The organism is Leucobacter faecis (assembly GCF_054456695.2).
In genome coordinates this window covers 1-57,671 of record NZ_JBTJER020000007.1, presented here as the reverse complement: position 1 = coordinate 57,671, position 57,671 = coordinate 1, and the positions used below count along the sequence as shown (strand labels likewise).

Below are 57,671 nucleotides of genomic sequence, written 5' to 3'. Positions count from 1 at the left end.
GGGGTGTGGCCGATGACGCTGCCGGGGCTGAGCGGATGGGCCGTGACGTCGTCGCGGCCGCCGCCGGCCGCGCGGCGTGCGTGAAGCCGCAGATTGCTCTGTTTGAACGCTTTGGTGCGGCGGGTTTCGCCGCGCTCGAGCGCGTCTTTGCCGACGCCCGCGCGGCGGGTCTGCTCGTCGTCGCAGATGTGAAGCGCGGCGACATCGGCTCGACGTTTGCCGCGTACGCCGACGCCTGGCTCACGCCCGGCGCGCCGCTCGAGGCCGACGCGATGACCGTCGTGGCCTACCAGGGCTTCGAGAGTCTCGCGGGTGGATTCGCGCACGTCGAGCAACACGGCAAGGGTATGTTTGTGCTCGCGGCCACCTCGAACCCCGAGGCGCGAGAGGTGCAGCGAGCGGTACGAAGCGACGGCCGTTCGGTCGCGAGCGCGATGGTCGCAGACGCTGAGGCGTGGAACGCTGCGCACCAGGTCACCCGCGTCGCCGCTGGTCTCGCGGCAGACACCGTCGGCTCGATTGGCGTGGTGCTCGGCGCCACCCTCTCTCTCGCCGACTTCGGCATCGAGACCGGCGCCCGCGCCGCTGGCCCGGCCCTGCCGGTGCTCGCGCCTGGCTTCGGCCATCAGGGCGCCCGCATTGAAGACGCGCGTGAGCTGTTCGGTGGCATCGGCGAGGCGCTGCTCGCGAACGAGTCGCGCAGCATTCTGCGCGGTGGGCCCGAGGGTCTTGCGATCCGGATCGAAGAGCGCGCGAACCTGATTCGCGCAGCGCTAGCGCAGTAATGCGCCGCAGCCCGTGAGGGTGCCAGTGCGAGGCGCCCGGTGAGGATTCTCACCGGGCGCCTCGCGGCGTAATGGCACCTGACCGGCCCAAAGAACGTGTATCGTGGTAGCGATGAGTGAGAAGACGCACCCGGGTGCTCACCCGATGCCCCCCGTCGATCGTGCGGCCGCGAGCCGTGCTGCGGTAGCTGCCCGGCAGGCCCGCGCCGACCTCAAGCGCAGGCTGCGCGCCGGCGAATTAACGCCGCTGCGCGTGCTCGAGCAGTCTCTCGTGCCGGGTACCCCAGCCGCGACGCTGCGCATCACCGATTTTCTACTGTCGTTTCCGGCCATTGGCGAGGTGAAAGCCGACCGTGTGCGCCGCGAACTCGACATCTCAGACAAGAAGCGGCTCGGCGGCCTTGGCAAGTTGCAGCGTGATCGGTTGACCGGTTTTGTGCGCGACCGCATGGGGGTCCAAGGCGTGAGCGATCGCCCGCCGCTGACGGTTTTGGCTGGGCCCACGGCCGTGGGCAAGGGCACCGTCGTGAGCTACATTCACGAGCACTTTCCTGAGGTGCGCCACTCGGTGTCGGCCACGACGCGTGCGCCGCGCCCCGGCGAGGTTGACGGCGTGCACTACTACTTCGTTGATGACGAAGGCTTCGACCGGATGCTTGCGAGCGGTGATCTGCTCGAGTGGGCAACCGTGCACAACAAGCACCGCTACGGCACGCCGCGCGGTCCCGTCGTCGAGGCGGCCGAGCGGGGCGAGATGATGCTCCTCGAGATCGATTTGCAGGGCGCGCGTCAGGTGCGCGCGAGCCTGCCCGAGGCGAAGCTGGTGTTTCTTGCGCCTCCCAGTTGGGACGAACTCGTGAACAGGCTGGTGGGCCGCGGCACAGAAGACGCCGAGGAGCGCGCGCGCAGGCTCGAGACCGCCAAGGTCGAGCTTGCCGCGGCCGAAGAGTTCGACGAGATCATCGTGAACGACGAGGTGCCTCGCGCGGCGGAACAGCTGCTCGACGTGATGCGCGGCGCACGAAGCACCGCCGCATGATCTTCGCACCCCAGGCGTTCGCGGCGCTTGCACTCGTGGGCGCTACCGCTGAGGACGCTGCCACCACGGGGCTGAACCCGCAACAGTTTTGGGGGATTCCGGTCGCCCTGATTGGGGCGGCCTTTCTCGCGTTCGGCGCCCAGTACCAGTCGCGCGGCCTCAACAAGGTCGAACGGCTCACTGGCCGCAGCGCCGGAGCCGGGCTGTCACTCGGGCATGTCCTCAGGTTGCTCTCGCGCCCCTCATGGGTGGTGGGCACGCTCTTGCTGGGCCTCGCGGTCGTGCTGCAGATCGGCTCACTGTCGCTGTCGCCGCTGATCGTGGTACAGCCCATTGGTGTGGTCGGCCTCGTGATCACTTCGGTGCTCAACTCCAGGATGAGCGGTCTACAGCTCGGCAAGCGCGCCCGCGCCTCCGTGGCCATGTGCGTGGCGGGTATCGTGAGCTTTGTCACGATCGCGGCGTTCACCGCCTCCGACCGGCCCGTCACCGACCAGAAGCTGATCACTATTCTGATCCTGTTTGGGGTCGTGTTTGCCGGTGTGGTGGTCACGCTCATCGCGCTGCGTCACCGCGCGATCGCGCTGCTCTACATTGTTGGCGCCGGTGTGCTGTATGGCTTCGTCGCGACATTCGCGAAGGCAGTGATCGGGCGTCTGCAGCAGGGCGAGTTTGAGTGGCTGACCTGGGCGTGTGTGGCCGCGCTCATCGTCGGCGCACTGCTCGGCATGGTGTATGTGCAAAACGCCTACTCGTCGGGCCCACCAGACCTGGTCGTGGCGGGCCTCACGGTCATCGACCCGTTGGTGGCGGTGCTTGTGGGCATCATCGTGCTGGGCGAGGCAGCCGGGGCCTCACCCCTCGCCGTCGCGGGGTTCGTGGTGTCGGGTCTCGTGGCGGTCGTCGGGGTGCTCGGGCTCGCCAAGTTTCACCCGCAGACGGGCCAGTCGGTGGTCGAGCGAGACGCGCAGGTGCGCTAGCGCGGGGCCCCGCGGCCCGGCCTAAACGCCGAGACCGTCGGGTCGTGTGCGATCCAAAACCGCCACGGAAAAGCGGGGCCGCCCGCCACACCCGCGACGCCCACGCGCGGGCCGCGCACAATGCGGCCCGCGTCAAAATCGCTGCCGCGCGGGGAGACCCGAAACGGCGGCGCGAACAGATCATGCCCGTCGTGGGTCGCACGGCTGAGCCCCAGGGCAGCAGCCACGTTGCCCGGCCCCCGCGCCAGCATACGCGCCTGGATCGCTGGGGCCGCGTGGGGGGCCGCGGTGCGCGGATCCGGAGCGTCTCTAACCGCGAGCGTGTGACCCACCCGGCCCTGTTTCAGCAGCCGGCGCTGCTCGGCGAGGCTCGCGCCCGCGACGATCTCACCCGCACGAATCAACACTCCAGAGGCGATGCCGTCGGGGGAGCAGACCATGTTGATCGCGTGGTGCATGCCGTAACTGAAGTACACGTATGCGTGACCCGGCGGGCCAAACATCGAGCCGTTGCGATCGGTGCGGGCGCGGCGGGCGTGGGACCCGGCATCGTAGGGGCCGGGCGCGCCCAGCCCGTGATAGGCCTCGACCTCGGTGATGCGCAGCGTGACTGCACCCTCGGGGGAGTCGACGGTCAGCGCCGCACCGAGCAGCTGCGGCGCCACCTCGAGGGCGGGCGGAAGAAAAAACGTACGGTCCACGCTTCCAGTGTCGCACCGATGCGCGCAGTACAGTGGGAGCGTGAGCATACAGTTTCCACCACCCATGGGCCCCGAAGACCCGAGCGATGCAGCCGCTGGTGCCTTTGGCGCGCCGAGGCCGCGCCGCCCGCGCACCGTCTGGGGGTACATCGTGGGCATCGCCCTGGTGCTCGCCGGGGCGGGTCTCGTCGTGTGGCCGGTATTCTCGGCGACCTGGCTGCTTGGCGTGCTCGTGGGCACCGCGCTCGTCGTCAACGCGATCGGATTGCTCACGCGCGGCGGGCCAGCCGTGATCGGCGGCGCCCTGCTGGGCATTATGGGCGTGTGCGCGTTCTTGCTGCCCGACGCCGTCGCCGTGGCGCTCGTGACGTTCGCGGGCATCGGGTTTCTCGCCCTCGGCGCGATCTGGATCGCGTTTGCCTCGCGCATCGTCGCGGCGGCCGCCGCGCGCACCGGGGGCAGCGGCTGGGGGCGGGCCTCGGCGCTCGTGCCCGGTGTGTTGCTCGCTGCGGGTGGCGTGATCGCGCTCGTCTGGCCGGATCTGGCCCTCGCCGTCGTGGCCGTCGTGGGTGGCCTGTGCCTGATCGCGCTCGGCGCGTTTATCGTCTGGGTGACCCGTAAGCTGCGCCGCGGCGGGCCCGCGTCGCAGACCACGATCATCATGTGATGGGGGAGCGGCCGAGGGTTCGTGCTCGGTTTGTGCGTTTTGAGTGCTCGGCTAGTGCTCGGTGATGTCACCGCTGATCATGTGCATCGTGAAGCGGCGCTGCGCAGTGTGCGCGCCGGCCGCTGCGGCGGCAGTCACTTCGAACGCAAGCGCCAGTGATTCTGTCTTAGCGTCGGCCGCTGTCACGACGTAGTTGCAAGTGAAACTGTGTGTTTCAGTCGCGGCTATTGGCCCGGTGGCTTGCACATCGGTATAGGTCGCTCCGCTTTGCAGGGCGAGTCTCACCTGCGCGGTTTCGGACCCGTAGTTGTGCAGCCGCCCGGCAAACGCGAGCACGTCGCCGGCCTTGAATCCCGTGATGATGGGACCGTAGTTGAGATCTTGCGACTGGCGGTTGGACAGGATCTGCGGGGCGTCTTCTGAGTAACCCTGGCCTACCTCTTTCCACGCCGCTTGGTCCCAATCTCCGTCGGTTTGCGTCAAGACATAAGTCTCACCGGTGCTGCGCCACGTCGCTGGCCTGCCAGGCGTCACCGACCGCAGCACCACGTCGAGGCGCACGTTCCCGGCTCGGGCGGCGCCCGTGTCGTGTGTGAGCTCTGACGTGGGCGAGGCCATCAGCTCGGTCGGATCCACGGTGACAAAAACGATTTCTTGATACCCCTGCCGCTCGTACAACACCCCAATCTGACCGTTGGGCAGCCGCGTGGCGGTGGAGTACTGGGAGCTGCCACCGCTGATTACGACGGCAAAGGGCCACGTGTCGCCGTTGTCCTGTGAGAGTTTCAGCAGGGTGTTGCGCCGCAGCAGCGAGTCATGGTTATGGGTAGCGATGAGCCAGTGGGTGGTGTCTGCCGTCACCAAGGAGTCGACGTTGGGCAGGCCGTCAAAACGCGCCACAGAACCGTTGTCGCTGGGATCGGGGAGTTCAGGGTGCGGCAGCGCGGGGGACCAGGTCGCGCCTCCGTCAGCGGAGCGTGCTGTCAGACGGTACGGGGTGGCGCGGGAGTGCAGTAGGAGCGAGCCATCAGCCAACGTGACGACCTTGTTCTCGTTGGCGCCCAGGACGAAACCTCCCATCGACCACGTCGCACCGTGATCATCGCTAAACGCGCTGGCGGCTTTAATTTCGCCCTCGTGCAGGAGCACGAACTGTTGCACCAGCCGCCCGGTAAATGGACCGGTGTGAATCTGGATTCCCGCCCCGGCGGCAGCAAATAGACCGGTGACCCCGTCGCCCTTCAGCATGTGCGTGAGCCTGCGGTGCTGCCAAGTTTCGCCGTCATCATCGGAGAAGCTCAGGTCGACGTGCTGAATAGCGTGCTCATCAGTGAGCCCCGGGGCGGCTTCGAAGAAGCCCGCGTGCGTGCCTGCGGCGTGGAACAGAAAAATGCGCCCGGTCTGCACATCGACCAGCAACGAAGGGTCCCCGTAGCCGTGGAGCCCGGTGCCCGTGCGCACCACCAGCTGTGGGCCCCAGCTGGCACCGTTATCGGTGCTTCGCCGTATGAGCAGGTCAATGGGATTGGGCAGGTCATCGAGATTCGGGCGCCCATCGTAGGCCGCAAGAAGCGTGCCGCGCACCGAGACGGCAAGGGCCGGAATGCGGTACTGGCGGTAGCCCGCCACCCCGCGACGAGCTAAGACTGCTTCTGACGGGGTAGGGCGCTCACTCACAACGTTTACTGTAGTGGCTTGGTAGGGCGGACGGGACTTGAACCCGTGACCGAACGATTATGAGTCGTGTGCTCTAACCAACTGAGCTACCGCCCCAAGACAACCCCTCCATCTTACTGGAAAGCCGCCTCCGATCTGCAAAGCCTAGCCTCACCTTGCTTGCGGGCGTGTCAAAAACGCGTAGCGTTAGGGGTGTTCGCACGTACGCGACCAACGAAAGGAACACTCAGATGGCCACCAAGCAGATCACCGTTCCCGCCGCCCAGGGCGACCTTCATCGCCCCTCAGGCGTTGCGCAGTACCTTACCCCGGTCGTGCACGACCTTGTGGCACTTGCCGTCAACGGCAAGCAGGCACACTGGCATGTACGGGGCGAGAATTTTATGGGCGTGCACGAGTTTCTCGATGTCGTTGTCGCGCACGCGCAAGATGCCTCAGACACCGTTGCTGAGCGCATTGTGGCGCTCGGCCTGCCCATTGATGCCCGCATTGGCACCGTTGCTGAGCGCACGACCACACCCGCCCTGAGCGATGGGTTTCAACGTTCGAGTGTAACTGTGCGCGAAATTGTGGCACAGCTCGATGCGACGCTCGAGACCGTCTACGCCGCGGTGAAGGGCCTTGACGACATTGATCTTGTGAGTCAAGACATCGTGATCGCGGTGGCTCAACAGCTCGACAAGGACCGCTGGTTCTTGGTGTCTCACTTTGCCGAGTAGCTCCACGCCTGGGTTGTGGGATGTTGTGGGGCGCCCTGAGGAGCTCACATAGGGCTTGCGGGCCAAAGCCCGTTTGTCTACAGTAGGAGAATAACCGGGGGAGTCGCTGCGACTGCCCCGGTTAACGACTACAAAGGAGTATTCTGTGAGCAAATTTGATGGACTGCTAAACGACACCTTGCCTGCGCTCAACTTCGAGTTTGAGACCGAGGGTGAAAACGCCGGCATTCCGACGCCTCCCAACCAGGGTGAGGGCTGTGAGCTTGTGGGCTCGCAGACCCAGAACGACACCAAGGTGCACATGACTCACGTGTGGTTTACGGCCGACGATGAGGCGCACCCGTGGGTCGGCGAGCATGTGCACGACTATGATGAGGTGCTCATCTGGACGGGCAGCGACCCCGAGAACCCACGCGACCTGGGCGCTCAGCTCACGATGACCATCGATGGCGAAGAGCGCGTTATTACCCAGTCGGGCTCGATCTACATTCCGGCGGGCACGAAGCATTGCCCGCTGAGCGTCGACCGCGTTACGCGCCCGTTCTTGTTCAACGCGCTGTCAATCGCGCCCGAGTACTCAGCGACGCCGCAGGTCGACTAGCGCACGCTAGTGAGTGCGCACTGACTAGCGCGCACCGATTGGCACACGCTGAGGGGCGGCGGCTGTTTGTTTGCGGCGGCAAAATCGCGCGAACAAACAGCCGCCAACCGGGCTCGGGTGCACTCCAGGGTGAAGTAACGATAATCTATATTATGTCAGCTCTAGGGTTTGACTACCGCGCGGGGGCCGCAATTTCGCCCCCGCGGCGCTCGGTTCACGAGCGGCAAGTTCGCACACTCGACCGCGGTTACTGCACGTCGAACCAGAACGCAGCCGTCGGCTCGGCATCACGCGTGAGCGTCAGCGCCCAGCAGCCGGGTTCATCGAGTGCAAGGTTCATTTGCCACTCATCACCGGGGCCCGCGAGGTCGTCACGATCGCGCGGCTCCGGATCCGCCGAAAGCTGCGCCGGCTTACCGCCGGGCGCGGTGACCTCGGCTCCGAGTTTGCCCTCGCCCGTGACCCGCACCACAAACTTACGCTCACCGGGTTTGGCTTCACCGTTTGTGGCAGCGTCGCCCTTAAAGAAGAGCCCCGACGCGCTGGCCGATTTCGTGAGCGGCGTACCGATGATCGCGAAATGGCGCTCAGGCCCCGCCGCCGGCGACGCGGGCTTGCAGTCGGCCTTGCCCAGTTCGGGGTTCAGGGAGTCTTCCAGTGACGGGCCCGAGCAGCCCGCCGCGCCAAGGACCACCAGCCCCGCCGCAAGCGCCGAAAGAAATCTTCTCGATGAACCCATGTGTGTTTCGCTCCTGTGTGCCGGGCGTTCTACCGCCATCGCGCCTTCTTGCCGGCGCGGCTTTCCCTCATCACAGTAGTCGTAGACTAGAGAGGTGACCACTTTGCCCACGCCCGACTCCCCCGCGCTCTACATCAAAATCTGCGGCATGCGCGACCCACAGCTCACGCAGCGCGCTGTTGAGCTGAGCGCAAACGCGATCGGCGTCGTGATGAGCCCCGGCACACCGCGCGACGCGACCGAGGCAGAAGCTCGCTCAGTGATCGCGGCCGCAAAGGCCACGAATGCAGCCGTTGACACGGTGCTCGTGGTGAACAAGATGCCCGCGCGCGATGCGGCCGAGATGGCTGCGCGCCTCGGGTTCGACGTGCTGCAGCTGCACGGTCGATACTCGGCCGACGACTTTGCCGCCGCCAAAGCGGTCATGCCGCGGGTGTGGCGGGCGGCCTCCCTCGCCCACTTTCCCGGCATTGTTCCCGGCGAATTCGGCGAGGAGCGCCTACTGCTCGACGGCGCAGACCCCGGATCGGGGGCGCGCTGGAGCTTCGAGGGCCGCGCGCCCAGCGAATTTGGCACGAGCTGGCTGCTCGCGGGCGGCCTCTCCCCCGACAACGTCGCCGCGGCGATTGCGCAGCTGCACCCCGCAGGCGTCGATGTCTCGAGCGGCGTCGAGTCTGCGCCGGGCGCGAAAGACGCTGCGCGCATTGAAGCGTTCATTGCCGCTGCTCGCGCGAATGCTGCGACGTCCCGCCATTCGCTCCCCCAATAGCAAAACATTTGGTTCTGGTGTTTTCAGTAAACCCGATGTAACCTATTCGTTATATTCAAACGCGCCCCGATCGGTGCGCGTCCGCCAATGAGAAAGCCTGCATGACTGACGCACAGCAAGAATCCACTACAGATCTACCTACACGGCGCAGCCTTCGCGAAGCGATGAGCGGTCAGGGTGAAGAGATCTCGTACCGGGTTCCCCGTCGCGCGCACACCCCCGCGGCAGCCCCCGAACGTGCTGTCGCACGCGCGCCCCGCACCACCAGGCAGAAGATCGCCGCCGTCGCCGCGGCCTTCAGCGTAGGGGGCCTTGCGCTCGTCGCGGTGCTGCCGATTGCCAGCCAGAGTGACGTGGCCGAGGCGGCCGCCGGCCAGCAGCAGCTGTTCTCGGAGGTGTCTGCCGCAGACATGCCGGGGTCATTCATTGATGTGACGGGCGTCGCGTCTGAAGAGATCACCGAGGCCTCATATACCTTTAACCCCAAGGTGATGGTGAACTACCCGTTTGCTGCGCCCGTCATGTTGACCGACCCGTTTGGCTACCGCACCGCCCCGGTTGAGCAGTTTCACGACGCACAGGACTTCGCCGCCGCGGCAGGCACCCCCATTCAGGCGATCGCCGAGGGTGTCGTGCTTGAAGCCGGCCAAACTTCAGACGGTTGCGGCTTCGGCCTCAAGCTCGAGCACCAGATCGACGGGCAGACCGTCACCAGCCGCTACTGCCACATGATCGATAACTCGCACAGCATTCAGGTCGGAGACCAGCTGGAGATGGGCGATTTCGTGGGCGAGGTGGGCGCCACCGGCATGGCCTTCGGCGCGCACCTGCACATGGCGATCCGGGTGAACGACGAGCCCGCTGACCCGATGCCGTTTCTCGCGAAGTACAACACGACCCCGCGTGAGCTGCCCGCTCGCGCCGACGACGCAAAGCAGTCGTCCAAATAGGTAGAGGCGTCGTAACGTAGTCGAGCCCCCTGCACCGCAAGGTGCCGGGGGCTCAACTACGTTACGGGAGTAAGCGGGGTCAGTGCGCGGGGCGCGCGATCGGGATCCGGTGCCCGCTCACCTGTTCGGCGACGTTCTGTGCGATCTGCGCCGCGGTGAGGCCCGCGGCCTCAAGCAGCTCACCGCGTGAGGCGTGGCCCGGAAACTCGTCGGGCGTGCCCAACTCGCTCACGGCGGTGTCGACGCCTGCGTCTCTCAGCGCCTGCCGGATCCGGGTTCCCACCCCACCCACACGAATGCCGTCCTCAATGCTAATGAGGAGGCGGTGGTTGCGTGCGATGTCGACCACTGAAGCCGCGACAGGCACGACCCAGCGCGGGTCAATCACGGTGCAGGTGATGCCCTGTGTACGCAAGATGGCGGCTGCTTCGAGGGCGACCTCGGCCATCGGGCCGACCGTGACGAACAGCACGTCGGCCTGCTCCCCCGGCGTATCGGCGAGAAGCACGTCGACGCCGTCGGCCCGGCGCTCGAGCGCGGGCAGCTCTTCGATCACGGCGCCCTTGGGGTATCGCAGCACCGTGGGGCCGTCGTCGATGGTGACGGCCTCGGCGAGCAGCTCCCGCAGGCTCGTCGCGTCGCGAGGGGCGGCGATCCGGATCCCGGGTACGACCTGCAGGGTCGCAAGGTCCCAGACGCCGTTGTGGCTTGCGCCGTCGGGCCCGGTGATGCCCGAGCGGTCGAGCGCGAAGGTGACGCCGGCGCTGTGCAGCGCGACGTCCATGAGCAGCTGGTCAAACGCGCGGTTCATGAAGGTGGCGTAGACCGCGACGACCGGGTGCAGGCCCCCGTAGGCGAGGCCGGCCGCGCTCGTCACCGCGTGCTGTTCGGCGATGCCCACGTCGTAGACGCGTTCGGGGTGGCGTTCGGCGAGCAGGTCGAGGCCCGTGGGCTGCAGCATGGCGGCCGTGATGGCGACGATGCGCTCGTCGGTTTCTGCGAGCTCGGCGAGGTGCTCGCGAAACACGCCCGTCCAGGTGGGCGCAGATGACTTGGCGACCGGCACACCGCTGTCTGGGTCGATCTTGCCGATCGCGTGAAACTGATCGGCAAGATCGTTCTCGGCGGGCGCGTAGCCGTAGCCCTTCTCGGTGATCACGTGTACGAGCGTGGGGCGACCGTAGCCCTTGGCCTGCGTGAAGGCCTCTTCGACGGCGGCAAGGTCATGGCCGTCAATGGGGCCTAAGTACTTGATGTCGAGGTTTGAGTACAGGTGCTCGTTGTTGCTCGCGCGGCTCAAAAAGCCGTGCAGTGCACCGCGGGCACCGCGGTAGAAGCTGCGGCCGGGTTTGCCGAGGCGTGAGAACAGCTTCTCGCTGCCCTCTTGCAGGTCGCGGTAGCTGCCGCGCGAGCGCACGCCGTTTAGGAACCGAGCCATGCCGCCGATGGTGGGCGCATAGGATCGACCGTTGTCGTTGACCACGATCACGAGGTTGCGGTCGTTATCGTCGGTGATGTTGTTGAGCGCCTCCCAGGTCATGCCCCCCGTGAGGGCGCCGTCGCCGACGACGGCCACGACGCTGCGGTCGTGCTGCCCGGTGCGGGTAAAGGCGCGCGAGATGCCGTCAGCCCAGCTGAGCGAACTCGACGCGTGCGAGCTTTCGACGATGTCGTGCTCTGACTCTGCGCGCTGCGGGTAGCCGGCGAGCCCGCCACGCTGGCGCAGCCCCGCGAAGTCTTTGCGGCCCGTGAGAATCTTGTGCACGTAGCTCTGGTGACCCGTGTCGAACACGATCGGGTCGTTGGGAGAGTCAAACACGCGGTGTAGGCCGATCGTGAGTTCAACGACGCCGAGGTTTGGGCCCAGGTGTCCCCCGGTCTTCGCCACCTCTGCGATGAGGAATTCGCGGATCTCTGCCGCCAGCACCAGACACTCGTCTGGGGTGAGCTGCTTCAGATCTGCGGGAGACTCAATGCGGTCCAGAATCGCCACCCGTTACTCTCCATTTCTTCGCGGGCCAAGGGCCCCGCGCATCCCATCAGTCTACCGCGAAACTTAACGCGGCCCCCGCTTCGCACTGGGCGAGGCGGGGGCCGCGATATTCGATCGCTCGGCTGCTGGGCTATTCGACGGCACCCAGTTCTAAGTGAAGATCCAACCCCAGCTCACGAGTGCTAGTTTTGGGCAGATTCCCTCTGCCCTGGTGGCCAAGGGAGCGAACAAAGTGTCGCGAGTTTCGCCCAGTGCGCGGGTGAGACCTCAGAAGAACGCAATGCTTCGCCGATCTTCATAGCAAATTGATCATCATCGTACTTCGGGGTCTGGAACAAGGAAAATCGATTTCTGGCAGACTCGAAGTAGAGTTTCGAGTTCTCGCGACGTCAGCCTAGTTGCGGGACGGCAAGCCATCGACGCCAGGGAGCCAAAGCATGGAACGAAACAACACACCTATATTCTGTGTGAAAGTCAGTTCGTCCTGGAAATTTCGGACCATCATGCTTTCTGCTGCTGCCATCATTCCGATAGCTGGTCTGATCTCAGAACTGACCGAAACAGGGACGGGTTTGCCGCTCGGATTCAACTTTGAAACTTTCATGCTGGGGCTGACAGTCGCAGTGATTGCTGGCACTGGCTTTTTGCACAGCAACATTGAGCTATTCCCTGACGGGGTCCGGTTGACCATGTTTCCGATTTATCGAAAGTTTTTGACCTATGAACAGCTTTCAACAGCCAAGGCGGTTCCACTCCCGCTATCCAAATACGGGCTCGGCCTGAGATTCTACGGCGGCGGTAACATGGGCGTCATTAGCCGAACCGGAGATGGCGTGTACTTGGCCCTTGCTGGAACTCCAGGCGGATACTACGTGTCAACTGGGACGAAAGAGAAGGCCGAGGCTCTAGTGGGCAAGCTTGCTCAGATCCGCCAAACGCTCCTCGACCAGGGAACGTAACTTTAGTGTGATGGACTCTTGCTGAAGGGGCGCCCCGTAGAGTGGTGTAGCGGGCCCCGGACAAACCAGCCCCGCTGAAAGACCAGCGTGGCCAGCCACCGGGGGAACCCTTCGAGGAAACCTTCAGATCCCGCTCGAAAGGTCACGCCGATGAATTCGGTGCCCCTTCCCCCAACCGGGTGAACGGGCTTATCAAGCTTACATGAATGTGATCATCGCCTACGCGGAGCTCGACTGGGAGGAAGAACGCTGAATCCACGACATTCACAGGGCCCCTGTCTTCGAGTGGCCGTCGAAGCGGCGGGCGCCACGAGTGTGGGCCCGACGAACACCCCTGCGGCACAATCGGCATGTACTGAGGCACAGATGCGCAGACCGCCAGGGCCGAGAGCAGGTCGTCGTCAGTGCCGCACCACGCGCCCCCCTGTCGGGTGAGCTGCTTCAGAAATGCGGGAAACTCAATGCAGTCTGGAACCACCACCCGCAACTCTCAATTTCTTCGCGGTCCAAGGGGCCGGGCATCCCAACACTCACGTCAGTGACTAATTACGTGAGGTTTCTGGCTGCGTCCTCAATTGACGTCTTGCTCTCCAACGGGTCATCGACCGAGAGGTAGAAAGTTCGGAACTGCTCCGTCTCTGAGAAACGAATTTCGAGAACCGGCCCGGTTCCAACGAAACTCCAAAAGTTGCGAACGCCGTTGGCACGGAATGTTCCAACGAGTCTGCCGAGAGCGTCAAGGCCTGGCCCGCGAAAGCCCATTTCCACTCTGTGCGGGCAGTAGTTCACATCAACCACCTCAACCGACGAAAGCGGGACTCGAATCTCTTTGCGCAGAACTTCTGACGCGGCAAACTAACGCGCCCCCGCCTCGCATGCTGCGAGGCGGGGCGCGTTGATGGTGCAGGCTTATACCAGCGAGCGCAGCACGTACTGCAGAATGCCGCCGTTGCGGTAGTAGTCCGCCTCACCCGGGGTGTCGATGCGCACGACCGCGTCGAATTCGACCACCGAGCCGTCGGCCTTCGTCGCCTTCACTGCAACCGACTTGGGCGTTGAGCCCTCGTTGAGCTGCGTGATGCCCGAGATGTCGAACGACTCAGTGCCGTCGAGGCCGAGGCTATCGGCGCTCTCGCCTACCGGGAACTGCAGCGGCAGCACGCCCATGCCGATGAGGTTCGAGCGGTGAATACGCTCGAAGCTCTCCGTGATCACAGCGCGCACACCCAGCAGGCTGGTGCCCTTTGCGGCCCAGTCACGCGACGAACCCGAACCGTACTCCTTGCCACCGAGCACGACGAGCGGCACGCCCGCAGCCTGGTAGTTCTGAGCAGCGTCGTAGACGTACGACTGGGGTGCACCCTCGAGGGTGAAGTCGCGGGTGAAGCCACCCTCGACGTTGTCGAGCAGCTGGTTGCGAATACGAATGTTCGCAAACGTGCCACGAATCATGACCTCGTGGTTGCCGCGGCGCGAGCCGTAGGTGTTGAAGTCCTTCGGCGCGATACCGTTCTCGACCAGGTACTGGCCTGCGGGCGTCTCAGCCTTGAAGCTACCAGCGGGGCTGATGTGGTCCGTCGTGACCGAATCGCCGAGCTTGAGCAGCACGCGAGCGCCTGCAATGTCGGTGACGGGTGAGGTTTCGAGGGTCATGCCGTCGAAGTAGGGTGCCTTGCGCACGTAGGTCGACTTCTCGTCCCACTCGAAGGTGTTGCCCTCGGGGGTCGGCAGACCGGTCCAGTGCTCGTCACCGTCAAACACGGTGGCGTACTTGGAGCGGAACATGTCGGCGTCGATCGACGCGTCGGCGATCTTCTGCACCTCGACCGGGTCGGGCCAGATGTCGCGCAAGAACACGTCGTTGCCGTCGCGATCCTGGCCGAGCGCCTCGGTGTCGAAGTCGAAGTCCATCGAGCCCGCAAGTGAGTACGCTACGACGAGCGGGGGGCTCGCGAGGTAGTTCATCTTGATGTCGGGGTTGATGCGACCCTCGAAGTTGCGGTTACCCGAGAGCACCGCGGTGACCGCGAGATCGTTGTCGTTGACCGCCTGCGAGACCTCTTCGTTCAGCGGGCCCGAGTTACCGATGCAGGTGGTGCAGCCGTAGCCGACGAGGAAGAAGCCGAGATCCTCGAGGTCACCCTTGAGGCCTGACTTCTCGTAGTAGTCGGTGACGACCTTCGAGCCGGGAGCGAGGGTCGTCTTAACCCAGGGCTTGGGCTTGAGACCGAGCGCGTTCGCGTTGCGGGCGAGCACGCCTGCCGCGAGCATCACTGACGGGTTCGAGGTGTTGGTGCACGACGTGATCGAGGCGAGGGTCACCGCGCCGTGATCGATCGTGAACTCGCGACCCTCGGCGTCAGTAACCTGTGCGGGGTTCGATGCGGGAGCGTAGTTCTTGAGGTCGACCTCGAACTGCTCCTTCGAGCGGGTCAGCTCAATGCGGTCCTGCGGGCGCTTCGGACCGGCGATCGACGACACGACCGTGCCGAGATCAAGCTCGAGGTACTCGCTGAACTCGGGCTCAACGGCGGGGTTGTGCCACATGCCCTGCGCCTGCGAGTACGCCTTGACGAGCTCGACCTGCTCGTCAGGGCGGCCCGTGAGGCGCATGTAGTCGAGGGTGACCTCGTCGATGGGGAACATCGCGGCGGTTGAACCAAACTCGGGGCTCATGTTGCCGATCGTGGCGCGGTTTGCGAGCGGCACCGAGCCGACGCCCTCGCCGTAGAACTCGACAAACTTGCCCACGACACCGTGCTTGCGCAGCTGCTGCGTAATGGTGAGCACCACATCGGTGGCGGTGACGCCCGCAGGAATCTCGCCCTTCAGCTTGAAGCCCACAACCGGCGGAATGAGCATCGAGATCGGCTGGCCGAGCATCGCCGCTTCGGCCTCAATGCCGCCCACGCCCCAACCGAGCACGCCGAGGCCGTTCTGCATCGTCGTGTGCGAGTCGGTGCCGACGCTGGTGTCGGGGTACGCCTGAACAACGCCATCAACCTCGCGTGTGAACGTGAGGCGCGCCAGGTACTCAATGTTGACCTGGTGCACGATGCCGGTCCCGGGGGGAACGACCTTGAAGTCCTGGAATGCACCCTGGCCCCAACGGAGGAACTGGTAGCGCTCACCGTTGCGTTCGTACTCCTTGACGACGTTGCGTGCGGCGGCATCGGCGCGGCCGTACACGTCAGAGATCACGGAGTGGTCGATCACAAGCTCGGCGGGTGCCAGCGGGTTAATCGAGTCGGGGTTGCCGCCCAGGTCGGTGACGGCCTCGCGCATGGTCGCAAGGTCGACGATGCAGGGCACGCCGGTGAAGTCCTGCATGATCACGCGGGCGGGCGTGAACTGGATCTCGGTGTCGGGCTCCGCATTCGGGTCCCAGTTGCCGAGCGCTTCAATGTGCGCCTTCGTCACATTCGCACCGTCTTCGGTGCGCAGCTGGTTCTCGAGCAGCACCTTCAGGCTGTACGGAAGTCGCTCGTGACCAGGTACCTGGTCGATGCGATAAATCTCGTATTCCTTCTCGCCCACTGCGAGGGTGCTCTTAGCGTCGAAGCTGTTTACTGCTCCCATGAGGCTCCTCCAAATATCTCGATGTCAAGATAACTCTACACTGAATCGGCGAGTGACTCCCCTACTGCGCAGGGGTGTCCTCGCCCGTGGTTTCAACGATATCGCCCCGCGAATCATCTGATGAACGGTGCAACCCGCTGAGCACCACCCACGTCACGATGACCACGAGCGCGAAAAGCGGCAGCCCCATCACGAGGCGGGCGACGCCCAAGGCGTCTGTATATACCGCGCTCGCTCCGGATCGTGCCGCGAAATACAGCGGCAGCTGGACGCCGAGGCGCGCAAGAAACATCCCCAGCCACACAACGGTCAACCAGAATGCTGCCCGGCGCACCGGCCGGTTCTGGCGCCAGGCCGTCCCCTGACCCGTCGCAAAGCCGTAGACGATACCAAACAGCGGCCACCGCACGACGAGCGAGATCAGCAGGCCAAGCGACCACGCGGCGTTAGTAAGAAAGCCGGGCAGGTAGAAGTCTTCGCCGCGGCCGGTCATCAGCGTCGCCGCGACCGCGACCGCGGCTCCCAGCGCGCCCGAAATCGCAGACGTGATGTTTTCGCGCCGGGCGAGCCGCACAATGATCGCGAGCACCACAAACACCGAAGGCGCGATCGCCGACACTCGTGGATCGCGCGTAATCGTGAACCCCACGAGAAAGAGCAGCCCGGGCACGACGGCCTCGACAATGCCCCGCGCTCCCCCGATCGCGTCCAGCACACCGCGCGAAGAGAGCCCCTCGCCCTGCTGCACACGCCCGATCGCGTGCCCCATGCCGCCCAGCGCCTTGGGGTGCTTTGCGGCCTGGGGATCCGGATCACACCCATCGCCCGTACCGGGCGCCGGGCTCGCTTCGAACCCGGGCCCGGGGGCCGCGCCGCTTTCGCCGGTCACGCCTGCTGCGTGGTGCCGGGCTGCTGGGCGGCTTGCACGCCCGCGGGCACTTTGAGCGGCAGCAGCTCACTCGGGGGCATCGGGTGGTCTCCGCGCACGACGACGATCTCGCGAAAGAGATCGATCACGTTTGCGAGCGCCTCGGCATCACCGGCGGCCTTGCCCATGATGACGCCGCGCAGCAGCCAGCGGGGCCCGTCGACCGCGATGAAGCGTACGGGACGGGTGCCACCGCCCTGATCTGCAGGCACGGGTGTCTGCGCGACGAGCTCGGTGCCGAGGGCGCCGGGCTCTTCGCTCGTGGTTGCGCCCTGCTGGGTCAGCTGCGCAGCAAGTTCGCCGCGCACACCGTGCCACAGGCCCGTCGACTTGGGGGCGGCAAACGCCTGCACCTGCAGCAGCGACTCTGAGTACTCGAGCGAGACGGCGACCACGCGGTTCGCGCGCTCATCGACCTCGAGCCGCAACTGCAGCCCCTCGCGGGGCGCAACCTTGATGCCGCCCAGATCGACATAGGGGCGCATCGCCGGCACCTCGGTGGCGTCAAACGGCCCCGCCTCGGCGCGGTCTGCGGGGGCAGACTTCGAGTCGTCAACCTCGGGCGTGGCGTCTTCGCCCTCGTGGAGCTCGACGGCATCGGCGCCCGTGTCGGTACTCGTGTCTGCCGGGTTTTGCTTTTCAGCCATGATTACTTCTTCACTTCCTGTGGGCCGCTCGTAAGCGGATTGATCTAGGGGTGCCGCGGGGACGGGCTAGCTGGCATCTTTGACGCCGGTGGAGCCAAAGCCATTCGTGCCGCGCACGCTGTCTGGCAGTTCGGCTACCGGCACGAACACCGCCCGCGAAACGGGCATGATGATGACCTGGGCGATGCGGTCACCCGGGTCGACCGTAAAAGTGTTCTCGAGATCTGTGTTGAGCAGCGTCACCTTGATCTCACCGCGATACCCCGCGTCAACGGTGCCGGGCGAGTTGAGCACAGTAATGCCGTGCTTGGCGGCGAGGCCGCTGCGGGGCACGACAAACGCAGCGTACCCTTCGGGCAGCGCGATGGACACGCCAGTGCCCACGAGCGCACGCTCGCCGGGAGCGATAACGACAGGCTCGCTCGCGCGCAGATCGGCGCCCGCATCGTCGTGGTGCGCATATACGGGGGCGGTCTCGCCCAGAATCGGAATAGTTACGACATCAGTCACGCGAACAGGCTACCGGATCGGGTTCGACGCGCGGTGACCGCGGGGCCCTGATTGTCAGGCACCACACGACATAATGAAGCTATGTCGAGCGACTCACAAGCCAAGCCCCCTCTCGTCAGCTACCGCGAGCGGCTGGTGCCCGGGCCAGGGCTATTTTTTGCCCTGTTGCTGGTGGTGCCCGCCGTGGCGCTCGTGCTCACCCCGGTGCAGGCGAACATTGCGTGGCCCACCGGCATAGCTGTTTACATCATCTCGGTGGTGACATTGATATTGCTCGCGCCCGTCGTAACCGTCTCGGGCGACACCCTCACCGCGGGTCACGCCAGTATTCCCGCGAAGCAGCTCGGCGAAGCAGAAGCGCTCGGATCCGATGCGCTTCGTGCAGCGATCGGGCCTGGCCTCGACGCGCGCAGCTACCTGCTCGTGCGCGGCTGGATCCACCGCGGCGTACGCCTCGAGAACATTGACCCGGCCGATCCGGCGCCGCACTGGATCATCACGACCCGTCACCCACAAAAGCTCATCGAGGCCGTCGCCGCCACGAAATAGTTGTTCGCCGCAACAAAAAACCCCGCCGGTGGCGGGGTTTTTTCATGCGCGCTTTAGGCTGCGCGTTTTACGCTGAGCATTCAGCGCACACCGGGCCGAGCTTCGACTGGTGGTCGAGCTGCGAGCGGTGGCGTACAAGGAAGCAGCTCACGCAGGTAAATTCATCGTCCTGTTGTGGCAGCACAACCACGTCGAGGTCTACGTCAGACAGATCGGTTCCGCCTATCGCGAAACTCGGGTTGTCTGCGTCCTCGGTGTCAGAACCCGAAGCACCCTTAGCGGGGCCGCGCTCCTTCAACGCTTCAATGGACTCAGCGTCTTCTTCCGTCTTGCGCGGGGCGTCGTAATCGGTGGCCATTTTCTCCTGCAATCTACGTGCCGTGTCTCGGCACCTCAACTCTCGAGCGGCCACAGTCTGCCCTATTTATAGGGGTTCACGCAAACCCTAAATGCCGTGAGTTCACTGAGCGCGTAGAGTGAAGTGGGTCATCTCGAGGCTGGGAGTGGTCCGAGGCACGCAAATTCGGGCACGATGTCGGTCACGCGCCGCAGCAATGTACCAATTCTCTGGCCCAGTGTGACAACCTTGTTTGCGAACCACGAAGGGAGCGCGCCGATGAACGAATTGCGTTTTGTGCGACGCGAAGAGCGATCGCTGATTCTCGCGACCGAGAACGACGATGAATTCCGCCTCGTGATCGACGATCTGCTGATCGCTGAACTGAAGCATGCCAGCCGCAAGGAACGCGAGGGCGCCAAAGTGCGGCCGCGCGAGATTCAGTCGCTCGTGCGCGCGGGCAAGTCCCGCTCCGAGATCGCCGCGATCACCGGGCTCGAAGAGTCAGACATCGAACGGTACGAAGAACCTGTGTTGGCTGAGCGACGTTACATTCTCGAGCGCGCGCACGCCGTGCAGGTGCGCACCGAGGCCAGCGAAGAGTCCGATCAACGATTCGGCGCTGTCATTGGCGAGCGTCTCATCGGGCTTGAGGCCGACGCGAGCGAGTGGACGGCGTGGCGAGACGAAGAAGCCGGTTGGCTGGTGAGCCTCGAGTTCATCTCACACGATGTGGCCCACAACGCGCTGTGGAGTTTTGACCATCGCAAGCAGACCCTCGCCCCCATCAACCCCGACGCCGTAAATCTGTCCAAGCAGGGAGATGTCGGCGACCGACTGATTCCAAAGCTGCGCGCCGTCGACAACGGCGACCGCACCTCGCAGTTTCCGCCCGTCACCGATGCGTCGTCTGCGTCAGCGGCCTCCGCGGCGCCTTCGACGCTCGCTGCCCGCGCGGAGAAACCCAGCACACCCGCAAAACCTGCGGTGGCACAGCTTACGGCAGCGCGTGACGCTGCCCCAGCCCCCGAGGCCGAGGCAGCCGAGGCATCCGTGGCATCCACTCCAGCAGAGCAGGCTGCGGCCGAGCGTACCGCCGCACCGCTCGATGCCAACGCCGAGTATGCCCGTCGCCGCGAGATAGATCAGCGAGCGATCAAGAGCGACGATTCAGGCCCCGTCGACTTCAGCCAAACGGCCGATCTGCTCGATGCGCTGCGGCGCAGGCGTGGCGAACGGCAGCTTGCGCAGGCTCAAGACCCAGACGACACCGAAACATCTCCCATCACGGCGCCGCCCGTTTCAATTCCCGTGTCGGCGAAGCCCGAGCCAGCGACCGCCCCCGCCGCAGAACCGAATGCAGCCGCGCCGGCCGCTCCCGCTGTGAAGAAACCACGCAGCATCTGGGGTGGCGCGGGCGTCGCCTCGGGTGTAACGCAGGCGAAACTTGGCGCGCCGGAAGCGCCGAGTGCCGCCGCGCCCGCCAACCCACCGGCAGCCCCCGCTGCAGCCACGGCTCCTGAGCAGTCGCCGGCGGCAGCAACTCCCGAGGCGCCTGCAACGTCAGTAGCCACGGCGTCAACATCCACGGCGTCAACTTCTACGCCACAGGCGGGCCCGAAGAAGGGGCGCGCGTCGATCCCGAGCTGGGACGATATCTTGTTCGGCACCCGCAGCGACGACGGCCCCAGGGCATAACTGGCTGCCCCCGGGTCAGAGCAAGCCGCGTACGCGCCTAACGCGCGTACGCGGCCGCGGCCCGCGTCACGAGCGACACAAGCGGTGAACCATCGAACTCCCCCGCGAGCGCGAGCGGCACGCCGCGCTCTTCCTCGCTAAAGGAGCCGTGCTGCCCGATCATCTCGCGGGCGGCAGGGTCGTCTGACCCGAGATAGTAGGCGACTCGCCTGCGCGCCGCGATGATCACGTCACCCAGCCGCTCGCTCACCCCGGGTGCCATGTCGCCGAAGCAGCCCGACGCAATGAACTCCTCGCGCGTGCCCACAAACGCGCGCGCCCCCTCGTGCTCGGCCCACTTCGCCGCGACCGCTGCAGCGGCCTCGGGCCCAGCATCGGGCGCGAGATACAGCGACCGCATGCGCGGCTCCCCGCCCACCTCGGCCACACCATCAAGCAGCTCCGGCGTAGCGTCGAGCAGTACCTGCTCGTGCGCCGCCACATCTACAATGCCGTGATCTGCCGTGAGCGCGACACCTACGCCCGCGGGCAGTGTGCGCAAGAAATCACTGAGCGCCGCGTCGAACTGTTCGAGCCTTCGCACCCACTCGTCGCTCTGCCACCCAAACTTGTGAGCGGCGCGATCGAGCTCATCGATGTACAGATAGACGTAGCTGGGGTCGCCCGTTCGAAGGGCTCGAGACGCCTGCGCGAAACGGTCCTCGATGCGCTGCCCCTCGAGGTACTCGGCGCCCGTGAGATTGGCCCGCGTGAGCCCGCTCACACGATGGGCGGGGCGGCCGATCGCGTAGGCGCGCGCGCCCAGCTCGGTCGCGCGGTGAAACAGCGGCTGGGCGCGCTGCCACGCGCGCACGGACGCTATACCTTCCCACTCGCTCAGGGTCGTACGCAGCCCCAGCTCAGGGTGCCGGATCCGGTACCCCACGAGCCCGTGACTTCCGGGCAGCTGCCCCGTCACGAGCGTCGTGAGGGCGGCGCCCGTCGTCGACGGAGCGACCGTCTCGATGCGCTTACGCGGCATCCGCGCAAGCGTGGGCGCGTGCCCAATGCGCGCACCCAGATTCGCGTGCCCGAGACCGTCTACCGCGATCAGTACAAACGACCGGATCGCGGGCAGCCCCGCCAGATCCGGAGCTTTCGAGCCCCCCAGCACTTCGGGCGTGTCAGACGCGCCGGGGCGCGTGAAGGCAGCGGAGAGTGTGGCGGCGGGGTCGTGGCCGAGGCCGCGGGCGAGCGCGGCAAGGCCCATCGGCGCGATTGCGGCCAGCCTCCCGCCGTTGTCAGTGGCTGTCGATAGCATGGTTTCATTATGACCGAAGCCTCCAACAGTGCCTCACCCGATGCCGTCGCCACAGGCGCCGCCTCAGCTGGATCCCCCGCCCTGCCCCACGAGCTCGCGGGCGAACGCATTGAGGACATCGACATCTCGCAAGAGATGGAGGGCTCATTTCTCGAGTACGCATACTCGGTGATCTACTCGCGTGCGTTGCCCGACGCGCGCGACGGTATGAAGCCGGTGCAGCGGCGCATCTTGTTCATGATGCAAGACATGGGGCTGAAGCCCGAGAAGGGTCACGTCAAGTCGGCCCGCGTGGTGGGCGAAGTGATGGGCAAGCTACACCCGCACGGCGACTCGTCGATCTACGACGCCCTCGTGCGGCTCGCACAAGACTTTGCAATGCGCCTGCCCCTGGTCGACGGGCACGGCAACTTTGGCTCGCTCGACGACGGCCCCGCCGCATCGCGCTACACCGAAGCGCGGCTCGCGGGCGCAGCGCTCGCGATGGTCGACTCACTTGACGAAGACGTCGTCGACTTCGTACCCAACTACGACAACCAGATCATGCAGCCCGAAGTGCTGCCGTCTGCCGTGCCCAACCTGCTCGTCAACGGCGCCAGCGGCATCGCCGTGGGCATGGCCACAAACCTCGCCCCCCATAACCTCATCGAGGTCGTCGACGGCGCAAAACACCTATTGTTTCACCCGAAGGCCACCGTCGACGAGTTGATGGAGTTCATTCCCGGGCCCGACCTGCCCGGCGGCGGCACGATCGTCGGCCTCGACGGCGTGAAAGACGCCTACCGCACCGGCCGCGGTGCCTTTCGTACCCGCGCCAAAGTGACGGTGGAGCAGCTCGGGCCGCGCCGCACCGGTCTCATAGTGACCGAGCTGCCCTACCTCGTCGGCCCCGAGCGCATCATCGAGAAGATCAAGCAGGGCGTCGATGCCAAGAAGCTCTCGGGCATCTCAGACGTCGCCGACCTCACCGACCGCAAGAACGGCATGCGTCTCGTGATCACGCTCAAGACCGGGTTCTCCCCCGAGGCCGTGCTCGAGGCGCTCTACCGCTACACGCCGCTCGAAGACTCCTTCAGCATCAACTCTGTCGCGCTGGTGAACGGGCAGCCACAGACGCTGGGCCTGCGTGAAATGCTGCGCGTGTTTCTCGATCACCGCATCTCGGTGATCACGCGTCGCTGCGAGTTTCGGCTGCGCAAGCGCCGCGATCGGTTGCACCTCGTCGAGGGGCTGCTCATCGCTATTCTCGACATCGACGAGGTCATTCAGCTGATTCGCACAAGCGACGATTCAGAGACCGCGCGCACCAGGCTTATGCAGGTGTTCGATTTGAGCGAGCTGCAGGCCGAGTACATTCTTGAGCTGCGCCTGCGCCGTCTCACAAAGTTCTCGCGTGTCGAGCTCGAAGCAGAACGCGACGAACTGCGGGCTGAAATCGATAAGCTGCTCGAAATTCTGGGCAGTGACGAGCGGCTGCGGCAGCTGGTGGCCGACGAACTCGACCAGGCCGCCGAATCGTTCGGCACCCCCAGGCGCACGCTACTCACGGGCGCGGTGGCGCGACCCACGCGCTCTGCCGCGGCCGCGAAGTCGCTTGAGGTCGCCGACACCGCCTGCACCGTGATGCTCTCGGCTACGGGCCGCGCGCTGCGCATCGAACGCGACCCCGCCGCTGGTGATGCGCCCCGCGGCACGTCACGCGCGACGAAGCACGGCGCGGTGATGTCCATCGCCCATGGCACCGTGCGCGGTGAGCTGGGCGCGATCTTGAACGATGGCACACTGCACCGATTCACCCCCGTGGACCTGCCGATCGTGCCCGGGGCGAGCATCGCCTTCTCGGCCGGGGTGAAGCTTCGGGAGTACCTCGGCCTCACTGACAAAAAGCTCAAGGTCGTGGGGCTGGTGCCGCTCGACACCGATCAGGTGGTCGGGTTGTTTACACGCGGCGGCGTGGTCAAGCGACTGTTGCTCACGGAGCTGCCCCCCAGGCCCTCGTTCGAAGTCATCACGTTGAAAGACAACGACCAGCTCATCGCCGCCTGCATCGCTCCAGACGGGGCCGAGTTTGCCGCGGTCACAAGCGATGCGCAACTGCTCAGGTTTGCGGCAGATGCTGTACGCCCCCAGGGCCGCGCCGCCGCCGGCATGTCCGGGATCCGCCTCGGGGCAGACGCGCGGGTGGTGTTTGCGGGCATCGTAGCCTCGGGCAGTGAAGCCCGCGTCGTCACCGTGGCCGACAGCTCGATCACGCTGCCGGGCACAGACGTTGCTACCGCGAAGGTCACTGACTGGGCCGAGATTCCGGCCAAGGGACGAGCCACCGGTGGCGTCAGGGTGCAGCGATTCTTGAAGTGGGAAGACCAGATCGCGTGCGCCTGGGTGGGCGTGGGCACACCGCGCGCCCTCGCGAGCGACGGAGCCGCCCGCAAGCTGCCGACGGAGCTCGGCAAGCGCGACGGCTCAGGCACCCCGATCGACGGGGCCGCCGCCTACGTGGGCCTCGCACCGTAAGTCGCCAGGCGGCCGGATCGCGCGGGAACGCGCGCGATCCGGCACAGCAGGTTAGGCGTCGATGCGGTCGCGATCGAGGTCGTCAGCGTTCTCGATGATGAACTCCTTGCGCGGCGCGACCTCGTTGCCCATGAGCAGTTCGAACACCTGCGACGCGGCGTGCGCGTCTTCCATGCGCACGCGGCGCAGGGTGCGATGCTCGCGGTCCATCGTGGTCTCTGCCAGCTGGTCGGCATCCATCTCGCCGAGGCCTTTATAGCGCTGAATGGGCTCTTGATACTTCTTGCCGCGCTTGCGCAGGTTCGCGAGCAGCGCGGTGAGCTCACGCTCGCTGTAGGTGTACACGACCTCGTTGGGCTTGCGGCCCGCGTGCTGCACGACGACGCGGTGCAGCGGTGGCACCGCAGCGTACACGCGGCCCGCTTCGAGCATCGGGCGCATGTACCTGAAAAATAGGGTGAGCAGCAGCGTGCGAATGTGCGCACCGTCAACATCGGCGTCACTCATGAGGATCACCTTGCCGTAGCGCGCCGAGTCGAGATCGAAGTCCCGGCCAGACCCCGCGCCAATCACCTTGATGATGGCGCCGCACTCGGCGTTGTTCAGCATTTCTGCTACCGAGGCCTTTTGCACGTTCAAGATCTTGCCGCGAATCGGCAAGAGCGCCTGAAACTCGCTGTCACGGGCCGGGCGCGCTGTGCCGAGTGCGCTGTCGCCCTCGACAATAAACAGTTCGGTCTCGGCGACGTTCTTTGAACGGCAGTCGATGAGCTTCGCGGGCAGCGAGGAGTTCTCGAGCGAGCTCTTGCGGCGGGCGGTGTCGCGCTGCGCACGCAACGAGATGCGTGCCTTCATCTCAGACACCATCTTCTCGAGCAGCGCGCCGGTCTGCGTCTTGTCGGCCTTCTTGGTCGACTCGAAGCGCTCGGTGAGCCCCTTCGTAATGGCACGCGAGACAATCGACCGTACGGCCGCGGTGCCGAGCACCTCTTTCGTCTGCCCCTCAAACTGGGGTTCGGGCACGCGCACCGTCACGACAGCGGTGAGCCCGGTCAGAATGTCGTCTTTGTCGGGCTTGTCGCTGCCCGCCTTCAGCTTGCGCGCGTTCTGCTCGATCTGCTTGCGGAAGAACTTAGTGAGCCCCTGCTCGAACCCTGACAGGTGTGTGCCGCCCTTGGGCGTTGCGATGATGTTGACAAAGCTCTGCACCTCGGTGTCGTAGCCGGTGCCCCAGCGCAACGCCACGTCCACTTCGCACTGCCGCTCGACCTCGCGTGACACGAGGTGGCCGGTCTTCTCGTCCATCACCGGCACCGTCTCGGTGAACTTGCCGGTATCGGTGACGCGCCACGTTTCGGTGAGCGCAGCATCGACCGCGAGAAACTCGACAAACTCTGACAGGCCGCCCTCGTATGCAAACGCGTGCACCGTCGGCTCGCCCGTCTCGCTGAGACCCTCGGGGCGCTCGTCCCGAATCTCGATCGCAAGACCCGGCACTAAGAATGCGGTCTGTCGCGCGCGGGCCACGAGCGACTCTGGCTCAAAACGAGCCGTCGCGAGGAATATCTGCGGGTCGGCCCAGTAGCGCACACGAGTGCCAGTAACCCCGCGCTTGGCTTTGCCTACGAGGCGCAGCTGGGACGCGTCCTCGTACGGCGTGAACGGACTGTCGGGCCCTTCGCCCGCAAACTCGCCCGGTTCGCCGTGGCGAAAAGACATGGCCCACGTCTTGCCACCACGATCGACCTCGACGTCGAGGCGTGAGGAAAGCGCGTTCACGACCGAAGCGCCCACGCCGTGCAGGCCGCCCGACGACGCGTACCCGCCGCCACCAAACTTGCCGCCCGCGTGCAGCTTCGTAAACACTAGCTCGACACCGGTCAGGCCACTCTTGGGCTCAACGTCTACGGGGATCCCACGACCGCGGTCGGTGACCGTTACGCTGCCGTCAGCGTGCAGCGTAATGCCGATCTCTGAGCCGTGGCCAGCGAGCGCCTCGTCAACCGAGTTGTCGATGATCTCCCACAGACAGTGCATGAGGCCACGTGAGTCGGTGGTGCCGATGTACATGCCGGGTCGCTTGCGCACGGCTTCAAGGCCCTCAAGTACGGTGAGGTGCCGCGCCGAATAGCTCGACTCGCCCCCTATTGCCCGGGGTGCTGCTGACGCTGCGTTCTGCTCGGCCACTCGGCGGATCTCCTTACGTAAGCTGACCTCTCTAGCCTAATTCACACCACCGACATTGCCCCTGCGCTCGCTCGGTGTGTGCCGGATCCATGCTCCACGCAACCGGACGGGAGCTCTTAGCTACGCGCTCAGCGAACCTGTGCGCCCAAAAATCGCGGTTCACGAAGATGAGTGCTTGGATGGAAGTAACACATGGACGAGCAACGGGAGGACACGATGTCGACCATCGAGCAAGATCGCCAGACAGACATTTTGGCCGCGGATCGCCCACTCAGTGCGCTGGACCGCTGCGACAGCTGCGGGGCACAGGCCTACGTGCGCGTCGTATTTAGCGGCAGCGAACTGCTATTCTGCGCCCACCACGCCACGAAGCACGAGGCGAAGCTGAAGCCCATGGCCGAGGTGTGGCACGACGAGTCACACAAGCTCACCGCTTAGCCTTCTAGACAGCTTCGCACCAACGACAACGCCCCGCGGGATTTCTCCCGCGGGGCGTTGTCGTTGTCTGCCGATTTACTCGAGGTAATCGCGCAGCTGCTGCGACCGTGACGGGTGGCGCAGCTTCGCCATCGTCTTCGACTCGATCTGGCGAATGCGCTCACGCGTCACACCAAAAGTGTCGCCAATCTGGTCGAGTGTCTTCGGCATGCCGTCACCCAGGCCAAAGCGCATCCGGATCACGCCGGCCTCACGCTCGGAGAGCGAATCGAGCAGCTGTTCGAGCTGCTGCTGGAGCATCGTAAAGCCCACAGCGTCTGCCGGCACGACGGCCTCGGTGTCTTCAATCAGGTCACCGAACTCACTGTCGCCGTCCTCGCCCAGAGGCGTGTGTAGCGAAATGGGCTCGCGGCCGTACTTCTGCACCTCGATGACCTTTTCGGGGGTCATGTCGAGCTCGCGGCTCAGCTCCTCAGGAGTGGGTTCGCGGCCCAGGTCCTGCAGCATCTGGCGCTGCACGCGAGCGAGCTTGTTGATGACCTCGACCATGTGCACGGGAATACGGATCGTGCGCGCCTGGTCAGCCATGGCGCGGGTGATCGCCTGACGAATCCACCAGGTGGCGTAGGTCGAGAACTTGAAGCCCTTGGTGTAGTCAAACTTCTCGACCGCGCGAATCAGGCCCAGGTTGCCCTCTTGGATGAGGTCAAGGAACTGCATGCCTCGGCCGGTGTAACGCTTTGCGAGCGAGACCACCAGGCGCAGGTTGGCGCCGAGCAGGTGGCTCTTGGCACGCTGGCCGTCGCGGGCGACCCACTTCAGCTCGCGCTCGAGCTTCTTGGGCAGGCTCTTTTCGACCGACAGCTTTTCGGACGCAAACAGGCCAGCCTCGATGCGCATAGCAAGCTCGACCTCTTCGGCCGCGTTGAGAAGCGCGACCTTGCCGATCTGCTTCAGGTAGTCCTTAACCGGGTCAGCCGTAGCACCCGGAATGGCCGTCGTGATGGTCGGAACATCTTCTTCGTCGCTCGCCTTCAGCACGATCGCGCCGGTGGGCACCGGATCGATCACGGTTGAAGCGGACTTCTTAGTTTCGACCTGCTCTTCTTCGACGTCTGGTGCGTCGTAGTCGATCTCGTCGGCGGCCGACTTCTTCCTCGAAGTGGTCTTCTTCTTTACAGCGGGCTTAGCCTCAGCCTTCGCGGCCGCTGCCTTGGTGGCAGGCTTCTTAGCAGCGGTAGCCTTCGCCGCCGTAGTTTTCTTGGCCGCGGCAGCCTTAGTCGTGGTGGTCTTCTTCGCGGCAGCCTTCGGCGCCGCTTCGGTGGTGTCCTTCACCTCTGCGGCGTCCTCAGCGGCCGACTTCGCGGTCTTGGCCGAGGTCGAGCGAGTCTTGGGGGTGGATGCAGTTGCCACGCAGCCGCCTCTCTGTGTCTGAATTCGGGCTGTGTCGCCGAAGGCGAGTGCTCACAGCATGAAAACCCATGTCAAGTCTGGTTTATTCCCGATACGAGGGGTAAGCGCAAACTTGGATGGGCTAGCCCTACCATTATTGCATGCCTCGAGTGTAGATTCTGACCAAAACCTCGAAGCTGTAAGCCTTCGCGCTAGTGATTATTGTCGGACTCCCCACCCGGGGTGTCGTCGCCGGGTTCGGGGTGATCCGGATCATGGAACCCAGAGTCACCCGAGCCGTGCTGCTGAGCGAGAAATCGCTCGAGCTCGCTCGCGATCTGCTCTGCCGTGGGCAGTGACCCGTCCTCACTCACGAGCGGTGAGCGAATCTCTTGATCCTCCATATAAGCGTCGTAGCGCTTCTCGAGCGTGTGCACCATTTCTGCCGTTTCATGGCTCTCTGAAATTTGGGCATCGACCTGCTCCATAAACGCGCGTGCGCGCGTGCGCACCTCATCGGTGGCGAAGATGAGGCCGGTCGCGGCCATAAGGCCGTCGAGCGCAGCATAGAGCGCCTCGGGGTACTCGGTGTTTGCGAGGTAGTGCGGAATGAGCAGCGCGAAACCCGCGACCTCCTCCCCCAGCGAGTGCAGTCGGTACTCAAGCACGTGTGCGGCCGAGGCAGACAACTTGGTGGTCGGCCGCCAGGACGAACGCGCCTCGATGAGATCCTCGCGCGAGCCGCTCACCGTCATCGAGATCGGGCGAGTGTGCGGCACAGGCATGGGAATCGCGTGGCTCCACGTGGTGATGGAAACCTCGAATTCGTGCACCAGCATGAGCACCGCGTCGATGAATTGCTCCCACCGAAAGTCGGGCTCGTAGCCACTCAGCAGCAGAAACGGGGTGCCGAGCTCGTCACGCGCGAGGCTGAGCGTGAGCTCCTCAGGGCTGTAATCGGTGAAATGGTCACTGTCGAATGTGATGATGGGGCGCCGAGCCCGGTAATCGAGTAGCAGGTCGGCATTGAAACGCAGAATCTCTTCGGGGTGGCACTGCTCCCACAGATACTCATCGAGCTGTGAAATAGCGCCACCAGCGTCGCTGAGCCCCTGGAGTGCCACGATCAGGGGCAGGCCGCGAGGTACGCTCGCCCGGCGCTCGGCGTGCTCTGCAGAAAAGATTGAATCGCTCACATCACCATCCTATGAAGCCTTGCCTCACGACGCGTGTGCACGCGTGACGCTGGCAGCGAAACAGTGGGGTGTAGGGTGGATGGGTACGCCCCTACCGGGCCTCACATACATTGCGAACACACCGAGGGAGACCCCACTTGGCCGATCAGCAGTTTGACATTGTTGTCTTGGGCGGAGGAAGCGCCGGCTACGCCACCGCGATCCGTGCAACTCAGCTGGGCATGACCGCAGCAGTCATCGAGAAAGATAAGCTCGGCGGCACTTGCCTGCACCGCGGCTGCGTGCCGACGAAGGCCCTGCTGCACTCCGCAGAAGTTGCCGACGTTGCACGCGACGGAGATAAGTACGGCGTGCTCTCGAGCGTCGCCGGGATCGATATCGCGAAGGTCAATAACTACCGCACGACGCTCGTGGCCGGCAAGCACAAGGGCCTGCAGGGCCTGCTCAAGGCAAACGGCATTACGGTGATTGAGGGCGAGGGCAAACTCGTTGCCCCGAACACTGTGCAGGTCGGCGCCGACCGTGTCATTGGTAAGAACGTCGTACTGGCGACGGGTTCATACTCCCGTTCACTGCCCGGCCTCGAAATCGGTGGCCGCGTCATCACGAGCGAGCACGCCCTTGAGCTCACCGAGGTGCCCAGCAAGGTCATCATTCTGGGTGGCGGCGTTATTGGCGTTGAGTTTGCGAGCGTGTGGCGCTCGTTCGGTGCTGAGGTCACGATCGTTGAGGGCCTGCCGCATCTCGTGCCGAACGAAGAAGAGTCGGTCTCAAAGCAGCTCGAGCGCGCCTTCAAGAAGCGCGGCATCGCGTTCAAGCTGGGCGTGCGTTTCCAGTCGGTCACGCAGGACGCTTCGAGCGTAACGGTGAACCTCGAAGACGGCACCGTGCTTTCGGCTGATTACCTGCTCGTCGCTGTGGGCCGTGGCCCCTCGACGCAGGGCATGGGCTTCGAAGAGGTTGGCGTGTCAATGGATCGCGGCTTCGTGCTCGCCAATGAGCGCCTCGCCACGAACGTGCCCGGCGTCTACGCCGTGGGCGACATTGTTCCCGGCCTGCAGCTGGCACACCGCGGCTACCAGCAGGGCATTTTTGTGGCCGAGGAGATCGCCGGCCTGAACCCCGTAGTGGTTGACGACGTCAACATTCCCAAGGTCACCTACTGCGACCCCGAGATCGCATCGGTCGGCCTTACCGAGGCGAAGGCTAAAGAGAAGTACGGCGCAGACAAGGTCGCGGCCTACGAGTACAACCTCGCGGGCAACGCGAAGAGCTCGATTCTGGGCACCGCGGGCACGGTCAAGGCCGTGCGCGTAATCGACGGCCCCGTCGTCGGTGTGCACATGATCGGTGCGCGCGTCGGCGAGCTCGTTGGTGAAGCACAGCTGATCGTGAACTGGGAGGCATACCCCGAGGACGTAGCTCCCCTGATCCACGGCCACCCCACCCAGAACGAGACCATTGGCGAGGCGATGCTGAAGCTCGCCGGCAAGCCGCTGCACGCGATCTAATTCGCCCAGAATTTTACAAACGAAGGAGAAATTCACGATGAGTGAATCAGTTGTGCTCCCCGCCCTGGGTGAGAGCGTCACTGAGGGTACGGTCACCCGCTGGCTCAAGAACGTCGGCGACACCGTCGAGGTCGACGAGCCCTTGCTCGAGGTTTCGACCGACAAGGTCGACACCGAGATCCCGTCGCCCTTTGCGGGCGTGCTCGAGGCGATTCTCGTAGACGAAGATGAAACCGCAGAGGTCGGCGCTGAGCTCGCACGCATTGGCGACGGAAGCGCTGCGGCACCCGCCGCGGCTCCCGCAGCGCCCGTGGACGCTGCCGCACCTGCAGCCGCACCTGCTGCTGCGCCGGCGGCTCCCGCGGAGCCCGCGGCAGAGCCCGCCGCTCCTGCCGCAGCGCCCGCAGGCGACGGCCAGGACGTAGTACTCCCGTCGCTCGGCGAGAGCATCACAGAGGGTACTGTTACGCGCTGGCTCAAGGAAGTGGGCGACTCGATCGAGGTCGACGAGCCGCTGCTTGAGGTTTCGACAGACAAGGTCGACACCGAGGTACCCTCGCCCGTTGCGGGCATCGTGCAGGCAATCATGGTGCAAGAGGACGACACCGTCGAGGTGGGCGGCGTGCTCGCGCGCATCGGCTCGAGCGCACCCGCAGCATCCGCAGCTCCCGCCGCCGCACCGGCGGCAGCACCCGCCGCAGCAGCACCGGCTCCCGCGGCTGCTCCTCCGGCAGCACCGGCACCCGCGGCTGCTCCTCCGGCAGCACCGGCACCCGCGGCTGCTCCTCCGGCAGCACCTGCACCGGCCGCAGCTCCCGCTCCCGCGGCAGCTCCCGCTGCCACAGCAACACCTGCCGCAGTACCGGCGCCCGCTGCTGACGCAAGCAACGCCACCTACGTGACGCCGATCGTGCGCAAGCTCGCTAACGAGCGCGGAGTAGATCTCGCATCGCTCGCCGGCACCGGCGTCGGCGGCCGTATCCGCAAGGAAGACGTGCTCGCGGCAGCAGCACCCGCCGCTCAGGCCGCCCCGGCAGCAGCGGCCCAGGCGAAGGCCGTCGTTGAGGTCTCGCCGCTGCGCGGCACCACGGCCAAGATGAGCCGCCTACGCAAGGTAATCTCGGAGCGCGCCGTACAGTCACTGCAGAGCACCGCTCAGCTCACGACTGTCGTCGAGGTCGATGTCACGCGTATCGCTAAGCTGCGCCAGGCAAAGAAAGACGAGTTCCTCGCCAAGACCGGCTCGAAGCTCTCCTTCCTGCCGTTCTTCGCCCTCGCTGCGGCCGAAGCGCTGCGCACCTACCCGATCATCAACGCGACGGTAGACGGCGACTCGATCGTGTACCCCGACCACGAGAACATCAGCATCGCGGTTGACACCGAGCGTGGCCTGCTCACGCCGGTGCTGCGTGATGCGGGCGAGAAGAACCTCGCTCAGATCTCGGGCGACATCGCCGATCTTGCTGCGCGCACGCGCGACAACAAGCTCACTCCCGATGAGCTCGGTGGCGGCACGTTCACCCTCACGAACACCGGATCGCGCGGCGCGCTGTTTGACACGCCCCTCGTGTTCCTGCCCCAGGTCGCCATTCTCGGCACCGGTGCGGTCGTCAAGAAGCCCGTTGTTGTTTCGGGCCCCGACGGCGACAGCATCGCGATCCACTCGACCGTGTACCTCGCGCTCTCCTACGATCACCGCATCGTAGACGGCGCCGACGCAGCACGGTTCCTCTCACAGATGCGTACGCGTCTCGAGGCGGGCGACTTCGAGGGCGACCTCGGCATGTAATCACGCCATAGACAGCACGCGCTGTCGCCGCTTGGGCCGCTACCACTTACGAGGGGTAGCGGCCCAAGCGCTTTCGGGACCACTGTTTCACCGCCCTGAGAGCTCTGAATCGGGCTCTGGCGAGCCCGCTGGTTTTGGCTCTGGCGTGATCCTGCGCCGGATCGCGTATGCGACACACTCCCGCGCGAGCTCCTCACTCCACACGGCTCCCCCGTCTTGTAACGCTTCGATCGCTTCGTCAATGGCCTCCATCAGGAGCGCAGCAACGCCCACGGTGTCCCACAGCTGCAGCGTGATCTGAATCGAACGGCGCGGCACCCCGAGCGCGCGGCACCCGGTGTCGTGTCCAAGCGACCTGTGCCTGGCCTGTGTCAGCCCCGGTTCGGCGCACGCTCCGCTTGCGCGGTACGAGATTGCGGTGGCGCAGAATCGTTCGAGACGCTCGGCAAGTGCCGCCCCCGCGCCAGGGGTCTCGGGCGGTGGCGACCGGCTACTTCTGCGTAAGCGTACTTGGAACATGTTCCCACTCTTGTCGGGTGCGCGTGGCGCTGCAAGAGGTACCCGGTGAATGTGGATAACTTGCCGATCCGGAGCGAAAACTGGGCGCTGTGAGCGAACAGCGGCCCGCTGGGTGCTCCGTGTGCACCCGGGCCCGTAAGAGAGGATATTCTAGAGGGTATGGCAGAAAAGAAGGCGAAGCGTACCGGTCGCATCAAGCAGATGATCGAGATCTACCGGACCACAAAGGTTCACGATCGAAACCTGCCGCTGGCGCTGCTCGCGTGCTTCCTCGGCCCTGTTGCGGTGGCCGTGTTGCTCGCCCTGCTGCTCCCCGGTGGCAGCTGGTTCAGCTGGGTGCTGTGGCCGCTCACGGGCGTGCTCGTGGGCATTTTGCTCGTGATGATCGTGCTGGGCCGCCGCGCAGAGAAGGTCGCCTACAACCAGATCGAGGGGCGCCCTGGCGCTGTCGGAGCGGTTGTGCAGAGCTCGCTGCGCCGTTCGTGGCGCGGTTCAGAGGTGCCCGTGGCAATCAACCGTAACCAAGACGCTGTCTACCGCGTCATTGGCCGCGGCGGCGTCGTGCTGATCTCAGAGGGATCGCGTCAGCGCACCCAGCGCATGGCGGCCGACGAAGAACGCAAGGTGAAGCGGGCCCTGCAGGGTGTCACCGTCGTGCATCTCTACGTGGGCCCCGATGGTGACGGTGTGCCGCTCGCCAAGCTCTCGAAGAGCCTCATGAAGCTCAAGCCCGCACTCAACCGCAACGAGATCGCGGCGGTCTACAACCGCCTCTCGTCACTGCAGGCGACCCCCGTCGGCATTCCCAAGGGGATGGATCCGAACAAGATCCGTTCCCAGCGCCCGCGCTAAGCGGGACTTAATCCATGGCACAGAAGAAGCGCAGTGACGCCCACTGGGCGAACGCGGGTAAGCCGCAGCCGCAGAAGTTTGGTGACCTCGAGCCGAGTGAATGGCCGGGTGAACGCCTGGGCCTCCCCGAATCGGGCGAGCGCTCGGTCGCACGATTGGGCCGTCGCGTCGTGGCAATCATCATCGACTGGGCCATCGCGGCGGTGCCCGTATATCTTTTCTTGGGCGGTTACTATGCCCAGTGGTGGTGGCAGCCGCTCATCTTTGCGGTGATGCAGATCGTGCTCATTCCCACGATCGGTGGCTCGATTGGCCACCGCGTCATGGGCTTGCGGGTGCTTCCGATCGCCGGCGGATGGATTGGCCCGTGGCGGCCCGTCGTACGCACCGTGTTGCTGTGCCTCGCGATTCCTGTACTCGTGTGGGACTCTGATCAGCGAGGCTTTCACGACAAGATCGCTGGCACAATTTTGCTTCGTTCGACCGCCCGTCCCTCAGCGAACGCAGGCGACCGAAACTAGCGCAACACTTTTGCCCCGTCCGGCGCAGGTTACCCAACCTGCGCCGGACTCTTTTGTAACACTCATGAAACATGCCACTCACGGCCACGAAACGCGGTTCGCGTAAGGTGGTAGGCAGCGAGCGATTCCGTTCGATGCACCAGCTACGAGGAGCAGCATGTTCAAGAGTGCCCAGGAAGTCATTGACTTCATCAAGGAAACGGACGTCAAGTTCGTCGACATTCGTTTCACCGACCTGCCGGGTGTGCAGCACCACTTCAACATCCCCGCCTCGGCCGCAGACCACGATTTCTTTGAAATCGGCCAGATGTTCGACGGCTCATCGATCGCAGGGTTCTCGGGTCTGGCAGACTCCGACATGCAGCTGATCCCCGACCCCACGACGATGTACATCGATCAGTTCCGTGCCGAGCGCACCCTCATCGTCGTATGCGATATTTTCAACCCTCGCACGGGCGAGATCTACTCGAAGGACCCCCGTCAGGTCGCGAAAAAGGCCGAGCAATTCCTGGCATCGACCGGCATCGCAGACACCGCTTTCTTTGCACCCGAGGCCGAGTTCTACATTCTCGACTCCGTGCGTTACGAAACGACCCCCCGCCGCACCTTCTACGAGATCGACTCAGAAGAGGCGCACTGGAACTCGGGCCGCAAGATGGAGGGTGGCAACCCCGGTTACACGACCCGCGAAAAGGGCGGCTACTTTCCCGTCTCCCCCACCGATAAGCAGGCTGACCTGCGTGACGATATCTCGCTGCGCCTCATCGAAGCTGGCCTGCACCTCGAGCGTGCACACCACGAGGTGGGCGCCCCCGGCCAGGCTGAGATTAACTACCGCTTCGACACCATGGTGTGCGCGGCCGACGACGTGCTCAAGTTCAAGTACATCGTGAAGAACACGGCCGACCTGTGGGGCAAGACCGCCACCTTTATGCCCAAGCCCGTCTTCGGTGACAACGGCTCGGGCATGCACACTCACATGTCGCTGTGGCAAGACGGCGAGCCGCTGTTCTATGACGAGAACGGCTATGCCGGTCTCTCGGATCTCGCACGCTGGTACATCGGCGGCATTCTGCACCACGCCCCCGCGCTGCTCGCGTTCACGAACCCCACGATCAACAGCTACCGTCGCCTGGTGAAGGGCTACGAAGCTCCGATCAACCTGGCATACTCAGCGGGCAACCGCTCGGCTGCTGTGCGTATTCCGCTCACCGGATCGAACCCGAAGGCGAAGCGCATCGAGTTCCGCGCGCCCGACGCATCGAGCAACCCGTACCTGGCGTTCGCTGCTCAGCTTATGGCGGGCCTCGACGGAATTCGCAATCGCATTGAACCGATGGATCCCATCGACAAGGATCTCTACGAGCTGCCCCCCGAGGAAGCCAAGAACATTCCGCAGGTGCCGGCATCGCTCGAAGAGGCCCTGCGCGCACTTGAGGCCGACCACCAGTTCTTGCTCGAGGGCGACGTGTTCACCGAAGAACTGATCGAGACCTGGGTCACGCTCAAGCGTGAAACCGAGATCATGCCGATGGCGCTGCGCCCGCACCCCTACGAGTTTGAAATGTACTACGGGATCTAACAGCCTCTAGCTGGCTTCACAGCCCGATCACCCGCTGCGCGGGGTCGCCTTGTTCACACCAAGGTCGACCCAGCGCAGCGGGTTTTTGCATTTGTGGGGTCACAGCGGCAAACACATCGACTCGTCCACAGGCACCTGATTTCACGATTTTTCATGACCTATCCACATTCGTAGTTTTACCGCCCCGAGAAGAGCGGGGGCCGCTCATGCTTGAGGGGAATCGCGCGTACGCAGCAGTTTTTGGCGTGCAGCGTGCGGCAAACACTCAATGAGGAGGAACCGTGAGACTGAAAGTTTGCGCGCTTACCGCACTGGTAACCGCGGTGTGCATGAGTGGCGTTCCAGCTGGCGCCATGGCGTTCGCGCCGCCCCCGCTGGTCGCTGCAGATGCAGGTGCGTCATCTGATGCCGAAGAGGAACTGGCGCAAGATGACTCCGAGCTTCAAACGCCAGACTCGGGTACCGATCCCAGCACAGGATCCGGCGGCGAAGAACATGCGAACCCGACCGATGAAGGGACACGCGAGGAGTCCATGAAACTAGTCGACGAAGCGGCAAGCACCTCGAAAGCTGACGGTGAAAACGATGCCGACGAAGACGAAGATACTGACGCCGCTCGAGACGTATTTTCCCCAGGCGGGATCATCGGGTATGGTCTGGTAAATTCAGGCACCCCTAAGACGGATTACTCTGGTTCAAGTATCGCCGGGACAGCGCTGCAGACGGGCACCTGGGCGGCCTATGTGGCGGCAGGTGACAACCTGGTGGTGGATCTGGTCACGCCCGACGATGGCTATCAGGCTCCGGGCGTGAGCGCGGCCAACGGAGGGCCACAGATCAAAGGCTTCGATCTGACACCCTTAAAAGTTGAGATCGTTCGACCAGACGGGACGACGGCGCACACCGCTACCGCCGTGAAAGAGGCGGGCAAGCAGTTGGGCCAAACGTTTACGGGCATCGACGCTGCGCACGCAGGTGTCTGGAAGATCCGAATAATTGGCGGAACCTCGAGCGATAACCGCGAACACGCTGAGCTGGACCCACGCTTGAAGTGGAACATCTACGTGCCCGGTAAGGCGGGGAGTGTGTGGACCTCGCAATTGAATATTGGTCAGAACTGGAAGAACACAGAGGGCCCGGGGGCCACTCCCATCGATGTCTGGGCGATCAATCAAGGCGGCAAGCAGTACAAGGTGTCTGCCCCGCATTACAACGGCATTCACTCGACATTTGTCATGAACAACCTCGGCGTGGTGCACAGCGACAAGGCCGACGACGGTCTGTGCGTGCGCGCCCCCTTATCTGTGGCGATGCGTAACTCCCCCGAAACGATGCTCAACGGCAAGCAGGGCACGGCTTATCGCGGGCCGGCGAGCACCGGCGTCGGCGAGAACCAGTGCCCCAATCTGCGTCCGTTCAAAATGTTTACCAAACCGCCGCACCCGTCACTACCTGCCGACGCTGCGGGCTACGGTTGGGTGAAGCCCGCCTATGTGGCCCCGAGCTTTTCAAACATGAGCCTGAATCGCAGTACTGGCGTGCTCACCGGCACCATCACGGGACAAGATATGGACCTGGTGGTGAAGATCGGGGCGAAGGGCAGTCAAGCCGATGGGTACGATGGCACGGCCGTCACCACGCGCGTGACGGTCACACCTGGCACCAACAAACAGGTGCTGCAGTGGGACCGCAAGGATTCGACCGGTGCCGTCGTACCGTTCTCGAAAGACCTCAAGGTCACGGTGACCGGTGACGGGGCGAGCTACATTCATTTCACTCGAGCCGACGCTGAACACTCCAATGGCGGCGTGATCATCACAGACCTGCAAACCAATCAGGTCACACCCGTGAGCTGGGATGACAGCCAGCTCTCACAGATCGCTGGCCGTCAATCGGTCGGTTTCACCAAGACGGTCACGGCGGGCAACGGCACGGACCACAAGTGGGATGGCACCAGTGTCGCCAACAAGAACGACAACACGGGCAGTTGGGGCAACTCCCGCGTCATCAATGACTGGGCGAGCGAGACGTTCGCTACCACCCTCGAACTGTCGCCAGATGACATCATCGGGCCACGGCTACACGTCGACAAGACCCAAGTGGGTGAGCCTGATTACTCGTCAGATCGCAGCTCCGCCGATGTGAGGTGGCGCGTAGAGGTGCACAACTCGGGGGCGGCGGAGGCGCTCAACACCGTCATGAAAGACCTATACCCGGCAGGCGCCATCGAGCACACGACAATCGAACCGCCAACGCAGGGTGGCTTTGACGCGGGCAGTGGCGTGTGGGACATCGGAACCCTTGCCCCCGGGGCGACGGTAAGCCTCACGTTTAGCGCGGTGGTGCCAGCAGGCACGACACCGGAGGGGGTGACACACACCAACCGGGCCATCGTGAGCGCCACGGATCTGCCGCGCTCAGAGACGGGTGACTGCCAAGTGAATCAGAGTCTTGATACCGACACAGATCAGTGTGACGAGGTGCAGACGGAGATCGAGGGCGCGATACCCGCTCTGAAGATCGACAAGGAGCAGCTGGGCGAACCGGTCTACGCAGCGGACCGCAAGACCGCCAGGGTGACGTGGAAGGTGACGGTGCTCAGCGCAGGCGAAGCCCCCGCGCAGCAGGTCGAAGTGAAGGATGTGTACCCGACGGGCAGCGCCTCACCGCAACAGCTCGAATCCCCTTCGCACGGCACGTTCGACGCCGAGGCCGGTACATGGGAGATAGGCACGCTAAACAGCGGTGACATCGCTACCCTCACCCTGAGCGCGGTGATTCCCACGGCCGGCGCCTTCGAAACAGCCACACACATAAACCGCGCGATCGTCACGGCAACGGGCTTGCCCCGCCCCGAGACCGGCGACTGCCAAGTCAATGCGGGCATCGAGGCAGACACGGATCAGTGCGACGAGGTCGAAACGAAGCTCGACGGCCCGAAGCCTGGCTGGAGCATGGCGAAAGACTCCGACCCAAAGTCGGGGGCGGAGGTGGCGGCAGGAAACCCCATCACGTACACGCTGACGGTGCGTAACACCGGCAACGTGCCGCTCACGGGCATTTCGTTGGTTGACACACTGGCGAAGGTCACACCGTATGCGCAGCTCGACGGCATTCCCCAAGAAAGAGTCTCGGGCGCACAATCGGTTGCCCGACCGAACGCAATCTCAGGCGATAAACTCGCGTGGACTGCACCGACGCTCCCAGCGGGTGCAGAGGCGACGCTCACGTACACCTACAGGCTGAACCAAGACGCCTGGGGAATCACGGTCGATAACGCCGTGTTCGGTACGGTGACGTACGGTGACACACCGCTTCTGCCCGACTCGTGCGGTGAGAGCGCAGAGAAGCCCTGCGCGACGGGCCACTCGACCCCGGCTCCACCGAGGAATGACCCACCGCGAAACGAGCCGCCACGGAATGACCTGCCGGTGACAGGCGGCCCCCAGGCAGCCGCGGTGATACTCGGGGGCGGAGGAATGCTGCTCATCGCCGCAGGGATCGGGCTCATCGTCCTTCGTCGCCGTCAGCGTTAGCGCCGTCACCGTCACCGTGATCGTGCCCAACGTACGCAAACGGCCTGCGCCCCATCTGAAACCAGATGGGGCGCAGGCCGTTTCGTTTCTCGGGCGCAACAGCTTCGTTGCGCGGTAGGTGATTGGTCAGGATTCTAGTTCATCTTCGAACTCAGCCCCGTCTTCAGCGAGCAGGGCTTCGAGGAAGCTTTGCAGGTACTTCATAACGATAAGGTTACGCTTGCGTAACGAACATCTCCAGTGTTGTTACCAAACTCGCCGTAACATTCTGTTGAACAACGGGTAAACCGATGCATGTGTCACTAACGGGGCAAAAAACGCTCGTCATCGTCATACCCAAAGAACACGCGCTCCGTCACGTTGCGTGCACGTCGCGACACCGCATACCAGCGTTCTTCAAGCTCTGTGGTGCGCCCAGACTCCCACCCCAGCACCCCCGCAATCCCGGCAAGGTCGCTCCAGTCCGTGGGCAAGAAGTCCCCGCCGCGTCCGTTCCACAGTTTGAACGCAGAGCGCACCGAACTCGCAAACTCCCACGACTCCTCGAGCTGCTCGGCGTCGGCCGCAGCGACAAGGCCGCTCTCGACGGCCGCCGAGAGCGCGGCCAGCGTTGACACGGTGCGCAACTGCACATAACGATCACCGTGCTCGAGCTGCAAGAGCTGTACCAGCCACTCGACGTCAGAGACTCCCCCTGGCCCGAGCTTCAGCTGCCTACGCGGATCCTGCCCGCGCGGCAGGCGTTCTGCCTCAACGCGCGCCTTGATGCGCCGCACCTCGCGCACCCGATCCTCAGGAAACGCGGCCGGATACCGGATCACATCAGCGAGAGCGACAAACGCTTCACCGAGGGACACGTCGCCGGCAACGGGGCGCGCACGCAGCAGAGCCTGCGCCTCCCACGTCACCGACCAGCGTTCGTAGTACGAACGGTAGGCCTCGAGACTGCGGGCGAGCGGACCATTTTTCCCCTCGGGGCGCAGATCAAAATCGAGGTCGACGGGAAACCGCGGGTCTGACACGAGCTTGCGCAGTTGCCCCACCACACCTGTGGCATGCCGTAACGCGGTGTCACCCGCAGCACTGGGGTCTGCGCGAAACACCGCCACCAGATCGATGTCTGAGGCGAACCCCATTTCCCCGCCACCAAATCGTCCCATGCCTATCAGCGTCAGTGCGAAACCAGAAGGTGCTTGGCCCGCTCCTTCTTGCAGCACTGCGGCCAGCAGCGCATCAAGCAGCGCAGTGTGAGCCGAGTCGAGTCCGCGCGACACACTCGCGTCGTCAAGCACACCGGTGAGCCTACCGAGCGCGAGGCGCAACACCTCGCGTCGGTGAACAGCCCGCAGCGCGACCGCCGCCTCTGCGGCCGTCGCGCGTCGAGACGCGAGTGAGCGCATCTCGTCGGTCAGAACGCCGAGGGTGCGCGGCTGCAACAGCTCATCGCGCTCCAACCATGCCACGGCGTCGGGCATCGACTCCAGCAGCCCGCCCGCGAATTTTGAGCACGACAGCACCCGCATGAGCCGCTCGGCGGCCTCTGTGCCGTCGCGCAACAGTCGCAGGTACCACGGACTCTCAACGTTCGCCTCGCTCAAGCGCCGAAACGCGAGCAGCCCATAGTCTGGGTCGGTACCGTCAGACAGCCAATTGAGTAGCACCGGCATGAGGTTACGCCTGATCCGGGCCCTGCGCGTCGTGCCGCGAGTGAGCGCCGCGAGATGCCGCATCGCGCCCGCAGGGTCACGAAACCCGATGCTGGCGAGCCTCGCGAGCGCAGCATCGCCGCTCAGCACGAGCTCCTCATCAGGAAGGGCCGCGACCGCACTCAGCAGCGGGGCATAAAAGATCTTGAGGTGCAGTTTGCGCACCTCAAGCTTGGTGCGCTCCCAGAGCGCACGCAGGTCGCCCCCGGTCGTCGCGAAGCCCGAGGCGCGCGCCAGCACGCGCAGCTCATCGTCTCCGGTGGGCATGATCGCGGTGCGCCGCAGTCCGTGCAACTGCAGCCGATGCTCCAGCACCCGCAGCGTACGGTAATCGTGCGCAAGCGCCTCGCCGTCGGCCCGCGCGATGTAGCCGCCCGACACGAGCGCCCGCAGCGCATCGAGCGTGCCCGACACGTGCAATCGCTCGTCGTACTGTCCGTGTACGAGCTGCAGCAGCTGCGCGCTGAACTCAATATCGCGCAGGCCCCCTGGCCCGAGCTTTAGCTGCACCTCAAGCTCATCATCATCGATGTGCTCGGTCACACGCTGCCGCATGCGCTGCACCGAACCGACAAAATCGGGGCGCGACGCCGACGACCACACGAGCGACCGCGTGCTCGCCACGAAGTCCTCCGCGAGCGCGACATCGCCCGCGAGCGGCCGCGCCTTCAGCAGCGCCTGAAACTCCCACGCCTTCGCCCAGCGGTCATAGTATGCCCGCATCGACCCCGGCGTGCGCACGAGCGGCCCCTGTCGCCCCTCGGGCCGCAGATTCGCATCCAGTTGCCACAGCGGCGGCTCAAACGCAGGGTCATGAATGCCCCGCATCGTCTCGCTCGCGAGTCTTGTTCCGATCCGGATCAGCGCGTCGCCGTCCACGACCTCGTCGTCGGCGGTATCGACCACAAAAATCACGTCAACGTCTGAGACAACGTTCAGTTCACGCGCCCCGCACTTACCCATCGCGACGACGCCGAGGCGCACCGCGTCGAGGCGCGCGGCGGGTACCGGCGGGCCAGACTCCCCCGCCGCCAGCGTTGCACGCGCCACCGCCAGCGAGGCCTCAATCGCCGCCCCCGCAAGGCCAGACAGACTACGCGCAACCTCCTCAAACACCTCGGCCGCGCGCCCCTGACGGCTGGCCGCCAAGTCAAACAGAGTGAGTTCGGCCAGCAGCTCGCGGTACCGGGTGCGCAGAGACACCCAGCCCAGCTCGCCCGACGGTGACGCCGCGGCCAGCAACTCTGCGCGCGCCTCGGCCTCTTGGACGACGCGACCGCCGCCCCGCAAGATAGCTTCAAGCTTCGCGGGATGTCGGCCAAAGAAGTCACCGAGCGCGGGGGACGCGCCCACGAGCAGGCACAGCCTGCCAAGGGTCTCCGGATCGAGCGCGCGAGCGCGATCCGGATGCTGCTCGGCCAGCCTGCGCACCGGGCCTAAAGCCGCGTCGGGATCAGCCGCGCCCGCGAACGCCGCGAGCACAGCAGCAACCGGTAGCTCCACGTGCTCAGCCAACTCAGTCAGCTCGTCACGCGCCACGCCCAGTTCTTGAAACCCGGCGCGCGCAACATCGGTGAGACGCAGCACTGCCTGCGTGTCGACCACTCGCTACACCGTGTCGAGCATCGAGGCGAGCTCGTAAGGCGTCACCTGACTGTGATACTCGGCCACCTCGCGGCGCTTGTCGCGAATAAAGTAGGCAAAGACCTGCTCCCCGAGCGTCTCGGCCACGAGCTCAGAGCGTTCCATCACAGCCAGCGCGTGGTCGAGGCTCACGGGGAGCGCGTCAAAGCCCATGGCGCGGCGCTCGCCGTCGCTGAGCGCCCAGACGTTGTTTTCTGCTTCGGGCGGCAACTCGTATTCTTCTTCGATGCCTTTGAGTCCGGCGGCCAGCAGCACTGAGAAGCCCAGGTAGGGGTTTACGGCCGTATCGATGCCCCGGTACTCGACGCGTGCCGCGCCTCCCTTGCCGGGTTTGTACATGGGCACCCGCACGAGTGCAGAGCGATTGTTGTGGCCCCAGCTCACAAATGAGGGAGCCTCATCGCCGCCCCACAGTCGCTTGTACGAGTTGATGTATTGGTTTGTGACGGCCGTGATCTCGGGCGCGTGGCGCAGCAGGCCGGCGACGAAACGGCGCCCCGTCTGTGACAGCTGGTATTTTGCGCCGGGGTCGTAGAACGCGTTCGTGTCACCCTCAAAGAGTGACAGGTGCGTGTGCATTCCTGAGCCCGGGTGGCCCGCGAGCGGCTTAGGCATAAAAGTTGCGTGCACGCCCTGCGAGATCGCAACCTCTTTCACCACGGTGCGAAAGGTCATGATGTTGTCGGCGGTCGTGAGCGCATCGGCGTAGCGCAGGTCGATCTCGTTTTGACCCGGGCCTGCCTCGTGGTGGCTGAACTCGACCGAGATGCCCAGGTCTTCAAGCATCTCGACGCTTTCACGCCTAAAGTCATGGGCGGTGCCACCGGGCACATTGTCGAAATAGCCGGCGCGGTCGACGGGCACCGGCCCACCGGGGCCGAACTCTTTCGACTTCAGCAGATAGAACTCAATCTCGGGGTGCGTGTAGCACGTAAACCCGCGGTCGGCCGCCTGCTCGAGGGTGCGCTTGAGCACGTTGCGCGGATCGGCCACGGCCGGCTCGCCATTGGGGGTGCGAATTTCGCAGAACATGCGCGCGGTAGGGGCCTGCTGGCTGCGCCACGGAAGCAGCTGGAACGTGGCGGGATCGGGAATCGCGAGCAGGTCTGACTCGTACGCGCGAGTGAGGCCTTCGATCGCTGAACCGTCGAATCCGATGCCCTCGTTGAACGCGCCCTCAACCTCGGCGGGGGCAAGCGCCACCGATTTAAGGGTGCCCGAGACGTCGGTAAACCAGAGGCGTACAAACTTTACGCCGCGCTCTTCAATCGTGCGGAGAACAAAATCTCGCTGCTTACTCACGCCCACTCCGTCCTGTGCTGAGGTATTTGTGCTGGTGCTTGATTCGTGAGGCATCGTTGCGTCTCACTGGCACACGATACCGCGCGCCCGTGTCGAGCGTGTTACAGCCCAAACGCGGGCGCGCGGGTGGTGCTGCGAGGCGCCGAGGTTAGGACTCGTCGTTGTCCTCTTCGTTCCACAGGCGGGCCTTCTCGTTCACGATAGCCTGCGCGCGCTCTGCCTCTTGGTGGGTCTTGAACGGGCCGATGCGATCCACGCCGGGCGATTGCGGCCCGCGCTCGACCAACTTCGTGAGCGTGTTGAACCAGTACGTCTCTTCGGGGTCATCGATACCCCAGTCTTGACTGCTCATTTCTTTCGCCTCCTTCAACGCGACTAGTGCGCACTCCTAGGATAGAGCTATGCCCTTCGATACACACGGACATTTGATCCCCGGTTCTCTTCCCCCCGTTCGCACGGTGCCGAGCGACATTGAGCGCCCACCATATGTTGGGCTGAAGACTCCGCCACCGTACGAGGGCGATAACACGTACACAGAAGAGGAGATCGATCGAATCCGTATCGCGGGCGGCATCGCCTCGCGGGCACTCGACGCCGTCGCAGAAGCGGTACGGCCCGGCGTCACCACAGCTGAACTCGATCGCATCGCCCACGACTATGTGATTTCACAGGGCGCCTACCCTTCGACGCTCGGATATCGCGGCTATCGCGCGTCATCGTGCACGTCGGTGAACGAGGTCATTTGTCACGGCGTGCCCGACGATACGGTGCTGCGCGAGGGCGACATCGTGAACGTTGATGTGACGGCGTATCGTGACGGGATGCACGGCGACCTCAACCGCACCTTTCGGGTCGGGCAGGTGCCTGACGAAGTGGATCTGTTGATCGAGCGCACACACGAGGCCATGATGCGCGGCATCAAAGCAGCGAAACCGGGGCGCGCGGTAAACGTGATTGGGCGCGTCATTGAAACCTATGCAAAACGGTTTGGTTACGGCGTGGTGCGCGATTTCACCGGTCATGGCGTTGGCTCGTCGTTTCACTCTGGTCTCATCATTCCCCACTACGACTCGGCCCCCGCCTACGGTGACATCATCAAGCCGGGCATGGTGTTTACCGTCGAGCCCATGCTCACCCTCGGCACCCACGAGTGGCGGCAGTGGGATGACGAGTGGACCATCACCACCCGAGACAAGAGCATCACCGCCCAGTTTGAGCACACGATCGTGGTGCGAGAGAACGGCTTTGAGCTCCTCACGCTGTCGTAACGAGAGTCGCTGAGCGGACGCCTCAGACGGCTCCTCAGACGGGCGTTACGCACCCCGTGTACTTTCTGCGCCAGAGGCGCATACTGGAAGTACGAGGAAATGAGGTGTGTGATGCAACCGCCAGACGTAATGTTTCTAGAAGTGATGCTTGTCGCTGTCGCGATGATCATCTTTGGGGCCGCGCTCACGGAGGTGAGTTTTCTCCTGTGGGCCGGCATCGTGCTCACGGTGGGCATTGGCACCTGGTGGGCGGTGAGTAAGACGCGCCGCCACGGCAGCCACTACTAAAGTGGCTGCCCCACCGGGTGCCTACTTTGTCGCCGAGACCGGGGCGAGGGCGGGGTGCTGTGGTGCGCTAGGTCCTCGTCGAACTGTCCGATCCAAGAATCCATCATGGCTGAATCATGACTGAGCGCGATTTTTGCGACTCCCCGGACCATCAAGAAAACCCCCGTTCCGCCGCATAATCATGCGGCAGAACGGGGGTAAGCGGAATGGGCCAGATCATACGCCGGGTTCTGTTCCTCGAAGCGAACTTCGAGGCGACGGTCATCTCTCTCGGCTTGCCGTTACCGACACGCTCTAGCGGCCTACCCGAGAGCTCGGCGGGGCGCGTCATCACTCTCTGTCTGGCCTTGCTCCGAACGAGGTTTACCTGGCCGCCCGTGTTACCACGAACGCCGGTGGTCTCTTACACCACCCTTTCAGCCTTACCAACCGCGGCAAGCCGCGGCAGGCGGTCTACTCTCTGTTGCACTTTCTCGCGGGTTACCCCGGGTGGGTGTTACCCACCGTTCTCCCCTGCGGAGCCCGGACGTTCCTCGGCGCGAACACTTGCGTGCCGCGACGCGGCCGTCTCACCGACCCATTCCAAGCATCAACTATACCCGCCTCAAGCTAAGCGGGCGCACGCGCGCGTTACTGGGCGGGGTCTGCCTCTGCGGTTACGCGCACGAGAATCGCGCCGGTGCCCGGGCAGAAAGTGACCTCGTCGGGCGCCGCTTCAAGAATGCCCGCGAGTTCTGCCGGGGCGAGGGCCATGTTGCTGGCCTCAGAAACGTTGCCGCGCAGGCGGGCGGCACCAATACCAATGCGACCGCGCAGCGACTCGTAGAGGTCGAGCAGGTCGCGCTGCAGCTCGGCCGAAAGCCCGAGCCGCTCCTTCTTGGACACGGCGAGTTCACGGTTGATGGCCGCTTCGGCGTCGTCAAGCGCACTCTGCAGCTCAGCGCGGCGGCCGTCAACGCCCTCGAGCGCTGCGGTGGCAGAAGCAAACGCCGCTTGCGCGCCCTCCTGCAGCTCCATGATCTCGAGCTGCTTTTCCTCGAGCTTCGCGCTGCGTTCAGCGAGCTGTGCAAGCTCCGCCGTAAGCGCCTGCGCCTCTTTCGGCGCGGTCGAAACAGCGAGCAGCTGCTCATCACGCTTCACCCGCTGTGCCACGAGCTCCACGTCAGACTCGACACGCTCGAACTCGGCGGTGTGCGCGTCGAGCTCGCGCTGTGCCGCCATGAACACGCTCTTCGCCGCGTCGAGCTCACCGGCGAGGGCCGCGATGGCTGCGCGCTGCGGCAGCAACTTGCGTTTGCGCAGGTGCTGCGCAATGAGAGTGTCGAGATCTTGCAGGTCGAGCAGCAGCTGCTGCTGGCGGGGGCTAGCCTTCATAGCTCTAAGCCTATCGGGCCGCGCCCGCGCCCACGGCAAAGCTCCACGGATCAGTGCACAGATCGCTCACGCGCACTTCCACCCCCGGCAGCAGCTGCTTCAGCGTCTCAGCTGCTCCGTCGAGCCACAGCGACTCGCTCGCCCAGTGGGCCACGTCGACGAGCGCGGGGCCACCGGCGGCACTCGAGAGCTCGAGCGACTCCTGCGCCGGGTGATGCCGCAGATCGCTCGTGAGGTACACATCGGCTCCGCGCACGAGCGGGTGCTCGAGCAGGCTGTCACCGGCGCCCCCCAGCAGGGCGATGCGCTGCACGGCACGATCCGGATCCCCTGCCACACGCACCCCGCTCACCGTGGGCGGCAAGATGCTGGCGACGCGCGCCGCGAACTCGGCGAGGGTCTCGGGCGCGGCGAGGCTGCCTACGCGCCCGATGCCAATCGCCGGATCCTGGGCGAGCGGCACAATAGGGCTAGCATCCGTGAGCCCCAGCTGCTTAGCGATCACGTCAGAGACGCCTCCTGCGGGCTGATCGGCGTTGGTGTGCGCGGCGAACAGCGCGCACTCCCCCCGAATCAGATCGGCCAAGAGCGCACCCTTCGACGTGTCTTCGGCGACGGAGTGAATGCCGCGCAAGAGCAGCGGGTGGTGCGTTACGAGCGCGCTCGCACCCCACTCGAGCGCCTCGGCCACGGTCGCCTGCACCGCGTCAACAGCGAGCAGAATGCGCGTGAGCGGGGCGTCGTCACGGCCCGAGACGAGCCCGACCCGGTCCCACGACTCTGCGGTGGCCGCGGGCCAGAGCGACTCGGCCACTAGGCGCAGGTCGGCGATCGTGTGTGATGCGGTCACGGGGGTTACCTCCGAAGCTGCCTGCGGGCGAAGATGTTACCGAGCAGCTGCACGAGCTGCACGAGGATCACGATGACGAGCACGGCCGCCCACGTGACCCACGGGTTGAACTGACGGTAACCATACTGCAGCGCCATGTTGCCGAGCCCACCGCCCCCGATCACGCCGGCCATGGCGGTCATGTCGACCACCGCGATGAACGCGAAGGTGTAGCCGAGCACGAGCGGGCCAAGACCCTCGGGGATCAGTACGGTACGGATGATCCGGAACGGGCTCGCCCCCATGGCGCGCGCCGCCTCGATGACCCCCGGGGGCACCGTGAGCAGGTTCTGCTCGACGAGGCGTGCCACGCCGAAGGTGACGGCGAACGACAGCACGAACATGAGCGCGCGGTCGCCGATGCCTGTGCCCACGACGACGCGTGACAGCGGCTGCAGGGCGGCGATCAAGATCACAAACGGGATCGGCCTGAAGAAATTGACGAGTAGGTTGAGCACCCAGAAGATCGCCTTGTGTGCAAGCAGCCCGCCCTCGCGTGTCACCGTGAGCAGCACGCCGATGACGAGCCCGAGCGCGCCACCAATGCCCATCGCCACGACGACGTAGATGAGTGTTTGAATTGTCGCCTCGAGAAACTTGCCGTTCGCGAGGAGTTCAAGAAGCCGGTCCATTACGCCAGCACCTCCAGTTCGGTCTGCTGGGCAAGGGCCGCGATCGCGTGTTCCACGCGCAGCTCATCACCGATGAGTTCAAGGGTGAGTTTGCCAAACGTGCGGCCGCCCACCTCGGCGATGCCGCCGTGCACGATGCTCACGCTCACACCGCGTTCGGCGAGCGTCGTGAAGACGACGGGTTGGTCGACGCTGCCGTCTCGGAAGGTGAGGCTGACGAGCCTTCCCCGGTGGCGTTCCATGAGCGTCGCGAGGTGCTCTTGTGTCGGTTCGCTCGGCAGCGCGGTCGCCACAAACTTGCGCGTCGTGTCGGTCTTGGGGGCCGAGAACACGTCGAAGACCGCCCCCTGCTCGACTGCCCGGCCCGAATCCATCACGGTGACGCGGTGCGCGATCTCACGCACCACCTCCATCTCGTGGGTGATGAGGATGATGGTGATGCCGAGCTCGGCGTTGACGCGCTTGAGCAGCGTAAGCACCTCTTGCGAGGTCTCGGGGTCTAGTGCGCTCGTGGCTTCGTCGGCGAGCAGCACGCCGGGGTTTGTCGCGAGGGCGCGAGCAATGCCCACACGCTGCTTCTGGCCGCCCGAAAGCTGGTCGATGAACGCCGTGCCGCGGTCGCCCAGGCCGACAAACTCGAGCAGCTCGGCGACGCGACGCTTGCGCTCATCGGCTGGCACACCCGCGACGATGAGCGGGTACTCGACGTTTTTGGCGGCCGTTTTTGAGTGAAACAGGTTGAACTGCTGAAAGATCATGCCGATCTTCTGCCGCACCGGGCGCAGCTCGCGCTCGCTCAGAGCCGTTAGCTCATCATCACCCACGCGAATCACGCCGCTCGTCGCGCGCTCGAGGCCGTTGACGAGGCGCAACAGCGTGCTCTTGCCCGCCCCCGAATAGCCGATGATCGCGTGAATCTCACCCGAAGCGACGTCGATCGAGACGTCGTCTACGGCGACGATCTCGCTGCCGCTAGCGCCGCCCTTCTTGGGGGCCGGGTAGCGTTTACCGACGCCGCTTAATTGCACGCGTGTCATGAGGTCCTCTCGCCGCGGATTGTTCCATCTATTTTCACTGCACAGGCCACCAGAACACGAATCGGGGCGGCGAGAAATCTCGCCGCCCCGATTTCGAGCTAGTGGCCCGTCACGCGGGTCGCTTACTGTGCGCTGTAGTCCTTCTCGGCCTGAGCGAGAATCTTAGCCAGCTCGGCCTCCGGCGTGTTGATGAGGATCGCCCCCTCACCCACGTAGTCCTTCACAGCCTTCTGCACATCGGCGTTGTTCTGGTAGATGTCTACGAGCTTGAGGTAGGTCTCGTTGTCTTTGTCCTCAGCACGCGCGGCGAAGATGTTCGTGTACGGGGCGGCCGCTACGTCATCTGCGCTGTCGGCGCCGAGTGAGTCCGAGAACTTCAGGCCCGAAGGCTCAACAAAGTCATTGTTGACCACGCCTGCATCAACGTCGGGCAGAGCACCGGGGATCCCGGCCGCGTCGAGCTCGGTCACCTTCACCTTGGACTTATCGGCGATGATGTCCTCGAGAGTGGAACCCGAGTTGCCGCCATCCTTGAGCTCGATCAAACCGAGCTTCTGCAGCACCAGAAGTGCACGTGCACGGTTCGACTCGTCGTTGGGTACGGCCACCGTGCCACCCTTCGGAATCTCGTCGAGGCTCTTGTACTTGCTCGAGAACAGGTTCATCGGGTAGATGACGGTTGAGCCGAGGGCGACGAGGTCGTCATCAGCGTCAACATTGTGCGCTGCCAGGTATGCGATGTGCTGAAACTGGTTCAGATCGAGTTCGCCCTCTGACACGAGCGGGTTAGGCTGCGGGTACTCGGCGAAGTCCTTGATTTCGACCGTGATGCCCTCATCTGCGGCCGCTTCGACAAAGGTATCCCAGTAGGGCTGGCCGCCCGGCACGACGCCAATGGTGACGACGTTGTCGTCTGCGGCCGGTGCGCAACCCGCGAGCGTTGCCGCACCAGCGAGGGCGAGTGCCGTGAGTGAGGCCGTGATGAAGCCGCGCTTCTTGCTGAACATGTTTGGAGCCCTCCCAGGCGTCTCAAGTGTGGTGGTGCTGTGCGCGGGGCGCTGCCCGCACACCGCCCCGCTGTACGGGGCGAACTCTTCAAGAATGGGGCACCGGAGCGTACCTGCGAAATCGCGGTGTCACACTCTGTCACAGGCATGGGATACTGGTCGATGACACTCTTCGTCGCGGCGGGCAGGCCGAACTCGTCAACATCGAAAGGAATCTTCCGTTCACATGATCCAGCGTGCTGATGCTCACCTCGAGGCTTGGAAGGCGAAGCAGGAACTCGCAGAGCGGATGATTCCGCTGATTGGCCAGCTCTACCGCGACCGCGACATCGTCATGTCGGTGCACGGTCGCTCGCTCATCGGCCGGTCACCCATCGACATCATTCGGGCGCACAGCTTCGCCCGCAAGATCGACGACGCTGAGCTGCCGCTCACCGAGACGTCGGCGATCGTCGAGGCCATCGCCCAGATCCAGCCCGGCCCGGTCTCGATCGACCTCGCCCTTCTCGCCGCGGGCTTCCGCGCCTCAGGCGAAACCGATCTCGACGCGTACCTGCGCGAGACACTCGCGCCCGCTATCGGCGCGGCCCCCAGCACCGGCACCGATGTTGTGCTCTACGGCTTTGGCCGGATCGGTCGCCTGCTCGCCCGCATCATCATCGACCACGCCGGCAGCGCCAATGGCCTGAACCTGCGCGCGATCGTCGTGCGCAAGGGCGGCGCTGACGACCTGATGAAGCGCGCCAACCTGCTGCGCCGCGACTCGGTGCACGGCCCGTTCAACGGCACCATCAAGGTGCTCGAGGACGAGAACGCGATTCTCGCCAACGGCGTGCGTATTCAGGTGATCTACTCGAACGATCCCGCGTCGGTCGATTACACCCAGTACGGCATCAAGGACGCGATCCTCGTCGACAACACGGGTATCTGGCGTGATGCCGAGGGCCTCAGCCAGCACCTCAAGAACCAGGGCATCGCTCGCGTGCTGCTCACGGCTCCCGGCAAGGGCGACATGCTCAACGTTGTCTACGGTGTCAACAGCGACAAGATCACCGATCAGCAGATCGTGAGCGCCGCTTCGTGCACCACGAACGCGATCACCCCCGTGCTCAAGGTGCTGAACGACCGCTACGGCGTCAAGCGCGGCCACGTCGAGACGGTGCACTCGTACACCAACGACCAGAACCTCATCGACAACTTCCACAAGGGTGACCGTCGCGGCCGCTCGGCAGCGCTCAACATGGTGCTCACCGAGACCGGCGCGGCTAAGGCCGTATCGAAGGCGCTGCCCGAGTTCGAGGGCAAGCTCACCGGCAACGCGATTCGCGTTCCCACGCCCGACGTGTCGATGGCAGTGCTCAACCTGCAGCTCGAGCGCGAAACCACGAGCAACGACATCAACGACTTCTTGCGCCAGGTCTCCCTCACAGGCGCACTGCGCACGCAGATCGACTTCGTTGAGTCGCCCGAGATTGTGTCGACCGACTTCGTCGGCTCGAACCGTGCGGGCATCGTCGACGGCCTCGCCACCATCGTGACGGGCGACAGCGCCGTGGTCTACGTCTGGTACGACAACGAGTACGGTTACAGCTGCCAGGTGGTGCGCATCATCGAGCAGCTCGCAGGCAGCCACCCGGCGCACCTGCCCGCACTCGACGCGTAACACTCGAGTCATAGCGCTCGACGCGTAAATACTCTCGGTTATCGCGCGCACCCTTTCTGGGTGCGCGCGATAGTCTTTTGGTAGGACGCCACAGAAGGCGTTTCTACCGAGAGAAGGGACCATCATGGCCGAGAAATATCTCATCGGAGTTGACGGCTCAGAGCACAGCCGCGTCGCCCTCGCCTGGGGCCTCGCGCGGGCCGCCGAGCGCGGCGCGCACGTTGAGCTGCTGCACGTCGCCGACGATTCGTTCCTGTCAGAGAGCGTCGCGTTTTTGTCTGAGGCGCAGCAGGCCTCCCAGCAGATGCTCGACGCCGAGATCGCCTACGCGAAGACGCTCGGCTACACGGGCGAAATCAGCGGCACCGCGGTCGTGGGGCACCCCATCGCCGAGGTCGAAGAAGCGTCGAAGCGCGCCGACCTACTCATTCTCGGCGCACACAGCGGCAGCCGCTTTGCAGGCTCCTTCTTTGGCACCCGCGCGGTGAAGGCGGCGGCGACCGCGCACTGCCCCGTCGCGGTGATCCCCAAGGAGAACGAAAATACCGGATCCGGCATCGCGGTGGGCATCGATGGATCTGAAGCATCGAAGGTCGCGATTGCGTACGCGGCCGAAGAAGCGTCGCTGCGCGGCGTGCCTCTGATCGCGGTATACGCGTGGATGCCGCCGCTCACGCCGGGGCTCGAGTACCTCTGGAGCGAGGAGCTCGTCGAGTCGCAGCGCGCGGCGGCCGAAGAAGCGATCGCCATTGGCGTCGCGGGCCTCGCCGAGCGCTACCCCGATCTCACGGTCGAGCGGCGCATCGTGCAGTCCCCGCCGGTAGCGGCACTGATCCAGGCGGGCGAAGAAGCCGACGCGCTCGTCGTGGGCAGCCGCGGCCGCGGCGGTATTTCGCGGCTGCTGCTGGGCTCGGTGAGCCACGGTGTGCTGCAGGCGCTCCCCTGCCCCGTGATTGTGACGCGTGCATAGTATGAGCGACGCGCGTATTGAACGACTCATCACGAACGGGTTTATCGGCGTGGGCGCCCCCGGGTTTCCGCCCGAGGGCGTTCCCATCGACAACAACGTCTGGCTCGTCGGCAACGACGACCAGGTGATCGTGGTCGATGCGGGGCACGACGCTCCCGCGATCGAACAGGCGGTCGCGGGCCGCGACGTGCTCGGCATCTTGCTCACCCACGGGCATCAGGATCACATCGATGCCGCAGTCGACGCTGCGAAGGCCCTCGACTCGCACATCTACCTGCACCCGGCCGACCTGTTTCTGTGGCAGCAGGTCTATGAGGGTGTGCTGCCCGACTTCGAGCTTGAGGATCGTGCAACGTTTAAGGTGGCGGGCACCGAGGTGCTCACGCTGCACACTCCGGGCCACACTCCGGGGTCGGTGTGTTTCGCGCTGCCTGGATTGGACACGGTACTCTCGGGAGATACGCTATTTCAGGGAGGGCCCGGGGCCACAAGGTGGGACTACTCGAGCTTCCCTGAAATTCTCTCGTCGATCGACCGGCAATTGTTCACGTTGCCCGGTGCCACCCGGGTGCTGCCCGGCCATGGCGCGGAGACGTCGATCGAACGTGAAATCCCCGAAATGGAGGCCTGGCGCTCGCGCGGCTGGTAACTCCCCGCCTGTCCCCGCTTGAAAGGCCAGCATGGCTCAGCTCTCCCCCGCCCACCGCGCGATCGCGCTGTTTACCCTCGCACTCGGCGGCTTCGGCATCGGGGTGACGGAGTTCGCCAGCATGGGGCTTCTGCCCGATATCGCCCGCGAGCTTCTGCCGGGCTATGACGCGTCGCCCGAGACCGTCATAGCCCGGGCGGGGGTGCTCATCACCGCCTACGCGCTCGGGGTGGTCGTGGGAGCACCCGTGTTCGCGGTGCTCGCGGCGCGCATGCCGCAAGCGACGCTCACCTACTGGCTGCTGGGGCTCTTTGTGCTGGGCACGGTCGCCTCGGCGGTGATGCCCACCTTTGGGACGCTCGCCATCTTCAGGTTCATCGCGGCGCTGCCCCACGGCGCGTACTTTGGTGTCGCCTCACTCATCGCGGCCCGGATCATGGGCCCGGGCATGCAGGGCCGTGGCGTCGCGCTCGCCCTGTCGGGCCTCACCATCGCGAATGTGTTTGGTGTGCCGCTGGCGACCTGGCTCGGCCAGACCTCGGGCTGGCGCTCGGCGTACATTCTCGTCGCCGCCATCTTTGCGGCCACCCTCGTGCTCGCGCTCATCTTCTTGCCGCGGTACCCCGGTGACCGCAGCCGAAGCCCGCTCAAGGAGCTCTCGGCGCTCGCGAACGTGCGCGTGTGGATCATGATCGCGGTCGGCGCGATCGGCTTTGGCGGCTTCTTCGCCGTGTACTCGTACATCGCCGAGGTGACGACCCGCGAGACCGGCCTCGGTGAACACACCGTACCCTGGGTGCTCGCGTGCCTCGGTGTCGGCATGACGATCGGCAACCTGCTGGGCGGTTGGGCGAGTGACAAGAGCATGGCCCGCACGATCACGTGGGGGTTCTCACTGTTCATCGTGTCGCTCGCAGCCTATGCGCTCACGGCCCAAACCGTGGTGGGCCTGCTCGTCACGGTCTTCTGCATCGGTGTCACGTCGTCGTCACTCATTCCCACGATTCAGACCCGCTTGATTCGTATCTCGCACGAGTCTGCGCTGCTGGGCGCCGCGGTGAACCACGCAGCGTTTAACGTCGGCAATAGTCTCGGTGCATGGCTCGGCGGCCTCGTCATTGCGGCGGGCCTCGGCTACCGCGCGCCCGGTTGGGTGGGCGTCGCGCTCGCGGTCGCCGGCATGCTGCTCGCGGCGCTGAGCCTCACGGTCGAGCGTCGCGACAAGGCCCGCAGCCGCGATACGGTCGGGCTGCCCGTCATCGGCGAGCTGTAGCTCGCTCGTCTTCCTGCCCACGCTTCTCCCGGTCATCCTGCGCACTCCCCTCCCTGTCATCCTGCGCACCCCTCCAGTTATCCTGCGCACCCCTCCAGTCATCCTGCGCGACGAAGGAGTCGCAGGATCCACAGCACCTCAATCACACTCAACTTCCGTATATTTTCAACGGTAAATCGTAATGTCGTAGGTCCCTGTTGTAATGGAATCATGCAACATCCTTTCAGTGTCGAGAGCCCCAACCGGGGGCGATTGAACGACCTGGTCACTCGGGTCGTGGAGGTTGATGCGCGCATGCGGGCGCTGCAGGCCGAGCTGACGGTGTTGCTGGCTGAGGCGTACAAATTGGCAGAAGCCGAGGGTGACTGGCCATTCAAGCCCGCGCCGGGCGAAAATGATGATGCCGGCTCCGAGGGTCATGACGCCGAGGGCGTTGGCACCGAGGGCACTGAGGATGCAGCGGGCGCTTCGTCTGCGGTGGAGCAGCCGGCGTTTGTGACCGACGAAGCCGTCGTGCGAGCGAGCATCGCCGCCAGGGAAGCTGAGCCCGGCACGAGCGGTAGCGCCGACGACGGCGATACGGGCAGCGACACAAGCGGCGACGCAGAAGCAGGCGGCAACCGTGCCGTGGGCGGCACAGGCAACACTGACGGCAACACAGGCAACGCTGCGGGTGCGGGCGGGGAGTCGTTTGGGTTGCCTGCGATTAGGCTTCCGCGGGGTGCGCAGGTGTGGCGTGACCGGTCGTACCGGGTGGTGCGGGCTGAGATCGCGGCCGCGCTGCGGGTGCCCGAGGGGCGGGTGGGGCACGACATGTCACACGCGGTTGATGCGGTCGAGCGCTGCCCGGTCATGCTGGGGGCTCTGGCGAAGGGTGAAGTCACTGACCAGCATGTGCGCGGCCTAGTAAACGCGGGCCGCATCATCGGCCACCAGGCCGCTGCACAAGCAGCCACCCAAGCAAGCGCTCAAGCTGACGCCGTTACAAACAACGACACAGACTCCGGCGCCGCTGCCACGGCCGCCGACGAAACATCCAGTGGCACGGCTGCCCTCGAAACCGCCGCCGAGCTTGGTGACGGTGTGACGGGTGACGGTGTGACGGGTGACGGTGAGACCGCTGGTGAGGCGCTCTATGATGAGGCCACGGTGGCGCGAGAGGTGGCGCGCCGGTATGCGCTGCTTGATCGGGCGCTGGTGGTGCATGCGAAGCGCGATACCGCGCCGAAGGTGGCGCCGACGGCGAAGCGGATGGCTGAGAAGCTGGCCGGGGTGACGTTTGATGACCGGCACCAGCTGGCCAAGCGTGACCGGCATGTGCGCCTGGTCGAGCTCGATGACGGCATGTGCCAGGTGCAGGCCGTCGTGACGAGTTTTGAGGCGCACGTCATTTTTGATCGTGTCACCCAGTACGCGAAACTCTTGCAAGAACGCGACATGGCCACGGGCAAACAGGCGGCCGAAGCGGCCGGCACGCCGTTATCGGCGGCCGCGGTGTCGGCGCTGAAACGGCCCCTGGGCGAGGCGCGGGCCGATAGCCTGGTCGCGCTGCTCGCGCATGGTGACCTCACGGATGAAGACTTCTACGGTGCTGATGTAACCGACGCTGATCTGGCTGACGCTGATCTGGCTGGTACTGATGCGACTGGCGCTGACGTGGCCGGGGCGAGCTTTGGGGCTGCGGGTACGGGCCGCACGGCAGGGCGCAAGCGGCTCGGGTTGCGGGTAACCGCGCGGGTGCAGGTGCTCGTGCCGGTCTCGCTCACGGGCCGCCTCGATACCGCTGGCTCCGCCAGCACTGCTGA

General features: G+C 64.7%; 48 protein-coding genes, 1 tRNA gene and 1 other RNA gene (1 of these 50 running past the window's edge). 26 read left to right on the top strand and 24 right to left on the bottom strand.

All coding sequences use genetic code 11. From position 1 onward, the window contains the following. From pyrF to ACXR2W_RS09130, 3 genes are all read left to right on the top strand, one after another. On the top strand, positions 1–785 hold the 3' portion of the coding sequence (pyrF, locus tag ACXR2W_RS09140) for an orotidine-5'-phosphate decarboxylase (protein WP_458812811.1). 103 nt of this gene lie to the left of the window's left edge; 785 of the gene's 888 nt are visible here — the last part of the coding sequence; the start codon falls outside the window, past its left edge; it ends in the stop codon at positions 783–785. Between the two features lie 112 nt (positions 786–897). Beyond that, entirely contained in the window at positions 898–1,824 is a 927-nt protein-coding gene (gene gmk / locus ACXR2W_RS09135; RefSeq protein ID WP_458812809.1) for a guanylate kinase, read from the top strand. Continuing rightward, positions 1,821–2,804, top strand: coding sequence for a DMT family transporter (locus tag ACXR2W_RS09130; protein ID WP_458812807.1), 984 nt, complete (start codon positions 1,821–1,823; stop codon positions 2,802–2,804). Before gmk ends, ACXR2W_RS09130 begins: the two co-directional genes overlap by 4 nt. Here the strand turns inward: ACXR2W_RS09130 and ACXR2W_RS09125 are convergent. Next, a complete protein-coding gene (locus ACXR2W_RS09125; protein ID WP_458812805.1) occupies positions 2,801–3,505 on the bottom strand; it encodes a DNA-3-methyladenine glycosylase in 705 nt (234 codons plus the stop codon). The genes ACXR2W_RS09130 and ACXR2W_RS09125 overlap by 4 nt on opposite strands. A gap of 40 nt (positions 3,506–3,545) precedes the next feature. Here ACXR2W_RS09125 and ACXR2W_RS09120 point away from each other — a divergent pair, with 40 nt between their 5' ends. After that, complete coding sequence (locus tag ACXR2W_RS09120; RefSeq protein ID WP_458812803.1) at positions 3,546–4,172, top strand: DUF308 domain-containing protein; 627 nt, start codon at positions 3,546–3,548, stop codon at positions 4,170–4,172. Between the two features lie 51 nt (positions 4,173–4,223). Here ACXR2W_RS09120 and ACXR2W_RS09115 read toward each other — a convergent pair whose 3' ends face one another. Beyond that, positions 4,224–5,849: a sialidase family protein gene (locus tag ACXR2W_RS09115; RefSeq protein ID WP_458812801.1), complete on the bottom strand. Its 1,626-nt coding sequence runs from the start codon at positions 5,847–5,849 to the stop codon at positions 4,224–4,226. Positions 5,850–5,868: 19 nt separating this feature from the next. Further along, positions 5,869–5,945: transfer RNA gene (locus ACXR2W_RS09110), tRNA-Ile, on the bottom strand. A gap of 134 nt (positions 5,946–6,079) precedes the next feature. On the opposite strand from ACXR2W_RS09110, the gene ACXR2W_RS09105 reads away from it, so the two are divergent. Both ACXR2W_RS09105 and ACXR2W_RS09100 read left to right on the top strand, forming a co-directional pair. Beyond that, positions 6,080–6,568 carry a Dps family protein gene (locus ACXR2W_RS09105; RefSeq protein ID WP_458812799.1) on the top strand — a complete coding sequence of 163 codons (489 nt, stop codon included), beginning with the start codon at positions 6,080–6,082 and terminating at the stop codon, positions 6,566–6,568. A 145-nt stretch (positions 6,569–6,713) separates the two neighbouring features. Beyond that, positions 6,714–7,169, top strand: a complete 456-nt coding sequence (locus ACXR2W_RS09100; RefSeq protein WP_458812797.1) for a hypothetical protein — start codon at positions 6,714–6,716, stop codon at positions 7,167–7,169. A 247-nt stretch (positions 7,170–7,416) separates the two neighbouring features. Here the strand turns inward: ACXR2W_RS09100 and ACXR2W_RS09095 are convergent, their stop codons facing one another. Next, complete coding sequence (locus tag ACXR2W_RS09095; protein WP_458812795.1) at positions 7,417–7,908, bottom strand: hypothetical protein; 492 nt, start codon at positions 7,906–7,908, stop codon at positions 7,417–7,419. Positions 7,909–8,002: 94 nt separating this feature from the next. On the opposite strand from ACXR2W_RS09095, the gene ACXR2W_RS09090 reads away from it, so the two are divergent. Next, entirely contained in the window at positions 8,003–8,677 is a 675-nt protein-coding gene (locus tag ACXR2W_RS09090; protein WP_458812793.1) for a phosphoribosylanthranilate isomerase, read from the top strand. Positions 8,678–8,778: 101 nt separating this feature from the next. Continuing rightward, positions 8,779–9,627 (top strand): M23 family metallopeptidase, encoded by an 849-nt coding sequence (locus ACXR2W_RS09085; RefSeq protein WP_458812791.1) that lies wholly within the window; start codon positions 8,779–8,781, stop codon positions 9,625–9,627. 79 nt (positions 9,628–9,706) lie between these two features. Here ACXR2W_RS09085 and dxs read toward each other — a convergent pair whose 3' ends face one another. Further along, on the bottom strand, positions 9,707–11,620 hold the full coding sequence (gene dxs / locus ACXR2W_RS09080; RefSeq protein ID WP_458812789.1) for a 1-deoxy-D-xylulose-5-phosphate synthase: 1,914 nt from the start codon (positions 11,618–11,620) through the stop codon (positions 9,707–9,709). Between the two features lie 437 nt (positions 11,621–12,057). Between dxs and ACXR2W_RS09075 the strand changes: the two genes are divergently transcribed. Further along, positions 12,058–12,579, top strand: a complete 522-nt coding sequence (locus tag ACXR2W_RS09075) for a hypothetical protein (protein ID WP_458812787.1) — start codon at positions 12,058–12,060, stop codon at positions 12,577–12,579. 909 nt (positions 12,580–13,488) lie between these two features. Here the strand turns inward: ACXR2W_RS09075 and acnA are convergent. The 4 genes from acnA to dut all read right to left on the bottom strand — a co-directional run bounded on the left by acnA (position 13,489) and on the right by dut (position 18,243). Beyond that, entirely contained in the window at positions 13,489–16,158 is a 2,670-nt protein-coding gene (gene acnA, locus ACXR2W_RS09070) for an aconitate hydratase AcnA (protein WP_458812785.1), read from the bottom strand. A gap of 61 nt (positions 16,159–16,219) precedes the next feature. Continuing rightward, the gene (locus ACXR2W_RS09065) at positions 16,220–17,047 is read right to left on the bottom strand and encodes a DUF3159 domain-containing protein (protein WP_458812783.1); all 828 of its coding nucleotides are present in this window, start codon (positions 17,045–17,047) and stop codon (positions 16,220–16,222) included. Next, positions 17,044–17,733 carry a DUF3710 domain-containing protein gene (locus ACXR2W_RS09060; protein WP_458812781.1) on the bottom strand — a complete coding sequence of 230 codons (690 nt, stop codon included), beginning with the start codon at positions 17,731–17,733 and terminating at the stop codon, positions 17,044–17,046. Before ACXR2W_RS09060 ends, ACXR2W_RS09065 begins: the two co-directional genes overlap by 4 nt. Positions 17,734–17,799: 66 nt before the next feature. Further along, positions 17,800–18,243 (bottom strand): dUTP diphosphatase, encoded by a 444-nt coding sequence (gene dut, locus ACXR2W_RS09055; protein ID WP_458812779.1) that lies wholly within the window; start codon positions 18,241–18,243, stop codon positions 17,800–17,802. Positions 18,244–18,324: 81 nt separating this feature from the next. Here dut and ACXR2W_RS09050 point away from each other — a divergent pair, with 81 nt between their 5' ends. Beyond that, the gene (locus ACXR2W_RS09050; RefSeq protein ID WP_458812777.1) at positions 18,325–18,792 is read left to right on the top strand and encodes a DUF3093 domain-containing protein; all 468 of its coding nucleotides are present in this window, start codon (positions 18,325–18,327) and stop codon (positions 18,790–18,792) included. A 67-nt stretch (positions 18,793–18,859) separates the two neighbouring features. Here ACXR2W_RS09050 and ACXR2W_RS09045 read toward each other — a convergent pair whose 3' ends face one another. Then, entirely contained in the window at positions 18,860–19,150 is a 291-nt protein-coding gene (locus ACXR2W_RS09045; RefSeq protein ID WP_458812775.1) for a DUF4193 domain-containing protein, read from the bottom strand. Between the two features lie 258 nt (positions 19,151–19,408). Here ACXR2W_RS09045 and sepH point away from each other — a divergent pair, with 258 nt between their 5' ends. Further along, complete coding sequence (gene sepH / locus ACXR2W_RS09040; protein WP_458812773.1) at positions 19,409–20,827, top strand: septation protein SepH; 1,419 nt, start codon at positions 19,409–19,411, stop codon at positions 20,825–20,827. Between the two features lie 37 nt (positions 20,828–20,864). Here sepH and ACXR2W_RS09035 read toward each other — a convergent pair whose 3' ends face one another. Beyond that, positions 20,865–22,127, bottom strand: a complete 1,263-nt coding sequence (locus ACXR2W_RS09035) for an alkaline phosphatase family protein (RefSeq protein ID WP_458812771.1) — start codon at positions 22,125–22,127, stop codon at positions 20,865–20,867. A 135-nt stretch (positions 22,128–22,262) separates the two neighbouring features. On the opposite strand from ACXR2W_RS09035, the gene ACXR2W_RS09030 reads away from it, so the two are divergent. Further along, positions 22,263–24,641: a DNA gyrase/topoisomerase IV subunit A gene (locus ACXR2W_RS09030; protein ID WP_458812902.1), complete on the top strand. Its 2,379-nt coding sequence runs from the start codon at positions 22,263–22,265 to the stop codon at positions 24,639–24,641. A 51-nt stretch (positions 24,642–24,692) separates the two neighbouring features. Here ACXR2W_RS09030 and ACXR2W_RS09025 read toward each other — a convergent pair whose 3' ends face one another. Then, on the bottom strand, positions 24,693–26,828 hold the full coding sequence (locus ACXR2W_RS09025; RefSeq protein WP_458812769.1) for a DNA gyrase/topoisomerase IV subunit B: 2,136 nt from the start codon (positions 26,826–26,828) through the stop codon (positions 24,693–24,695). A gap of 216 nt (positions 26,829–27,044) precedes the next feature. On the opposite strand from ACXR2W_RS09025, the gene ACXR2W_RS09020 reads away from it, so the two are divergent. Continuing rightward, entirely contained in the window at positions 27,045–27,266 is a 222-nt protein-coding gene (locus ACXR2W_RS09020) for a DUF7455 domain-containing protein (RefSeq protein ID WP_458812900.1), read from the top strand. A gap of 75 nt (positions 27,267–27,341) precedes the next feature. Here the strand turns inward: ACXR2W_RS09020 and ACXR2W_RS09015 are convergent, their stop codons facing one another. Beyond that, positions 27,342–28,679 (bottom strand): RNA polymerase sigma factor, encoded by a 1,338-nt coding sequence (locus ACXR2W_RS09015; RefSeq protein ID WP_458812767.1) that lies wholly within the window; start codon positions 28,677–28,679, stop codon positions 27,342–27,344. Between the two features lie 191 nt (positions 28,680–28,870). Further along, on the bottom strand, positions 28,871–29,854 hold the full coding sequence (locus ACXR2W_RS09010) for a proteasome assembly chaperone family protein (protein ID WP_458812765.1): 984 nt from the start codon (positions 29,852–29,854) through the stop codon (positions 28,871–28,873). Between the two features lie 137 nt (positions 29,855–29,991). Here ACXR2W_RS09010 and lpdA point away from each other — a divergent pair, with 137 nt between their 5' ends. Beyond that, positions 29,992–31,365 carry a dihydrolipoyl dehydrogenase gene (gene lpdA / locus ACXR2W_RS09005; RefSeq protein ID WP_458812763.1) on the top strand — a complete coding sequence of 458 codons (1,374 nt, stop codon included), beginning with the start codon at positions 29,992–29,994 and terminating at the stop codon, positions 31,363–31,365. Positions 31,366–31,402: 37 nt separating this feature from the next. Beyond that, the gene (gene sucB / locus ACXR2W_RS09000) at positions 31,403–33,154 is read left to right on the top strand and encodes a 2-oxoglutarate dehydrogenase, E2 component, dihydrolipoamide succinyltransferase (protein WP_458812761.1); all 1,752 of its coding nucleotides are present in this window, start codon (positions 31,403–31,405) and stop codon (positions 33,152–33,154) included. An 87-nt stretch (positions 33,155–33,241) separates the two neighbouring features. On the opposite strand, the gene ACXR2W_RS08995 is transcribed toward sucB, so the two are convergent. After that, positions 33,242–33,673 (bottom strand): hypothetical protein, encoded by a 432-nt coding sequence (locus ACXR2W_RS08995; protein WP_458812759.1) that lies wholly within the window; start codon positions 33,671–33,673, stop codon positions 33,242–33,244. Positions 33,674–33,832: 159 nt separating this feature from the next. On the opposite strand from ACXR2W_RS08995, the gene ACXR2W_RS08990 reads away from it, so the two are divergent. The 4 genes from ACXR2W_RS08990 to ACXR2W_RS08975 all read left to right on the top strand — a co-directional run bounded on the left by ACXR2W_RS08990 (position 33,833) and on the right by ACXR2W_RS08975 (position 40,164). Next, entirely contained in the window at positions 33,833–34,525 is a 693-nt protein-coding gene (locus tag ACXR2W_RS08990) for a DUF4191 domain-containing protein (RefSeq protein ID WP_458812757.1), read from the top strand. Between the two features lie 14 nt (positions 34,526–34,539). Continuing rightward, a complete protein-coding gene (locus ACXR2W_RS08985) occupies positions 34,540–35,046 on the top strand; it encodes an RDD family protein (protein ID WP_458812755.1) in 507 nt (168 codons plus the stop codon). Positions 35,047–35,203: 157 nt separating this feature from the next. Next, the gene (gene glnA / locus ACXR2W_RS08980; RefSeq protein ID WP_458812753.1) at positions 35,204–36,628 is read left to right on the top strand and encodes a type I glutamate--ammonia ligase; all 1,425 of its coding nucleotides are present in this window, start codon (positions 35,204–35,206) and stop codon (positions 36,626–36,628) included. Between the two features lie 329 nt (positions 36,629–36,957). Further along, complete coding sequence (locus ACXR2W_RS08975; RefSeq protein ID WP_458812751.1) at positions 36,958–40,164, top strand: DUF7927 domain-containing protein; 3,207 nt, start codon at positions 36,958–36,960, stop codon at positions 40,162–40,164. A 302-nt stretch (positions 40,165–40,466) separates the two neighbouring features. Here the strand turns inward: ACXR2W_RS08975 and ACXR2W_RS08970 are convergent, their stop codons facing one another. The 3 genes from ACXR2W_RS08970 to ACXR2W_RS08960 form a co-directional block, all read right to left on the bottom strand. Further along, entirely contained in the window at positions 40,467–43,475 is a 3,009-nt protein-coding gene (locus ACXR2W_RS08970) for a bifunctional [glutamine synthetase] adenylyltransferase/[glutamine synthetase]-adenylyl-L-tyrosine phosphorylase (protein WP_458812749.1), read from the bottom strand. 3 nt (positions 43,476–43,478) lie between these two features. Beyond that, entirely contained in the window at positions 43,479–44,816 is a 1,338-nt protein-coding gene (gene glnA / locus ACXR2W_RS08965; RefSeq protein ID WP_458812748.1) for a type I glutamate--ammonia ligase, read from the bottom strand. 148 nt (positions 44,817–44,964) lie between these two features. Next, positions 44,965–45,168, bottom strand: coding sequence for a methionine aminopeptidase (locus tag ACXR2W_RS08960; RefSeq protein WP_458812746.1), 204 nt, complete (start codon positions 45,166–45,168; stop codon positions 44,965–44,967). 49 nt (positions 45,169–45,217) lie between these two features. Here ACXR2W_RS08960 and map point away from each other — a divergent pair, with 49 nt between their 5' ends. Then, the gene (gene map, locus ACXR2W_RS08955; protein ID WP_458812744.1) at positions 45,218–46,084 is read left to right on the top strand and encodes a type I methionyl aminopeptidase; all 867 of its coding nucleotides are present in this window, start codon (positions 45,218–45,220) and stop codon (positions 46,082–46,084) included. Positions 46,085–46,195: 111 nt separating this feature from the next. After that, positions 46,196–46,372, top strand: coding sequence for a hypothetical protein (locus ACXR2W_RS08950; protein ID WP_458812742.1), 177 nt, complete (start codon positions 46,196–46,198; stop codon positions 46,370–46,372). A gap of 203 nt (positions 46,373–46,575) precedes the next feature. On the opposite strand, the gene rnpB is transcribed toward ACXR2W_RS08950, so the two are convergent. The 6 genes from rnpB to ACXR2W_RS08920 all read right to left on the bottom strand — a co-directional run bounded on the left by rnpB (position 46,576) and on the right by ACXR2W_RS08920 (position 51,311). Then, an RNA gene (gene rnpB, locus ACXR2W_RS08945) (RNase P RNA component class A) lies at positions 46,576–46,952 on the bottom strand. A gap of 50 nt (positions 46,953–47,002) precedes the next feature. Continuing rightward, positions 47,003–47,746: a zinc ribbon domain-containing protein gene (locus ACXR2W_RS08940; protein WP_458812740.1), complete on the bottom strand. Its 744-nt coding sequence runs from the start codon at positions 47,744–47,746 to the stop codon at positions 47,003–47,005. A 10-nt stretch (positions 47,747–47,756) separates the two neighbouring features. Continuing rightward, positions 47,757–48,596 carry a Nif3-like dinuclear metal center hexameric protein gene (locus ACXR2W_RS08935; RefSeq protein WP_458812738.1) on the bottom strand — a complete coding sequence of 280 codons (840 nt, stop codon included), beginning with the start codon at positions 48,594–48,596 and terminating at the stop codon, positions 47,757–47,759. A 5-nt stretch (positions 48,597–48,601) separates the two neighbouring features. Next, positions 48,602–49,267 carry a methionine ABC transporter permease gene (locus ACXR2W_RS08930; protein WP_458812736.1) on the bottom strand — a complete coding sequence of 222 codons (666 nt, stop codon included), beginning with the start codon at positions 49,265–49,267 and terminating at the stop codon, positions 48,602–48,604. Next, a complete protein-coding gene (locus ACXR2W_RS08925) occupies positions 49,267–50,304 on the bottom strand; it encodes a methionine ABC transporter ATP-binding protein (protein WP_458812734.1) in 1,038 nt (345 codons plus the stop codon). The genes ACXR2W_RS08930 and ACXR2W_RS08925 overlap by 1 nt, the downstream gene beginning before the upstream one ends. Positions 50,305–50,426: 122 nt before the next feature. Beyond that, positions 50,427–51,311, bottom strand: coding sequence for a MetQ/NlpA family ABC transporter substrate-binding protein (locus ACXR2W_RS08920; RefSeq protein ID WP_458812732.1), 885 nt, complete (start codon positions 51,309–51,311; stop codon positions 50,427–50,429). A gap of 226 nt (positions 51,312–51,537) precedes the next feature. Here ACXR2W_RS08920 and ACXR2W_RS08915 point away from each other — a divergent pair, with 226 nt between their 5' ends. The 5 genes from ACXR2W_RS08915 to ACXR2W_RS08895 form a co-directional block, all read left to right on the top strand. Next, positions 51,538–52,974: a glyceraldehyde-3-phosphate dehydrogenase gene (locus ACXR2W_RS08915; RefSeq protein WP_458812730.1), complete on the top strand. Its 1,437-nt coding sequence runs from the start codon at positions 51,538–51,540 to the stop codon at positions 52,972–52,974. Positions 52,975–53,098: 124 nt separating this feature from the next. After that, positions 53,099–53,944 (top strand): universal stress protein, encoded by an 846-nt coding sequence (locus ACXR2W_RS08910; protein WP_458812728.1) that lies wholly within the window; start codon positions 53,099–53,101, stop codon positions 53,942–53,944. A gap of 1 nt (position 53,945) precedes the next feature. After that, positions 53,946–54,593, top strand: coding sequence for an MBL fold metallo-hydrolase (locus tag ACXR2W_RS08905; protein ID WP_458812726.1), 648 nt, complete (start codon positions 53,946–53,948; stop codon positions 54,591–54,593). 31 nt (positions 54,594–54,624) lie between these two features. Then, positions 54,625–55,866, top strand: a complete 1,242-nt coding sequence (locus ACXR2W_RS08900; protein ID WP_458812724.1) for an MFS transporter — start codon at positions 54,625–54,627, stop codon at positions 55,864–55,866. Between the two features lie 210 nt (positions 55,867–56,076). Beyond that, positions 56,077–57,671: pentapeptide repeat-containing protein (locus ACXR2W_RS08895; RefSeq protein ID WP_489948843.1), on the top strand; the 1,595-nt coding region annotated here is incomplete at its 3' end.

Excerpts from the sequence above, each read along its gene's own strand:
- ACXR2W_RS08930 (WP_458812736.1), bottom strand. The coding sequence starts at position 49,267 with ATGGACCGGCTTCTTGAACTCCTCGCGAACGGCAAGTTTCTCGAGGCG.
- map (WP_458812744.1), top strand. The coding sequence starts at position 45,218 with ATGCCCTTCGATACACACGGACATTTGATCCCCGGTTCTCTTCCCCCC.
- ACXR2W_RS08990 (WP_458812757.1), top strand. The coding sequence starts at position 33,833 with ATGGCAGAAAAGAAGGCGAAGCGTACCGGTCGCATCAAGCAGATGATC.
- sucB (WP_458812761.1), top strand. The coding sequence starts at position 31,403 with ATGAGTGAATCAGTTGTGCTCCCCGCCCTGGGTGAGAGCGTCACTGAG.
- gmk (WP_458812809.1), top strand. The coding sequence starts at position 898 with ATGAGTGAGAAGACGCACCCGGGTGCTCACCCGATGCCCCCCGTCGAT.
- glnA (WP_458812753.1), top strand. The coding sequence starts at position 35,204 with ATGTTCAAGAGTGCCCAGGAAGTCATTGACTTCATCAAGGAAACGGAC.
- ACXR2W_RS09095 (WP_458812795.1), bottom strand. The coding sequence starts at position 7,908 with ATGGGTTCATCGAGAAGATTTCTTTCGGCGCTTGCGGCGGGGCTGGTG.
- ACXR2W_RS08925 (WP_458812734.1), bottom strand. The coding sequence starts at position 50,304 with ATGACACGCGTGCAATTAAGCGGCGTCGGTAAACGCTACCCGGCCCCC.
- ACXR2W_RS08905 (WP_458812726.1), top strand. The coding sequence starts at position 53,946 with ATGAGCGACGCGCGTATTGAACGACTCATCACGAACGGGTTTATCGGC.
- ACXR2W_RS08950 (WP_458812742.1), top strand. The coding sequence starts at position 46,196 with ATGCAACCGCCAGACGTAATGTTTCTAGAAGTGATGCTTGTCGCTGTC.
- ACXR2W_RS09105 (WP_458812799.1), top strand. The coding sequence starts at position 6,080 with ATGGCCACCAAGCAGATCACCGTTCCCGCCGCCCAGGGCGACCTTCAT.
- ACXR2W_RS09060 (WP_458812781.1), bottom strand. The coding sequence starts at position 17,733 with ATGGCTGAAAAGCAAAACCCGGCAGACACGAGTACCGACACGGGCGCC.
- ACXR2W_RS08975 (WP_458812751.1), top strand. The coding sequence starts at position 36,958 with ATGAGTGGCGTTCCAGCTGGCGCCATGGCGTTCGCGCCGCCCCCGCTG.
- ACXR2W_RS09075 (WP_458812787.1), top strand. The coding sequence starts at position 12,058 with ATGGAACGAAACAACACACCTATATTCTGTGTGAAAGTCAGTTCGTCC.
- ACXR2W_RS08920 (WP_458812732.1), bottom strand. The coding sequence starts at position 51,311 with ATGTTCAGCAAGAAGCGCGGCTTCATCACGGCCTCACTCACGGCACTC.
- ACXR2W_RS09050 (WP_458812777.1), top strand. The coding sequence starts at position 18,325 with ATGTCGAGCGACTCACAAGCCAAGCCCCCTCTCGTCAGCTACCGCGAG.
- ACXR2W_RS08985 (WP_458812755.1), top strand. The coding sequence starts at position 34,540 with ATGGCACAGAAGAAGCGCAGTGACGCCCACTGGGCGAACGCGGGTAAG.
- ACXR2W_RS09045 (WP_458812775.1), bottom strand. The coding sequence starts at position 19,150 with ATGGCCACCGATTACGACGCCCCGCGCAAGACGGAAGAAGACGCTGAG.
- ACXR2W_RS09020 (WP_458812900.1), top strand. The coding sequence starts at position 27,045 with ATGTCGACCATCGAGCAAGATCGCCAGACAGACATTTTGGCCGCGGAT.
- sepH (WP_458812773.1), top strand. The coding sequence starts at position 19,409 with ATGAACGAATTGCGTTTTGTGCGACGCGAAGAGCGATCGCTGATTCTC.
- ACXR2W_RS08915 (WP_458812730.1), top strand. The coding sequence starts at position 51,538 with ATGATCCAGCGTGCTGATGCTCACCTCGAGGCTTGGAAGGCGAAGCAG.
- ACXR2W_RS09030 (WP_458812902.1), top strand. The coding sequence starts at position 22,263 with ATGGAGGGCTCATTTCTCGAGTACGCATACTCGGTGATCTACTCGCGT.
- ACXR2W_RS08900 (WP_458812724.1), top strand. The coding sequence starts at position 54,625 with ATGGCTCAGCTCTCCCCCGCCCACCGCGCGATCGCGCTGTTTACCCTC.
- ACXR2W_RS08940 (WP_458812740.1), bottom strand. The coding sequence starts at position 47,746 with ATGAAGGCTAGCCCCCGCCAGCAGCAGCTGCTGCTCGACCTGCAAGAT.
- ACXR2W_RS09035 (WP_458812771.1), bottom strand. The coding sequence starts at position 22,127 with ATGCTATCGACAGCCACTGACAACGGCGGGAGGCTGGCCGCAATCGCG.
- ACXR2W_RS09130 (WP_458812807.1), top strand. The coding sequence starts at position 1,821 with ATGATCTTCGCACCCCAGGCGTTCGCGGCGCTTGCACTCGTGGGCGCT.
- ACXR2W_RS08910 (WP_458812728.1), top strand. The coding sequence starts at position 53,099 with ATGGCCGAGAAATATCTCATCGGAGTTGACGGCTCAGAGCACAGCCGC.
- ACXR2W_RS09085 (WP_458812791.1), top strand. The coding sequence starts at position 8,779 with ATGACTGACGCACAGCAAGAATCCACTACAGATCTACCTACACGGCGC.
- ACXR2W_RS08960 (WP_458812746.1), bottom strand. The coding sequence starts at position 45,168 with ATGAGCAGTCAAGACTGGGGTATCGATGACCCCGAAGAGACGTACTGG.
- ACXR2W_RS08995 (WP_458812759.1), bottom strand. The coding sequence starts at position 33,673 with ATGTTCCAAGTACGCTTACGCAGAAGTAGCCGGTCGCCACCGCCCGAG.
- acnA (WP_458812785.1), bottom strand. The coding sequence starts at position 16,158 with ATGGGAGCAGTAAACAGCTTCGACGCTAAGAGCACCCTCGCAGTGGGC.